The organism is Colwellia sp. D2M02, from assembly GCF_018860755.1.
Lineage (GTDB): Bacteria > Pseudomonadota > Gammaproteobacteria > Enterobacterales > Alteromonadaceae > Colwellia > Colwellia asteriadis.
Genome location: NZ_JAHKPW010000072.1, coordinates 1 through 43462, shown reverse-complemented (window position 1 = coordinate 43462; position 43462 = coordinate 1). Strand labels below are relative to the sequence as shown.

Here is a 43462-nt window from a genome sequence, read left to right as displayed (position 1 = left end):
TCAATAATTCTTTAATAAGTAGAATTAAAAACTTATTGGCTTCCTATTAATTTAGGTCATTCGGACGCGGGATGGAGCAGCCTGGTAGCTCGTCGGGCTCATAACCCGAAGGTCGTCAGTTCAAATCTGGCTCCCGCAACCAATTCATTGATAATTAAAATAACCTGGTTTTACCAAAGCATAAATGACAAGTCGTCAGTTCCCTCTTCATAAAATAAAAGCTCCCACAACCAATTCTTAAGTTTAAATTAAATAACTTGGCTTTACCAAAGTACAAAGACAGATCGTCAGTTCACTGTAAAAGTAAGCAACTTCACTCCCTGTAAAACCTAATTGACCACCCTTTTAAATAATCTACCTAATCGTTTGTTGATAGTTTTAAAGGCAGACTATTAATAGCAATTCATTTCTTTAGAAAAAGCTACAAATTCACGCTATATGAATAAATATTACGTTAGCTAAAAGTCGTCCGGGTGTTGCACCCTAATATCAGAGAACTCTTCAAAATTATCAAGAATCACATCAACGAGCCTTCCTTCAAATTTTTTATTTTTCTCATCTAGCATAAACGCTTTAATTTCTTCGTTACTCCAAGGAGACTTGTAGCAACGTTTTGAGCCAAGCGCATCAAATACATCGGCAACGGCCATAATTCTCGCTTCAAGAGGAATATCCTCTCCTTTTAGTTTTTCTGGGTATCCGCTTCCGTCCCAATTCTCATGATGATAATGAGCAAGTCGCGCGGCGAGCTTAGAAACACTTACCGTTGACTTGTTTAAAATATCCGCGCCTATTTGAGCATGCGATTTCATGGTCTCCCACTCTTCCCCCTCTAATTTTCCCGGCTTGTGCAGTATGTGTTCTGGAATGGCGATTTTCCCTAAATCATGTAATGGAGCAGCGAGGCGAATAGCTTCAATAAAAGAGTCGCCTAAATTAAGTTTTTGCGCCATTAGTTCACAAATAGCAGCAACTCGGCGCACATGAGCGCCTGTTTCTTTACTACGCGCTTCAACGGCTTCACCGACAATAAACAGCAACTCTTTTTGGGTTTTCTCTATTTCTTGCTGCTTTGCTAAGCTCTCTAAAATTAAAGCCACATTGGTTGCAAAAAGCTCAGCGAGACTTGCTTTAAAGTGCTCTTTGTCATCTTCGAATTCGATATAAAGTACTGATGCGGCATTGCTTGAGGAGTGATAATAACCAACAAAACAGCTTTCATCGCTATAGTGTGCCTTATCAATAAAAACTTGCTGTATTTTTTCTTTCACATCTTCGCTAATATCTGACTCTTCTAACGAGTTAGACTCACAGATATACTTACCGGTGCAAGCAATAATGCAGCTACTTGCTTGATCTGAAAAGTCCACTTGTGTTCTGGCTATGTATAAAGCTGAACTGTCAACGTTCATCAATGCCAATAAATGGTTTAAAGCTGCTGAACCAAAGCTTTTCAGTTGATTTATTTTAAGTAAATCATGTGTCGCTTCAATAAGCTTTTTAAAGGCGTCTAGACTACGTTTAATGGTCATAATATCGCGATAAGCACGAATGCTGGCATAAACGGTAGTGATCATTTTATTGGCGGTAAAATCAGTTTTCTCTTTATAGTCATTAATATCAAACTCTTTAATAACTTTTGCCTCAGGAGCCGTGCCAGCTTGACCTGTTCTCAAAACTAACCGTATTGCTTGATTGCCATGCTCTTTGCGGATCCATTCAACCAGCTCTAATCCTGCATGATCCGTTTCCATCACAACATCAACAAACGCCATACAAAATGAATCGTCTTTTTGTAAGATTTCCTGCGCTTCTTCACTCGAGTACGCTGAGACTATAATTAACTTACGATGCTCTATTTCTGCATCAGATAAAACAAGTTTCGTTACTTGATGTACGGATTCATCATCATCAACAACCAGTATCTTCCAATACTTATCTTTCTTTTTAATAAGCGTATTGTCTTCTTCTAGTTCAACTTCGTCTTGAAAAATAAAGTTACTCATTATAAAAATTTATGTTAATCAAATCTTATTATTGAGTTTAATCCAGTTAAGGTAAATTACTAGGAAAGTGAAAAAAAAGTATAAAAAAAGCGACTTAAGTCGCTTTTTTTATACTAGGGGCTGAAAGATCACCCTCCCTAAATAAGCAAATATATTACTTATTTATTTTTTTGTATGCGCTTCTTCAATTTTAACTTTCCAAAGTGCTGGCCCCGTAACGTGAGCAGACTCCCCGCTACTATCAACAGCTACCGTTACCGGCATATCTTCCACTTCAAACTCATAAATAGCTTCCATTCCCATATCTTCAAAAGCAACGACTTTCGCTTTTTTGATTGCTTTAGACACTAAATATGCAGCACCACCTACAGCCATTAGGTACACTGACTTATGGTTCTTAATACTTTCTACGGTAGCTGCGCCACGCTCAGCTTTACCAATAGTGCCTAATAAACCAGTTTCAGCTAACATCATTTCGGTAAATTTATCCATACGTGTTGCCGTTGTTGGACCCGCAGGACCTACCGCTTCATTACCGATAGCATCAACAGGACCAACGTAATAAATAAACTTGTTAGTAAAGTCTACCGGTAGTTTTTCACCTTTAGCTAGCATTTCTTGAATACGTTTATGCGCAGCATCACGGCCGGTTAAAATAGTGCCACTAAGTAACACTGTTTCGCCTGTTTTCCACTCGCTAATATCGGTTTTCGATAAGTCATCAACATTTACCCGACGAACATCATCTCCTACTTCCCAAGTAATTTCAGGCCAATCTTCTAGTTTAGGTGGTGTTAAATCCGCAGGACCTGAGCCATCTAAATGAAAGTGAACGTGGCGGGTTGCCGCACAATTTGGGATCATAACGACTGGCTTAGATGCTGCATGAGTAGGCACTGAGTTAATTTTCACATCAACCACTGTTGTTAAACCACCTAAACCTTGTGCGCCAATACCTAAGTTATTTACACGTTCGAAAATTTCTAAACGTAATTCTTCTTCAGCATTTTGTGGACCGCGCTCAATTAGCTCTTGAATATTAACCGGGTCCATTAAGCTTTCTTTCGCTAAAACCCCCGCTTTTTCAGCCGTACCACCAACACCTATACCTAACATACCCGGTGGACACCAACCTGCGCCCATTGTTGGTAGTGTTTTTACAACCCAATCAGCAATAGAGTCTGACGGGTTTAACATGACCATTTTGGTTTTGTTTTCACTGCCGCCGCCTTTTGCCGCAATCATCACTTCAATGCCGTCACCCGGCACCATATCAATATGAACAACTGACGGCGTATTATCTTTAGTATTAATACGTTTTCCGGCAGGGTCTGCAACGATTGACGCTCGTAATGGATTATCTGGATTTAAATAAGCACGGCGTGTGCCTTCATCAACCATTTGTTGTACGGTCATATCAGTTTTATCCCACTGAACTGCCATACCCACTTTAACGAAACAAGTAACAATACCCGTATCTTGACAAATAGGACGCTTGCCCTGTGCTGACATACGCGAGTTAATTAAAATTTGTGCAATAGCATCTTTTGCTGGCTGGCTTTCTTCTTTGTTATACGCTTTTTCTAACGCTTGAATAAAATCCAATGGATGATAGTAAGAAATATATTGTAATGCATCTTCAATACTATCGATTAAGTCTTGTTGTTTTATAATGGCCATAGTGCTCTCTATTACCTTGGTTTAAAAATATTAGCTTTGTTGTAGAAATGATTTAACAACTATATAAAATTTAAGGGTGTAAAGTTATAATGCGTTTAACTGTATATCATAACTCGCTATTAAAAGTGCTGCCAGCGGTAATGGCTGATAATAACTATTTTACTGGCGAATACTCTGAGTGATTTAATCTTGTTTAATGCATTACCTTCAACACCTATAAATTTAAATATCACTGCACAGCTATTAACATTATCGAAAAACACCACGCCTGAAACAGTGTTTGCTTGTTTTGCTAAGCAGCCATGGGCAATGTGGTTAGACTCTTGTCAAAGTAATCATGTTGATAGCCGTTTTGATATTATCGTTTGGCAACCTCAAGCGACGCTAATCACACAAAATAAAACCACAACGATTACTTACAGGCAAACAGCCATTCAAAATGAACGTATTATTGAATGTGATGATGAACCATTAAGTTTATTACATTCGGTACAGCAACAATTATTAGGCGATGAACAAGCACCTCATCAGTTATTGCCTTTTTTAGGAGGTGCTTTAGGTTATTTTGCTTATGACTTAGGTCGACGCTTTGAAAAACTCCCCTCTATTGCAGAGCAAGATATTAACTTACCTGAAATGGCCGTAGGCATTTACCAACAAGCAATAGTTTTTGATAACAAAACCAATAACTTCTATTTGGTTTGCCCAGAAAAACAACGTGCATCACTAACCAAAAACATTCAAGAAATCGTTACTGAATCTGCAAACGTAAGCCCACCTTTTTGCTTAACACAGCCATGGTTAGCCAATATGACTCAGGCCAGTTATATTGAAAAGTTTAACCAAGTACAGCGTTATTTACTCTCTGGTGACTGTTACCAAATTAACTTAGCTCAACGTTTTACGAGCCACTATCAAGGGGATGAATTTCAAGCTTACTTAGCGTTAAGAGCCGCGAATAAAGCGCCTTTTTCCGCGTTTATACGCCTTGAGAATTCAGCTATTTTAAGTGTTTCACCTGAGCGTTTTTTACAATTACGTCAAGGTAGAGTCCAAAGTAAGCCCATCAAAGGCACAGCGCCTCGTCACAGTGATACCGCGCAAGATGAAGTCATCGCAACTGAGTTAAAAAACTCAATTAAAAACCGTGCTGAAAATTTAATGATTGTTGATTTACTGCGTAACGACATGAGTAAAGTTTGCCAAGCTGGCACGGTAAAAGTACCTAAGTTATTTGATATTGAAAGTTTTCCCGCAGTGCACCATTTAGTGAGTACGGTAGAAGGAGAACTTGGTCATGATAAAAACGCCACCGACTTACTCCGTGGCGCTTTTCCTGGCGGCTCAATTACTGGCGCACCCAAAATACGAGCGATGGAAATAATTGAAGAGCTAGAGCCTCACCGCCGTAGTATATATTGCGGCTCTATTGGCTATGTTTCTCAATGTGGCACCATGGATACCAGCATTACTATACGTACCTTAGTATGTCAGCATAATGAAAGTACCCAGGTAAATACCGTTCATTGCTGGGCTGGTGGTGGCTTAGTAGCTGATTCAACGGCATTAAGCGAATACCAAGAGACTTTTGATAAAGTAAATTGCATATTACCTGTACTCAGCAAATTAACCTGTTAAATTATAAGTAACAAAGTAGCTTTTAACGATAGCTTTTAACACAGTGTGGTAGTTATGACCAAAGACGATTTTTTATTACGTTTTAATTTGCTGCAACTTGGGCAGTCAAGTCATAACTATATTCACCCTAGACCACTTAAGTCGGCAGCAGTATTAATTACGCTAATTGAAGGTGAGCACACTCACGATGGCTTACAAGTGTTACTGACGAAACGAGCAAGCCACCTAAAACACCACCCATCACAAGTTAGCTTTCCTGGCGGTAAAGTAGAGCCAAGTGACGCTAATCCAACCGCAACTGCATTAAGAGAAGCACAAGAAGAAATTGGTTTATTAGCGTCTGCTGTTAATATTTTAGGTACATTACCCCCGTGCCAAACAATTAGCGGCTTTCATGTTATTCCAATTGTAGCCATGATTGATAATAAGCAGCAGTTTTTATTAGACAAAAATGAAGTAGCTGAAATATTTCAAGTGCCCTTACAACACTTTTTTAGTTCATCTAAACAATACACTATCAGTACCCATTATAATGGGAACCCTCATAATGTTCATTTTATGCCCTACAAGCACTATAATATATGGGGAGCTACGGCTTCTATGCTGAAAGATCTCATACAACAATTAAATTAGTTATATCGAAAGACAACGTTATTAGTCGTAAATAGTTTATATTTTACGTAGTTTTTGTTTTTCAAACTGATAACTTTCAGCTAAAATTACCGACAATAATTCTAATAAAAAGCAAACCATCAAAAATTTATTCGGAAAAAATCATGATTAGTGTATTTGATATGTTCTCTATTGGTATTGGTCCATCTAGCTCGCATACGGTTGGCCCAATGAAAGCGGCAAAATTATTTGCCGATGCTTTAGTAACTGAGCAGCTGTTATCAACAACCAACAGAGTGCGATGCGAATTGTTTGGCTCCTTAGGACAAACGGGGATTGGTCACGGCACAGGTAAAGCTGTGATATTAGGTTTATCAGGCGAAAACCCTGAAGATATTCCTGTTGACTCTATCGAAAGCATTTTAGCCGAAGTGGTAAAAACACAAACCATCAACTTAGGTGGGCATAAAGTGGTTAGCTTTCCAAAAGATAACGCAATAATTTACCACCGCAGAAAAACATTACCTGCACATGCTAACGCGATGACCCTTTATGCTTATCAAGATGACGTATTGCTATTAGAGCAAACTTACTATTCGATTGGTGGTGGCTTTATTGTTCAAGATTGCGACTTTGAAAAAGAAAAAGACAAAGCCTTATCATTGCATAGTAACATTCAACGCCCGCATATTTTCAGTAGTGCTGAAGAACTCCTAAATGAAGCTCACACACTCGGCTTAAGCATTAGTACTATTATGATGAATAATGAAAAGTGTTTAGCCGATGAAGCCACTATTCGCGCCAAGCTTGTGAATATTTGGAGTGCAATGAAGAGTAGTGTTGATCGAGGAATTGCCACCGAAGGTATTCTCCCTGGTGGATTAAAAGTTTCTCGACGCGCTCCTGCGCTTTACCGTACCTTATCGGTAGAAAAGTCAAACGATCCACTCAATGCAATGGATTGGGTTAACTTATTTGCCATGGCAGTCAATGAAGAGAATGCTGCTGGTAGCCGTGTAGTAACAGCACCTACAAATGGTGCAGCAGGTATTATTCCAGCGGTATTATGTTATTACGATAAGTTTGTGAAACCTGTTTCTGATGATGATTGTATTCGCTATCTACTAACCGCAGCTGCTATTGGTATTTTATATAAAACCAATGCGTCTATTTCTGGTGCTGAGGTGGGTTGTCAAGGTGAAGTGGGTGTTGCTTGTTCAATGGCTGCAGGTGCGTTAACTGAAATTTTAGGTGGTACGCCACAACAAGTAGAAAATGCTGCCGAAATCGGCATGGAGCATAACTTAGGCTTAACTTGCGATCCCGTAGGCGGTTTAGTACAAGTTCCTTGTATTGAGCGCAATGCTATGGGTTCAGTTAAAGCGATTAACGCCTCTCGTTTAGCACTTCGCGGTACCGGTACACAAAAAGTTTCTCTAGATAAAGTAATTAAAACCATGTGGGAAACCGGTAATGACATGAAGACCAAATATAAAGAAACCTCACGCGGCGGTTTAGCGGTAAATATTACTGAGTGTTAACTTTTTGATTTAAAGTTAGAGCTACAATAAAAGGCGAGTAAAATAACTTTACTCGCCTTTACCTTCTTAATAACAGCTCCCTTCTAATCTCTATCTCATAGAATAAATGTTACGTTCTGTGGAACATTCGAGATTACTTTTACAGCGTATTGTTGAGTATTTATACAGACCAAAGCCATTATAATGTGGCTCTTTTCACATAAAATGACGATAACGCAGTAAAAAGTCCTAACAAACGCTGCCCGAAGGGGTCGGCTAAACGCTTCTTCTTAGATAAGTTATTCTAATTAAAATTGGTATGTTAAATTAAAATCAATAGTACGAGGATCACCTGGTTGCACCCATATTTGAGTATAAGCATTAGTAAAGTGTTTTTTATCAAAAGCGTTATGTACCTCTAACTTAAGATCAATTTGTGAAGACACATTGTACTTAGCAAACATATTTACTACCGTATAGGCTGGTAAATAAAAATCAGATCCCCGTTGCCCTAAGCGTTTATCAATGTAAGTCGCTCCAGCCCCTAAGGTCAAATCATTATCGTAAAGAGAAAATATTTTGCTCAGTTGTAAACTCGCACTGTTTTCGGGAATATTTAGTAATTCATCGCCTTTTTGAATGCTAACCCCTAAACCGGTATCAATGGCATCTTTATCAACTTGCGCATCAATATATGCATATGAAAACCAAACATCTATCTCTGCTGGCAGTTGTCCCGCAATGTCTACTTCAAAGCCACTACTGCTGGCTTGACCAATAGCGTTATGGTAACCAGGGTTTAGTGTATCAGCGACAATGATATTTTTCTGAAGACTATCAAAATAAGCTAATGTTATATCAAGTTTATTGTCAAATAAGGTAAATTTAGTACCTACCTCAGCTGATTTAGTTTGATTTGGTTTAAAACCTTCACCGTTACTATCTGTGCCAAAGTTCAATCGATAACCTTCACCATAGCTAGTGTAAAGCGACCAATTATCTTTAAGCTGATATACCAAACCTAATTGCGGGCTAAAGTGATTTTCTGACTGCTTAGCTGAAAAGCCTTTTAACTGATCGTCTAATGTTTGCTCTAACCAATCAATACGACCACCAAGCCTAACATGGAGCTCATCTGTTAACTGTAATTGATCTTGTACATATAAACCTGTTGCTTTTTGTTTTTGCACACGCACAATAGCGGGTATCGGTGTAGGCAGTTCATGCTGACCATAAAGTGGTTGATATATATCAATAGCATGAAGCATTGCTTTAGTTGGACCCGTATTCAAAGCAGGCGCACGATAAACGCGATAATCTCGGTCATAATCAAACAAATCATAATCAATACCTACCATCAACTGATGTTCGATAGCGCCTGTCATAAATCTACCCGATACTTCTGAACGAATAACAAATTGATCTGTATCATAATCTCTAGCGCGACGTTGCCTCGTTAAGGTTCGACCATCGTAATAGAGCATTTGACGTACCGGTGAAACTTCAGCATCACTTGATGTACCTTGTAACCTCGTTGAGCGATAAGTTAAACCAGAATTAACATACCAGTTATCTGAAAAGTCATATTGCCACTGTAATTGGTGGCCTAGCGCTTCGGTAGTAGTTGCCCCGTCACCAGGTTCCCCTAAGAACCGTTCTATCGGCATCATATCGAAATTTCCACCTAAGGCTAAAATTCCCCTATCAAAGGGAATCTCTTGTCGAGAAGCTTCAAGCTCATAGTGCCAAACAGACTGCTCACTTTGCTCAAATAAGAAAGATGCCATCAAACCTTTCTTATCTATTTCTAAAGTGTCGCGAAAACTATCACCCGTTTCATAGAAACCGATTACACGGGCTGCAACATTTTCAGTTAACTCCCCCGTAAAATCAGCTTCTAGGCGCAGCTTATCATAGCTCCCGACTTCAACAGTGACTTGCCCTTGTTGATCGAATTGTGGCTTTTTAGTAATAAGGTTAATTGTACCACCTGGCTCTCCACGTCCATAAAGTGCTGCTTTAGGCCCTTTTAACACCTCAACTTGTTCAATACCTGACATATCACGTGGTCCTGAAAAACCACGACCTGCATTAAAGCCATTAACTAAATATCCACTGGGAACATTTTCATCACCAAAAAAACCGCGAATAGCGTAACTATCCCATAAGCCTCCTAAACTATTTTGTCTAGAAACAGACGCCGATAAATCTAACACCTGAGTTAGTTCGGCTATACCGGTATTATCTATCAATTGTCGGCTAATTTCGGATACAGATTCAGGTGAAGTAAGCGAAGAAAAGTCACCTCTATAGGCTTGACGTTGAGTTGTGATATGGATTCTTTCAACTTCTTCTATTTTTGTAACGGTCTCAGTCGCCTCTTTTGGCTGTTGTGCGAAACTTGCTGTGGAGGTTAAACCTAAAGCAACACCTAAATAAATAGCATTACGTTGATAGGTGCTATGTGTAAAATTCATTCTAATTCCTTATATAATAAAACAACAAAAACGTTACAATATAACACACAAAAACAACAAAAAAACGTAATAACTTGTTACTAATTAATAAAGTAGATGTAAAAATAAAAACAAAAACGATATAAAATAACATCAACTAGTATTTTTGAAGTTATTTAGGTTGGAGAATAAGGCAAAAAAATACCAATCTAGATGATTGGTATTGAAGTATAAGGCTCTCTTAGGAAGGCTATCTAAATATCTTAACCTGAACTTAAATAATAAGTTCCTCGGTTATATTTTCTAACTAGATGTTTTTAACGATAACTAGTCCCGCTTATGCAGTAATAGTAAGTCTGTTGAAAATAAAGTATGCACAGTTAATATAACAAAAAACGACTTAAGGTGTACTTATAAATTAACGAGTAATTAAATTGCTACCGGTGCCGTAATAGTCGCTTGTGGCTCATAGCCAATCAGTTCAAAATCTTCAAGCTTGTAGTCATATATTGACGCTGGTTTACGCTTAAGTTTCAACTGTGGTAAAGCGGTTGGTGTACGCTGCAATTGCAGCTGCACTTGCTCAACATGGTTTGAGTAAATATGAGCGTCGCCAATACTCATCACTAACTCCCCTACTTCTAAATCACACTGTTGTGCCAGCATATAAACCCATAACGCCGCTTGAGCTGTATTAAATGGGTGACCTAAGAAGAGATCATTTGAACGAATAGTACACATCAAATTCAATTTATTATTAATAACTTGAAATTGATAAAGTAAATGACAAGGTGGCAACGCCATTTTTCCTTGTTTTACGTTTTCATGTGGGGTTAGCTTTTCATCTGGTAAGTATTCAACATTCCAACCATGGAATAATATGCGACGAGAGCTTGGGTTATTCTTTAATAAATCAACCACGTAATCAACTTGGTTAATGGTGCTACCATCTTTGGCTTCCCAAGCGGTCCATTGTTTACCGTAAACAGGGCCAAGTGAGCCATCTTCTAATGCCCACTCATTCCAAATTTTAGCATCTAAATCATTAATGTTAGTGCTACCAGAAAGGAACCAAAGCAATTCATTGACAACCGCTTTAAAAAACACTTTCTTGGTTGTTAATAAAGGAAAGCCTTTTGATAAGTCGACACGATATTGACGCCCAAACACTGAACGCGTACCGGTACCGGTTCTATCTTCTTTTACTTCACCGTTTGTCATTACATCGTTAAGTAAGTCTAAGTACTGTTTCATATTCTCTCTCTGAATATTGTGTTAATTTTATCTGTAAAGTTGACTGTTGATTTATCTTATTAACTATTATCTTTAACTGAATGCGTGTTAGTTGCACTTTTTTGATTACCAATAGCCGATTTTTGTTGACTCAAGTAACCGTAGTAAATAATAAATAAACCAATCAAGATCATTGGAATACTCAATATCTGCCCTTTAGAAATAAAAGAAAAGTACAAACCAAGGTGCGCATCTGGCTCACGGAAAAATTCAACAATACTTCTAAAAACACCATAACCAATTAAGAAAGTACCTGACGCTAAACCAAGGCTGCGCGGTTTACGGCTAATCACATATAAAATAATAAAGAGCACGACACCTTCAAGGAAAAACTCATAAAGTTGAGAAGGGTGACGAGGCAATCCCAGTGGATCGGTTGGGAATACCATCGCCCAAGGTACATCAGTTTGACGACCCCAAAGCTCCGCATTAATAAAGTTACCTAGCCTCCCCATACCTAAGCCAATAGGTACTAAAGGTGCAACAAAGTCACCAACCGCTAAGAATGACTTATTCGTCTTTTTAGCAAAAATAAATATCGCTAAAATAACACCTAATAAACCACCATGGAATGACATACCCCCTTCCCATATTTTGAGTAAATACAGCGGGTCGGCAATTAAGTAGTCAAACTGGTAAAATAATACATACCCTACTCGGCCACCTAAAATAACGCCTAGAAAACCATAGAATAATAAATCCCCTACTTGCTCTCTTGTCCATAACCCTTTGCTATTATCTGCGGCCTTATTAGCCATAAACATTGCAGCAATAAAGCCAATAAGATACATAGTGCCGTACCAACGAAGGGCTACAGGACCAATACTAAAAATAATGGGGTCGATTACTGGGAATTGTAAAAATTGCTCTGTCATTCTGCTTCCAAAAGCACCAAAGGTCTATGCTCGTTATTAAAGCTTATAAATAGCTGTAATAAAGCTAGTCCTAAGTCACCATAATTAATAAATAAAGAATATAAAGTGGGCTCTATTATACCTACTGTTAGCTTAAAGTAATTAGCTAGCAAGCATTTTTATTGCCACCATGATAAGAAATACTGAAAAGCATTTCTTTAAGGTTTTCACGGGTAACTTACTTGAGTATTTCACGCCAATAGGAGCAAAAAATGCAGAGCTAATCACAATACCAAGTAATGCCGGTAAATAAATGTACCCTAAACTCCATGATGGCATATTGGCTTGACCTAAGCCCGTAATGATATAACCGAGTGAGCCGAAAAAAGCCACCATAACACCACATACCGTCGCAATACCAATTGAATGTCGCAACGGTAAACCAAAGTAACTCAATGCCGGCACTAAAATTGCGCCTCCTGCAATGCCCATTAAGCTCGCAATAATACCTGTTATCCAGCTAATAAGCTGTAATACAGGCGTTGATGGCATTTCTCGCTCTTTCGCTAATGAAATAGAAAAAAGCATATAAATGGCTAATAAGATGACAACACTGGCAAAGAAAAAAGTCAGGGATTTAGTCGATAAAAAATCGGCAATAAAAGCGCCTAACAAAGCGCCTGCCCCGACCAATAACATTAAAGGCTGAACAATTAACCAAGGAATATTTTGTTTACCATGATGTGCTAAGGCCGCGCTTGAAGAGGTAATAACAATAGCGCCAAGTGATGTACCTAACGCCATAGGCATAACTGCCTCAGTATTTACCCCAACCATAGGCAGCAAATAAACTAATGAGGGTACAATAATAAGACCACCGCCAATACCAAGCAGGCCAGCTAAAAAACCCACAATACTGCCCAGTGCTAAGCAGCATAAAAAAATAAACAATAATATACTCAATTTAACAACCTGCGCGGATAAAGCCGCCCAGGCCAACAGCTTCTAACTGCTCATTTAAGTAGCTATGTACTTGCTTAGTGGTAGATAAGGTTAATACGTGCTGCAAAATATCCTCGGCCTGTGTATAGCTAATGTGACGAATGATCCACTTAATACGAGGAACGTTGTGTCCATTCATACTTAGCTTATTAAATCCCATCGCTAATAACAGTATTGCACCTGCTGGCTGAGAAGCCAGCTCACCACATAAACTTATTGGAATATTATACTGCGCAGATTGCGTAGCAATACTGTAAAGCGCCGCAAGCACCGCAGGGTGAAAAGCATCGTACAAATTAGCAACTTGACTGTTATTACGGTCTACCGCCAATAAATACTGAGTAAGATCGTTACTACCAACAGAAAAAAAGTCAACGCGCTCTGCCAGTGCTTTCATTTGAAATATAACAGAGGGAACTTCAAGCATAATGCCAACTTTGGGACGATGCAGTTGCGATGCAACAATATCAGCCTTCTCTTCTAATCGTGCTTTAGTTACGCTGTCTATGAGCACACCATCTAAAAGCTGATTATCAAGTGAGCTACCTTCTATTGCCATTTCATCCATTAGGTTACGGGTAAGCTCTTGTTTTAACTCATTAAATAAATTAGCTTTAAGCTCAGCTTTAAGTTCATAAAAGGCCTGATTAATCAGACGTATAGATTCATCAACCTCTTCAATACTAGCTATCATTGGTAGCATGATCTCAAGGTTGTTAAGCCCTTGATTAGCCTTTAACATTGCGCGTATTTGTACTAAAAATATTTCAGGGTGATCTAAAGTAATTCTAATGCCACGCCAGCCTAAAAAAGGGTTGTCTTCGGTAATTGGGAAATAAGGTAATGATTTATCACCGCCAACATCTAAGGTGCGCATGGTAACGCTATGTTTTGGGAAAAATTTAAGAACTTTTCGATATAGCAACGTTTGCTCTTGTTCAGAGGGAAAGCAGTGGCGGTTCATAAAAGGAACTTCGGTACGATATAAACCAATACCTGCAGCACCAATGTGACTCGATTGCTCAAAACTTGCTGATAAGCCAGCATTCAGTAATAACTCAATAGTATGGCCGTCACTTGTTTCACAAGGTAAATCAACAACTTCCATAACCTTATCACTAAGCGCTTCTTCTTGGCTTAGTAAATACTGGTATTCTTTTTTAAGGCTGTCATCAGGGTTAACAAATAGCTCGCCACTGTAACCATCAATAATCACTTCTTTTTGATGTAACTGGTTCAGTACACTGGCATTAACCCCCATAATGGCTGGTAAGCCTAATGAACGAGCTAGTATGGCAGCATGAGAGTTATTTGAGCCTGATAGCGAGATAATGCCTTTCAAGCCTGCTTGTTGGTATTGTGCAACCATTGACGCGGTTACATCTTGCGCTAATAAAATGAACTCTTTGGGTAGTATTAGCTCTTCTTTCGCTTGCTGTTGAATATTAACTAATAAACGCGTGCCTAAGTCTTTAATATCACTGGCACGCTCTTTAAGGTAACTGTCATCTATTGCTTCAAACTGCTGTATATAATGCTCAATAACTAATTTCAAAGCACTATCAGCGCGCCAACCTTGGGCTATTTTTTCACTGACTTCGTTGCCTAAATTAGCATGATCAAGTAATTGTTTATAAACATCAAAAATTGCTAAGCTTTCATCGTTAATGGTGCCACTTAAACGCTGACTAAGCTCTTCAAAATCAGCTTTAGTTTGCTTAACAGCTTGTTCAAATCGTAATAGTTGTTCACCCGTATTCGGGGCAGATTTTAACGAAACCGCCGCTAAATCTGCTTGTGGCTGACACACGACAATACTACTCAGAGCAATACCAGGAGAGCCTGCAACACCTTGCAGTTGTTTAACACTTTGCGCTTGTTCTTGTTGAAAAGTAAGTAAGTTTCTAATTTCTGCATTTGCTAATGCACTGGCAAGTTGCGCCGACAAAGTCACAAGAAACGCTTCATCATTTTCGGTAAAGTTGCGTTGTTCTTTTTGTTGTACTGATATAACGCCAAGTACTTTACGGCGATGAATTATTGGAGTACCTAAAAAAGCGAAAAGATCTTCTTCTTGTACTTCGGGTGCGTGAATGAATTCTTGATGCTCTTGTGCATTAACAATATTTAAAGGCTCCTCACGCTTTCCGACTAAGCCGATTAAGCCTTCTGAAAAAGCAATACAAGTTTGTCCTAACGAGGTAATCTTCAAGCCGTCAGAGGCCATCAAAACGAAATGTTGTTGATAATAATCTGCTAAGTAAATAGAACAACAGTCAGCTTGCATTGCTGCCTTCACTTGACGAACCATACGCTCTAGCGCACTTTGTAATTCGGTGTCTTGACTAAAATCCAAGACAATACGGCGCAAAGTATCTAACATTCAATTCCTTAGTTGTTATAACAAGATAGTACCACCATGAGGAAAGCTTTAATCTTTTACCCATAGAGTTACATTATAGAAGCGTTTACCTCGCCCCACCTAAAACTCTAGCTTATGATACAAATAAAATGACCCGCACGAGGCAGGCCATTTGTGTAACATCATAATAATTCTTAATCACATGTTAAGCGCGACGTTTACGGCGATCTACTCGCCTGTCAATAGTTAAGGGTAAAGCTGCACTAGCAAACTCTTTCATAACTTTACGATAAACATCTCGTTTAAAGGACACTACCTGTCTTACGGGGTACCAATAACTTACCCACCGCCAATCATCAAACTCTGGATGTGGGCTATGTAGCAAGTCAACTGATGCTTCTGGTGCCGTTAATTTTAATAAAAACCATTTCTGCTTTTGCCCTATACAGACGGGTTTAGAGTCATGTCTTATAAAACGTTTAGGTAATTTATATTTTAGCCAATGCTTTGTAGAGGCAACAATTTTTACATGTTCAGGTTTTAAGCCAACTTCCTCATATAATTCTCTATACATGGTTTGCTCTGCTGACTCACCTTCATCAACGCCCCCTTGAGGGTATTGCCATGAATGTTGTCTATATCGCCTTGCCCAAAATACCTGTCCCTTGTCATTAACAATTACTATGCCGACGTTGGCGCGATAGCCTTCGGCATCGATCACAGGAACTCCTGACAATATTCAAAATTCTTTCATCAATTCAACCATATTAACGAGCACTGAGCAAATGATTACTTTTATTTTTTCATGATTAACTTGATAATAAGCCAGCCGTTATAAATAAAGCTGAGTTATACGGGCTTTATTTTGAAAAAACATCGTCATAAAACCAAAACTAACAGTACCATTAAACGTTATGAGAGTTACGCCAAACACTATGGAAATTCCAGCATCGGAACAAGAGCTACTTAATCGAGCACAAGACATTGCAGGCTTAACATTAGGTGAAGTAGCACTTAGCGCAGGAATAAAAATCCCTAAAGATTTAACTAAAAATAAAGGTTGGATTGGTTTATTACTTGAGCATGTTTTAGGTGCTAGCGCGGGCTCTCGCCCTGAGCCTGACTTCCCTCACTTAGGCATTGAACTAAAATCACTCCCCATCAATGAACAAGCCAAACCGCTTGAAACCACCTTCGTTAGCGTTGCACCACTCACCGGTTTAGTGGGGGTTACTTGGCAAACCTGTTATGTGAAAAAAAAATTAGCGAAAGTGCTCTGGGTACCGGTTATTACGCCAAAAGAGGTTCCTATTAGTGAGCGCATTGTTGGTACACCATTTTTATGGTCCCCTTCAGCAGAAGAAGAAGCCTTATTAGCACAAGATTGGCAAGAGCTGACCGATATGATAGTGCTCGGTGAGGTAGAAAATATTCATGGTAAGCATGGACAAGTATTACAATTAAGGCCTAAAGCCGCTAACAGTAAAGCTAAAACACAAGGATTTGATCGCAACGGCAAGCCTTTTATGACTTTACCACGTGGTTTTTATTTAAAAATAAACTTTACCCAAGCATTGTTACATCGTTATTTGCGTATTAATTAAATGACGCTGAGCTTGGGTAATAACATTTGAGCTTGTCGCAATCGACACGCTCATAACTATAGCTAGAGGCTGTTAATCGTTTTAGTTACGCTGAACGGCTATTTCTTGTGACATGGTTACTGTGGTGCCCGCAGTAATTGTTTGCCAATGTGTATTAGCGGCTTCCAAACAAACATATTCATGCTCGCCTTGGTCATGTATATCAGCCATTGTTGCTGCTAATTCACTACCGGGGTTCCATAACACCCACTGCTGACAGCCTGAACTGGTTATGGTAATAGTGTGATCGTAATCACTATCGACCAATGTCATAACATCAGCACTATGATACTCCCTATCAATTGGACCAACACAACTCACCCGGTTTATTTGCGTATTTGCTAAACCCGTTAATTTATCGTCAAAGTTAACACCTGTTAAAGTATCAATAACAACGTTACTCGGGTGGCTCACTTTAAAGTAAGTATGCAATGCTCCAGAGTATTGAGCATTATCAGTAGATAAATTACTCATCGCTAAACTTTGTTTCAATGACTGTCCAAACACGAGTGTTTGCACAACTTTAAAAGCATGTGGCCATAATGAATGATACTGCTCCCCTTCAAGCACTAAAATAATAGTAGTTGCCTGTTCATCAGCGCTAACCTTATCAATAGTCCATTGAGATTGTCGGGCAAAACCGTGATTACCTGCAGGTTCAACTTGCTTATCATTAGCACCAAACCAAGGCCAACATAGGGGAATGCCGCCTCTAATTGCTTTTTCTTTCTGGTAAGTAGCACTATCACTCAACCATAATAGCGCTTGTTGCCCTGTTGGTTTAAATCGCAACACTTGCCCACCGTAAAGACTTATTTCAGCTTCACAGTGGCGATGGGAAATTGTTATTTTTTCAAATTCAGAGTTTAACGGCTCTACACTGACACTTGCATGCTCATTTTTTAGTAATACTTGCTTCATTGCTCTCAACTTATACTTTATACCCATCTCGCATAGTGGCTACTACAGGTATTACATAGGGAGTTTCATTGTAAAAAATTTTAATGGTGTTTAATAGCATGAAACATTTCGAGGTACAGGAAAATCACCAGTTTTTCCCTATCGAAAAAAACGCACTATATTCCCCATCACTTGTAAAACCAACACCAAGCACTGCAGGACCAAAGCTAGTATCAGTACCTAGATATAAACTGCCAGAGGTAATTAAATCGTTAAATTTTACCGACTGGCTTACATGCCACATATTACCCGCCTCAAGGCTTGTACCAACATAAATAGGTAATTCTGAGCTACCAGGAACAGTTCGACCAAGATCATATTGATAAACCAAAGCCGCAAAAACTTTGTGCGCACCAATAAGCGCATCTTGTTGGTACCCTGACAGATTCAGAAAACCACCTAACTCTGAAACATGCACGGTAAAATCCCCATCGGTAACCACTGTTGCAAATGATCCGATACCAACAAAAGTATGGTTTTTAAAGCCAAATGCGCCACGAATATCTAAAGTTAGCTGGGTAGCCTCACTCTCAGTTTCAGTTTCAGTTTCAGTTTCATCCGTTAATAATGGATCATATTCATCATAAAAATGCAAAGCCTCAAACGATAGCTTAAAACCATGAGTGGGAAAATTAATGCTATTTAACGTATCGTAATTGAGGTTAATATAACCTCCAGTTGAATTGTATTCATACTCATGGTCATCTCTTGGGTCGGATTTTTTTAAGTAACCATCTATTTTAGTAAAACCACTTTCTATCACGCCGTAATCTGCGTAGTTAAGACCTAATGATAAATTACCTCGGTAGTATTTATTGGTTAACTCTGTACGAGTATCAGTCGCTTCCCACTTTTCACGTGAGTATTGTGCCCGACCACGTAAAAAATAACGCTGCTGCTGTGAGAGTGGTTGATAAAATTCAGTGGCTAACTCATTTTCCCAGCCAAATTTAGCTTCATTAAGCCACTGACCACCATTAGGAGTCAGGTCTTTCATGACATATGCAAGATCTAAAGCAAAAATTGAGTGCGATGAAAAGTCACTTTTTAAACTTAAACCAATATTGATAAAGTTAGGTCCCCAAGATTTTTTCTCTGTGGTAAGTACTATAATGCGTCCCTCTGCTGTATCAACAAACTCAGCATTAACTTGCTCAAAAGCATCTAAACCGTATACTCGCTCAATAGCCTGTTTAAGCTGCTCTTTAGTAATAACATCGCCCTGCGCAACATCAAAATGGCGTTTAATAATATTATCGCTAACCCTCGAGTTATTATTTAATTGAATATCGATAATCGGCTCATCTATTGCTTGTGTTTCAAGCACCGCAATCGTTTGCTTTTGTTGCTGGTACTGCTGATAAGCTAACTCACTAACGCTATATTGCTTTAGCTTATCAATGGATTCTAACGCAACCGCTTCACCCAATATCAAAGCCTGTGGCATAACAGAAAAGTCAGTTGTACTTAAATCATCAATCGCGGGCCTCAATAAAATATCTTGTGCGGTTAAATGTTGCTTTTGGGCTAAGGTGGTATTGTTAGTTAAAATAGTAGAAAGTTGATTAATAACATCTAAAGTACCCGTTATTTCATCTGCTTGGATCAGCGGTGAGCCAATATCTACCGCAATCACAATATCGGCGCCCATCTCTTTAATCACATCAACAGGTAAATTATTAGTAATGCCGCCATCGACTAATAGTTTGCCATTAATTTCAACTGCTGAAACAATGCCTGGCACAGCAGCAGACGCTTTCATTGCCTTCCCTAAACTGCCAGAGTCGAGTACCACCATTTGTGCCGTTGCTAAGTCACTGGCAATAGCACGATAAGGTATCGCCAAATAATCAAAACTCGAAAGAGTTGGAATAAGGTCAGTTGATTGTTGCATTAATTGCTGAACCGTTTGTCCTAACAGTAAACCTTTAGGTAATTTAAACTGCCCATCGCTATAACCTAAACGAAAGGGAATATTGTATTTGTCTTTGAGCCTTTTATCTTCAATACTTAAAAACTCACGAGGGATCATGTCAGAGTAACTATCATCCCAAGGCAAATTCATCATTATTTGCTCTACTTCTTGAGCACTATGACCTAATGCATATAAACCACCAACATAAGCGCCGATACTGGTTCCTACAACATAGTCTACGGGAATACGGTTGGCTTCTAAGACTTTAATAACGCCAACATGAGCAGCACCTTTAGCACCACCGCCACTAAGTACTAAACCTATTTTAGGTCTTGTTTGATCATTAACAGTGTCAGTGACCTCAAGTGGATCAGCATAACCAAAAAGGGATGGGCAATATGTGAGTAAAAAAACAAGACCGAAAAAACGCATGGTAATGACTTGTTAGACAAGGGATGATTAATAATATAGTAGGGATATTTTTGAGGGAAAACAAGGCATTGATAAATAGTACTTATCAATGCCTTAATCTGTTAACTAAAATGTTGTAAAAAATAGTCGCATTATTTAATGTATGCTCTAGGTAGTTCGCTTTTACTGATATAGCGATCTCGTAAAACATCTTGGCGTGATTGCGTTGAAACCTGCTCACCGTTAATCCACATAGAATTAACTTTAGTACTAATTTCAAACGGGTCTCCGCTCCATAACACTAAGTCGGCATTTTTACCAACCGCAATACGGCCGCTATTGAGTTTAAAGGTATCGGCAACATTAGCGGTAACGGCCGCTAACGCTGCGCTCTTATCAAAGCCATTAGCGACTGCTACTCCCGCATCAAAGCGTAACTGGTTGATATTATGACTTTCACCACTAGTAGCAATAATCACTTTAATACCAGCTTCATTTAATATCGCAATATTATCTAATGAGCTATGTAGTGAATCAAAGCTATTAGGTAAATTAGCCAGTGCGCTGGTCATCACAGGTACATTAGCATCTGCTATTTGCTTGGTAACTAACACGGCATCACGCGCGCCAACTAACACTAAGTCTAGGTTGTACTGTGCTTTAAGCTTTAATAAAGCCAAAATATCCGTTGCTCTATCAGCATAAGCAAGTAAGGTTTTCTCGCCTTTAACAACCGAATTAATCACCTGTTGATCACGTTTTAGCTCTTTAGTTTTGTCTTTCTTTCCTTTAGATTTGCTCGCCTCCGTTAGTGCTTTTTGCGCGTCTGCTAGTTCGTTTGCTAAGGTTTGTAATGACATAGCACGTGAGCCTTTGCTCTTAGCACCTAAATGAGCGATAACAGCATTGTTAGGGCTAACAACACTATCAAATTCACCAGAAAGGTTAACAACAAAGCTTTGCCCTACTAACACCCCTTCACCACCATTAGGCATAACCACGTTACTGGTAATTCCACCTTTACGCGTATAAGGAATTAATGTTGATTTAGGGTTGAACGCTAAACTGGCATCAAAAGTAATATCTGCTTTTTTATCTGAGCCATCACGAGTGCGAGATACCGCGCCCACTTCAACTAAACCCAGTAAGTTTTTTGAAGCAATAAAACCAGGGGTTAAAATATTGCCTTGAGCATCAACGATAATGTCGGCTTCTATTTTGCTCGGCACAGTTTCAGCGGTATAAATCGCGGTTATTTTTCCATCATCAAGCATGACAACAGCGCCCGATAAAACGCCTTGCTCTGCCACAGTGTGAACTGTTGCATTAATAATAGCGGTAGACTGCGCATAAGCATGGCTTGATAAAAGAGAAAGTCCGCTAACTAAAACCACGCCTAAACCGTTAGATACTTTCGAGAAGCTTGGTACTTTCGAAAACATAGCATTAAATAATGTAGATTGTTTCATAATTATTCCTAAGTCTGTCTGTATCTATTGAGAAACAGGGGTTGCTGCTTCTTGCCCAATTAAAAAGTCACTTTTCGCTTGATATTTATCATCAAACTTATCAAAAACTTTCGCCCCATCAATAAATACCTGCTCTGCGTGTGCATAAACACTAAACGGATCACTGCTCCAAACAACCACATCGGCTTTTTTACCTGCTTCTAAACTACCAACTTCATCAGTAATACCTAAGGATTTAGCCGCATTATAGGTGATCCATTTAATTGCATCTTTAGGTTTAATTTCAAAACCATTGTCGTTAGCACGGTACATCACTTTTGCTGCTTCTTGGTTTAAGCGCTGAATAGTAGTACTTGAGTCTGAGTGAACAATTGCACAAGAATTTTTAACCGCATCAACAATCGCTACGTTTTCTTCCACCATATCGTAGGCTTCCATTTTAAAGCCCCACCAGTCTGGCCATAAAGCAGCACAGTTATTATTTTCAGCTAATAAATCAGCAATTTTATAAGCTTCAATACCGTGATGGAATGTGCCTGAGTGATAATTAAACTCTTTAGATAAATCAATCATAACCGCCATTTCTTCTGCTTTATAGCAGTGGTTATGTATTAATATTTCTCCGTCTAATACGCCCATTAACGTATCAAGCTCTAAATCACGTTTTGGCGCAGTTGGATTTTTACCTGCTTCGTAATCTGCTTCATACTTTTCCCAAGCACGCTTATATTCAGTAGCGGCAAGCCAAGCACTACGATAACCAGCAACATTACCCATGCGGGTAGATGGTAATATTTTTCTGCTACCATACACACGCTTTGGATTTTCACCACAAGCCATTTTCAAACCATAAGGTGCATCAGCAAACTTCATGCCTTGCACAGTTTGGCTTGGCACATTGCGTAACGTAACACCACGACCACCAAATAAGTTTGCAGAGCCGGGAAGAATTTGTAGGCTGGTAATACCGCCAGCACGCGCTGCTTCAAAACCAGGGTCTTGTGGCCAAACACTATGCTCTGCCCATACTTCTGAAGTATTAGGAGAGGTCATTTCATTACCATCTGAATGCGATTCAACCTGTGGACTAGGGTAAACCCCTAAATGTGAGTGAACATCAATAATACCTGGAGTGATCCATTTACCTTGCATATCAACTACTGTTGCATCGGGGGCTGATAAATCAATACCTAGCTGTTTAACTTTACCGTCAACCAATAAAATATCAGCATCGTCTAAGCGCTCGCCCGTACCCGTTAAAATGGTAGCGTTGGTTAACAAAGTTGCTTGTGATGGCATTGCTTGATAGGTGCTTGGGTAAGGATTTTTATTGATACTCACTTTAGCGTCTTGTTTTTCGTTGGGTAAACAAGCACTAAGGCTGAGTGACATAACGCTAATAGCTAATGCGTTTAACGCAAAGCTTCTGGTTGCGTGAGTCGGCTTACATTTAGCTGAGCTAGTTTGCATATGAGTTCCTATTGCAGTCGCTTGAAAATATAAAAAGTAACCAACAATAAGTTTTTTTACAAAAAACAACAACCCTATGACGATAAAGTGTCACATATCTACGCTTAATAACAATACGCTAACTCAATTTGAAGTTAACTTAAGAAAATAAGCGCATAAATAGCTGCTGTAGCTTCTTATATCTAAATAATAAGATGGTAAAAGACAGTAAACCATAAAATAGCGGCACCAGTATTTCAGACTTAACTGACCAGTAAAAATGTACCGCGATAAGTATCAGAATAAGATAACTAAAGTTATGTAAACTTTGCCATGCCCGTCCCATTTTTCGCTTAATACTATTAAGTGAGGTTATTGCCAAGGCGCTTAATAGCAAAAATGCAACCATACCAATACTAATGTAAGGTCTTTTAAAAACCTCTCCAATAAATACCCCCCAAGCAAATTGTAAATCAAAGGCTAGAAAGTTGAGTACATGAAATAGCGCATAAAAAAAAGTGTACAGACCTAATAAGCGTCTTACTTGCAATAAATATCCGCGTTTAAAGTATTTCGCTAATGGTGATACTGTTAAAGTGAGCAACAATAAGTTAAACGCACCTATGCCGGTAAAGTGAATAACGCGCTGTACCGGATCAGCACCTAATTGGTCGTTTAAAGCTTGATAATATAAATAAGCCAGCGGTAAAAAAGCGCTAATATGTATCAACAACTTTAATAACAATACTTTTTGTTTAATACTTATTTTCATACTCACTTCATACTTAGTGTCATATTCAGTTACACCCGACTACTTTATGCATAAATATCTATCGTACCTTAGGGGCTGTTAATCTTTCGATTAACTTTTGTTCGAGCTAAAAGGGCTTTAATCGCGGCGAGTAGTGTGTAGCCTAGTAATTCTTCCGTAAATTCATCCCTTTATATAAATGTGCAACTTGCTCACCATAGCCATTAAAAGGTAACGTTTCGATACGGTTTCGGCTAAATAATCCGCCGGTAGTTATTCTGCGCTCGCTAGCTTGACTCCAACGAGGATGATCATGCTCAGGGTTAACATTGGCATAAAAGCCATACTCTTGTGGTGCTAATTGTTGCCAAGTCGTTTTTGGCGGCTGACTGACCAATTTAATACTGACAATTGATTTAATACTTTTAAAACCATACTTCCATGGCACAACTAAACGAATTGGCGCGCCATTTTGCGGCGGTAGGGTTTTCCCATACAAGCCAACGCTCATCAGCGCTAACGGATTCATCGCCTCATCTAAACGTAACCCTTCAACATAAGGGTAATTAATACCGCCACCTAAACGTCTATTTTGTTGCCCTGGCATTTGCTCAGGATCATGTAAGGTTTCAAAACGTACATACTTTGCATTACTATTAGGGCTGACTTTGCGAAGTAAGTCAGCTAATGAAAAGCCTATCCATGGCACAACCATTGACCACGCTTCAACACAGCGTAAGCGATAAATTCGCTCCTCAAGTGTGAACATTGTCGTTAAGTCGTCATAATCAAGAGTTATTGGCTTATCACATTCCCCACTAATGGTTAACTGCCATGGGTTAACCTGAAAACCTTGCGACAACTCAGCGGGTTGATGCTTTTGCGCACCAAACTCGTAAAAATTATTATGAGTGGTCACTTTAGTTTCAGGGGTGAGTATTAGCTTAGCGTTATTGTTATCCGCTTGATATGTGAGTGGCTCAAGATTGAAGCTCGCTTTTTCTTTCTCGGAAAACCATTCAATAGCGTTAGCCTTACTACTCACAGCAGCCGAAGCCAATAAAGAGCTAGCACCTAAAAAACCCATTTTTTTAAGCATATCTCGTCGGTTAAAGTAAATATTTTCAGGGGTAACGTCTTGCTCTTTAAGTTGTAACTTTTGGGGAGTTTTTATTAGCACAGCTCAGCCCTCATTAAGTAGTGTGTTAGTTGAGTTTATTGTAGTAACAAATAACAAGCTCATACGTAATAAGAGAAGTTTAAGCTCAATTAACTTTCAAACTAATACAAGATTAATCGAACAACACTGTTGTGGATTTAGGAAACTGGCGGGCGACTATCTTTCATTAAACGATCTAAACTCTCTTGTGCTTTTTTATAATCTGCTATATCAAGCACTTCAATCATTTCACATTCATCACGAACCATTTCAGCAATAAGACTCGGATAATGACGACAATCTTCGGGCCTATCTAAATAAATGCTGCAAGTATATTTAGTTGGCTCATCAAGGTTTTTTTTAGCTTCAATGTATAAAAATGGACACTGGGTTAGCTTTACCCCTGTTTTAGGATCAAACCAAATATCATTATTTTTAACATACTCAAATATTTCAGGGTTAAATAGCTCCCATAAGTTAATCTCAGCTTGTGTTACCGCAAGACTGTCACCACCATATTTGATGCAACATTTACCACACTGGTTACAATCTTTCATTACTCCCCACTAAGCCATTAACTTTATGATTATCCTTATTATAAAGAGCATAACCATTCATATTTAAGGTTATGCTCTTTGTTTATCTTACAATAATTTATTCTCGCTCAGGACACTATTTTATGAATAGTGCCTAGGTTATGACAAAATAGGGTTAAGGTTAATACCGCCATCAATATTATATTCACCGCCAGTGATAAATGATGCATCATCTGAAGCTAAAAATAACGCGAGTTTGGCAACCTCCTCTGGCTGACCAAAACGTTTTAGTGGTACACGGTTTTCAATTGCCTGAGCAAGTTCATTGAGCTGTGCTTCTTCCATGCCTGTTTTCTCAAAAATAGCCGTATAAATAGGGCCTGGATTGATTGCATTAACCCGAATATTTCTTGGCGCTAATTCAGTTGCAGCAGTGCGAGTATATGAATTTAAGGCAGCCTTAGAAGCGGCATAAACCGCTGTTGTTGGCATTCCTGTATAAGCGTTAATTGATGAGAGGTTAATAATTGCACCGCCCTCATTCATAATAGGAAGAAATTTCTCCGTAGTGAATATTGCGCCCTTAAGGTTAATATTAATTTGATCATCAAATACCGCTTCGCTAATTTGACCAACAGGCGCAGGTAGAAAAATACCAGCGTTAACAAATAATATATCAATGTGTCCAAAGTCTTGCTTAACTTGATTTACCAAAGCATCGATTGCGGCTAAATCTCTAACATCTGCAACAATACCTGTTACATCTAACTCAAATGCTGCAGTAGCGACTTTATCTGGTGAACGACCGGTAATAATAACGGTCGCACCTGCAGCTTTGAAAGACTTAGCCGTTTCAAAACCAATACCACTGTTACCACCAGTTACGACGGCTACTTTTCCTGTTAACTTGCTCATTTGCTGTTTCCTTTCATTATATTGTTATATTGCTTCGTTATAGCTTCATTGCACAGTTTAGCGATGCTGCTCAATTGTGCACTTTTTAGGTGCTCAAAAATTAATTATTGAGCACCATTTAATTACGTACCATTCGGTACATAATTGACAATCTATACCTATCGGTACATAATTACAAGTATAAATTATTAACAATAGTTGATTACTATGTCATCAGGGCGCCAACGAAGTTTTTGTAAAAAAGCCGCTTTAGAAAAAGCAATGATTGTGTTTTGGTGTAACGGTTACTCTGGCACTAGCTTAGCCGACTTAACCGAAGCAATGGGAATTAACAAATCGAGCTTATATGCTGCATTTGGCAATAAAGAAGCTTTATTTAATCAAGTGTTAGACTTTTATTTGGAGCTTCACGGTAGCTCACACTCTAGGCACCTGTTTGAACAGCAACATACACTGCAAGAGCGGTTAAAAAATTATCTTAGCTCTATTGCCAGAATGTTAACCGATGCTAACTTACCGAAAGGCTGCTTAATATGTTCAAGCACCTCAGAGCTAGCAGGCTCGTGTTTACCTGAAAAATCATCACAAATTATTGCAATGATAAATCGAAAAACAGTTGATTTTTTAACAGAATTTTTAAAAAATGAGCAAAAAGAGCAACACTTAACAGCTGATTGCGATATTAATAAAATAGCCAACTACCTATTAACACTACAATTTGGTTTAGCCGTATCAGCACGTAACGGCAGTGAATTAGCCGAATTATTGGCCGTAATTGATCGCGCGATTGAGTGTTTCAATAACACGGTAAGCTTATAATATTGCAGTCACAAAAAAGCCAGCATATGCTGGCTCAATTAAAGTATCGGCTTTTAAATTAATGTATTAACTATTTACAGTTAGGCTGCTTTGGCAACATTTTGTAAATGCGCAACAACATCATTAGATTCATACAGCCATTGTACTTCACCATTGTCTTTTTCAATACGTAAACATGGCACTGTGCGTTTACCACCTTCACGAATAAGTTCATCACGGTATTGCTCATTATTACTAATATTACGTAACTCAATTTTTAAGCCTTCGCGTTTCATGGTACGGCGAACTTTGACACAAAATGGGCAGGCTGGTAATTGATACAAACTTAACTTTTGCGTTGCTGCATCAATTTTTACTTGTTGATCAGCAGGTCTTTTCGGTGATTTAGGTGAAAAGATAAAATTCAGTAATAAAATCAAACGGCCTATTGGCCAACGAATAATAGACATCAACATAGTTTAATACTCTGTAATCATAAATGAGGGATTAACATTTAACGCTAACGATATGTACATGCGTTAAACAAAAAGCGCGCATATTCTAGCACGCTTTCGTTATTTCGCTTAGTGCAAAATTACCACATTAAATCATCAGGAATTTGATAATCAGCATACGGATCGTCTTCATCTACCGTATTTGTATCAACTTTATCGTTTTGTACTAAAATAACCGAACTATCAAGCTCAGCGACTTTCGCTGCGGTTTCGCTAGTTACAAGGTAAGTGATATCGTCCACACCACATAACGCTAGGCGACCATTAACTAGGGCTTTATGTGTTACGCCATCAACAAGCAGCTTCTTAATTTTGCTGCCAAAAGTGTAGTTATATTCACTCTCACCCTTGACATCTTTCAGCTGATGATGAGTTAAAATTTGTTTAATACGTAAACTTTGTTCTTTTAAAGCCAGTTGCTGTTTTTTCTCTTCGTTAAGCGCATTATCTTTGGCTTGCTTTTCAAGTCGCGCTTTTTCAAGATCTTGCTTTACCTGCTCTTGCAATGTTGCTTCATGCTTGACACCACTACGCTTTTGTTTGTTTTTTTTACGCTTATCAGCATTCGCTTGCTGACTTTTTTGCTTGGTTGTTAACCCTGCTTTAAGTAATTGCTCTTGAAGAGAAGCCATTATAAAACCCTGTTTATCAAATAAAGTTACTATCTCAAAATATGGCTATATTCTACCGAGAAAATTAAACAAGCGCTATTGCAGTTATGATTAAGCACAAATTTAAATATCGAAGGCTACACATACGCATAATTTACCTGAACTAGGTCACTTTCAATTAGAGAAAAAATAAGGTACTGTAAATTTGTTAACTTTATATCGAATATAATAGTAATAATTTCAACAGTTTTAATAAATAGGAACGAAGTATGTCTCAAGCAAGTGCGCGCCACCTTTTAGTGGACACCGAAGAACAATGTTTAACGTTAAAAGCTGAAATTGAAGCAGGTAAGGATTTTGCTGAAGCTGCAAAGCAGTATTCTAAATGCCCTTCAAACGCTCAAGGTGGTGATTTAGGTAACTTTGGTCCAGGCCAAATGGTTCCTGAGTTTGATAAAGTTGTTTTTTCTGCGCCATTAAATGAAGTACAAGGCCCGGTACAAACACAATTTGGTTATCATTTATTAGAAGTTACCGCACGTAGCTAATACTTCCCTCGTATTTATAACCAACTCAATACGATAAATAAAAAGGGTATGCATTATGCGTACCCTTTTTATTTATACAAATTTTAGCCATAAAAAAACCGCAATTTATTGCGGTTTTTTTTATGGCTATTTAGTAAATAATTAACTAAATATTGCCTGCATGCCCCAAAAGAACATAATAGACAATGCAGCGCCTACAGGGAGTGTAACTACCCAAGAAACCACAATATTACGAACAACACCTAAGTTAATTGCAGCAATACCGCGCGCCATACCAACACCGAGTACAGCACCCACTAGGGTTTGCGTCGTTGAAATAGGTAAACCAGCGCCCGAGGCAATAACAACAGTACTTGCCGCCGCTAATTCAGCAGCAAAACCACGACTTGGTGTTAAGTGCGTTATACCTTGACCAATAGTAGCAATAACTTTGTGACCAAAAATCGCAAGACCTGCAACAATACCAAAAGCACCTAAAGGTAAAATCCACCACGCTAGCGCAGCTTTAGCAGCAATTTGACCGTCATTTTCAACAATACTTACTACAGCCGCTAATGGACCAATAGCGTTAGCAACATCGTTTGAGCCATGAGCAAATGCCATCGCACAAGCGGTAACAATCATTAAAATAGCAAAAACTTTTTCAACATTCGCGTAGTGTGTTTCTTTTGCCGCCGCTTCATCAAACTTAAGTCGACTAATGAAAACTTTACCGATAAGAGCAACAATAACAGCGATAACCGCGGCATAAATATAGCCTTCAACTAAGCCGATATGTAAATCTAAATGCTTTAAGCCTTTAAAAATAGTTACTAGAGATAGAACAAAACCCGCTAAAAACATGTAGGCAGGAACCCAGCGTTTTGCTTGCGTTAACGGCTTATCGGTATCAAAAATTAACTTTTGCGCACTATTAAAAATGACAAATGCAATAACACCAGAGATTAACGGTGTGATAACCCAACTACCAACGATGCCTGTCACTTTACTCCAATAAACAGCGTCTGTACTAACACCGATAGCAGCAAAGCCAACAATAGCACCAACAATTGAGTGGGTGGTAGATACCGGCCAGCCTAAAGCTGAAGCAATCAATAACCAAGTAGCGGCAGCGAAAAGTGCTGAGATCATGCCATAAACAAGTAGTTCTGGGGTATCAATAAAAAATCCTGAGTCGATAATGCCTTTACGAATGGTTGAAGTCACCTCACCACCTGCTAAATAAGCACCGGCAAATTCAAACACCATCGCAATAATGATGGCTTGTTTAATGGTTAACGCTTTTGAACCAACCGAGGTTCCCATGGCATTAGCCACATCGTTCGCACCAATCCCCCACGCCATAAAAAAACCGACAACGGCAGCAAGCAGGACAAAAGTAGAACCTGAGCTAAGTATAATTTCCATCAGAAAACCCTTATTTTCTAGCTAAAAGTATTTCTAAACGTGCACCTACACGCTCAGCAAGATCAGCTAAATCGCCAACCCAATCAATAATTTGATATAAAAACATTACATCAACTGGATTTAAGTCCTTTTCAATCGCTAATAAGTTTTGACGTAGCGTCACTTGTAAACGGTCGGTATCATCTTCAATCAAATCAAGTTGATTGATCATTTTTTCAACCAGTGCTACCTCACGGCCACGAAAGCCCGTTTCTAATAAATCGTCTAATTCATTAATTGCTTCAGCTGCTTTTTCTGTTGCATCGATACAACGCGCTAAATAGGTGCTGAACTCTTCTTGTAAGCTTTCAGGAACCTGTAACTTGCGTCCTAATACACGGCCAGCAATATCTTTGGCTTTGTTAGCGATTTTGTCTTGCTGTGATAGCAACTCAAGTAAATCAGCGCGATCGACTGGCATAAATAAACCACCAGGTAACTCTAAACGTAGCTGACGCTTCAATGCATCGGCATCTTGCTCTAGTGTTGATAATTTTTTACGAATTGTTGCTGCTTTATCCCAATCATTCGCTTTACAAGCTTTAAAGAAAGGAACAAGTTGTTTACTACACTTAACAACGATTTGAATATGATTTTCTAATGGTTTAATAGGTGATTTTGCAAATACACCTAAGATAGAATTTCTGGCCATAATATGCTTCCAGGGGGTTAATACTGTTGAGTATAAACCTCGTTATTGTAATTCGTCGCGGATATTACCCCATTTACTTAATAAAGTTAAATGCTAATGTTCAGGTTGCTTATCTAATAAGCGATCTGGCGACAATGAATTAGTTTGAGAATACTTTTGTTAAGCATAATACTTAACAAAACGGTTATTAAATTTTATTTTGTACTTTTCTTGCGCTATTTAAGCTTTTTCATGTCTTCTGCAGTCGTATGGCGCACTACTTTACCTTTAACAAAGTAAATAATGTACTCACATATATTTTGACTACGATCTCCAATACGCTCTAACGCACGTGCCGACCATATTACGGTCATTATTTGTGGAATAGAACGTGGGTCTTCCATCATATACGTCATTAATTGACGCATTAATGCTTCATATTCACGATTAATACTATCATCAGTTTGGTGAATATTAATAGCGGTATCCACATCCATACGGGTAAAGGCATCTAAAGTTGCTTGTAAGAACTCTAGTACTTTACGACCTAGGTTGTCTAGATTCAGTAATAAGTCTTGCTGTTTTGATGAAAAACTCTCTAGTGCCACCTGCGCTATTTTTTCAGCTTCATCGCCAATACGCTCTAAATCGGCAATCGTTTTAACTATCGCCATAATTAAACGTAAATCACCAGCAGCGGGTTGTCGCTTAGCAATAATTCTTGTGCATTCATCATCAATACTCACTTCATAAGCATTAATTTGATAGTCATTGTTAAGCACTTCTCGAGCAAGTTCTTCGTCATTATTACCTACCGCAGCTAAAGCGTCAGACAGCTGCTTTTCAACTAAGCCGCCCATGTGCATTACATTATTAATAACGCGCTCTAAATCTTCATTAAATTGGCCCGATATATGTCGGCCCATGTGTAAATTATCCATCGTGTTGTCCTATTACATTATTTTGAACAAGCTCTTAAGCTTTGTACCAATGAAATCAATATAAAAAGTATTTAACCGTACCTGCCAGTAATATAGTCTTCTGTTTTTTTCTTCATTGGCGTCGTAAATAAGGTGTTGGTATCGCTATATTCAATCAAATCGCCCATATACATAAAGGCGGTTTGATCAGATACTCGTGCTGCTTGTTGCATGTTGTGCGTTACAATAACCACAGTAAACTCTTTTTTCAGGTCGTTAATAAGCTCTTCAATGGTTAAGGTTGAAATCGGATCAAGTGCAGAGGTTGGCTCATCTAGTAATAAAACCTCAGGCTGAATAGCAATGGCACGTGCAATAACAAGACGTTGCTGCTGACCGCCAGATAAACCTAATGCACTTTCATGCAATCTATCTTTAACTTCATTCCATAATGCCGCGCTGCGTAATGATTTCTCAACGGCATCATCTAAAACACGTCGATTATTTTCTCCCATAATTCGTAAACCATAAATAACATTTTCATAAATGGTTTTAGGAAATGGATTAGGGCGCTGAAATACCATACCTACTTTACGGCGCAACTCTGCCACATCAACATGTTTGTCGTAAATATTTGTGCCATGAAGGTTAATTTCACCGGTAATTTTGCAGTTATCAACCAAATCATTCATACGATTAATACAGCGTAGCAAGGTCGATTTACCACAACCACTTGGGCCAATGAATGCTGTTACTTGGCCTTTAGGAATTGCCATACTAATATTTTGCAGTGCTTGCTTATTACCGTAGTGCAAATTCAAGTTATTAATATTTAGTGCCACTTGTTCTGGCGACAAGTTGTTCAAGTCAAGTTTATTGGGACTGTCTGATAACGCGGTTGGGGTAACAGAAATCATAATATTTTTATCTCTTGTAATCTTTAGTGATAGTACGTTGCGATAACACCAGTTATTGTTTTTTAACCACAACGTATTATTTGTTAATTTTATTTCAATGTAACTGAGCTTTAAAAAACTATTAGTGCTCTAGCATTTTGTATTTTTCACGCAATCTATTACGAATAGTTACCGCGGTCATATTCAATGCCACAATAATGCTAACCAATAATAACGCTGTTGCATAAACCAATGGTCTAGCGGCCTCAACATTAGGGCTTTGAAAGCCAACATCGTAAATATGAAAACCTAAATGCATAAACTTACGTTCTAAGTGTAAAAACGGGAAGTTACCATCAAGCGGTAAGTTAGGCGCCATTTTCACTACACCAACCAGCATTAATGGGGCAACCTCGCCCGCTGCTCGTGCAATTGCCAAAATAATACCGGTCATAATCGCTGGGCTAGCAATCGGTAAAATAATACGCCATAGGGTTTCTGCTTTAGTTGCTCCAAGTGCTAAAGAGCCGTGACGCATAGCAGATGGTATACGCGATAAGCCTTCTTCAGTTGAAACAATAACCACAGGTAAAGTTAAAATAGCCAAAGTAATAGCTGACCATAAAACCCCTGGCGTACCAAACGTTGGGCTAGGTAACGTTTCTGGGTAAAATATTTGGTCTAACGAGCCACCCACCATATAAACAAAAAAGCCTAAACCAAAAACACCATAAACAATAGATGGTACACCTGCTAAATTAATCACCGCAATACGTAGTAGTTTAGTTAGGCTATTTTTACCCGCATATTCATGTAAATAAATAGCCGCAATAACGCCAAATGGAGAAACGATTACGGTCATTAATAGCACCATAAGTACCGTACCAAAAATAGCAGGAAAAACACCACCTTCGGTATTTGCTTCTCTTGGGTCGTCAACAATGAAAGCGCCTATTTGACTAAAGAATATTTTTGTTTTTTCAAAAACACCTAACTGATTATTAAAACTAACCTTAAGGATATTCTCAAAATTGATAGTAACAAGTTGCCCGTCCATTGCGCGCATAACTAATTGGTCACGCGCTATTTTATCTCTAAAAACCATTAACTCTTTTTCAAGAGTACGGTAGTCACTTTCAAGTTTAGCGACTTCATCATCAATACTTTGTTGTAGCTCTGGCGTTAATTCACCTTGCAGCTGATGTTTACGAGCTTTTAAACGTAAACGCTCTAACTGGTAGTTAATAGCACCAATATCAGACTTTTGTAAGCTGTCAATTTCAGCTTGAAATTGCTCAACACGCTCAACTAGTTCAGGTAACCTATCTTGAGCGACTTCTACGCCATCTAAAACAATGTGATCAATAAAGCCATAAAAATTACCGTTAGTGCGACGTTCAACCACCGCTAATGTTTCAGGCTTTGTTGTTTGTGTAATATTAGTACTTAATATCCAACGAAAATCTAAACTCACCAACTCACGGTTACCCGTTTTAATGAGTAAGCGCTCTAAAGTTTCTTGCCCTTCAGGCAACGTTAAATTTAAATGCGCTAGTTGACTTACAGGAATATGTTCGCGGTCATATATTTCACCAATAACCACCTGCTTAGCACCCGCTTCATCGGTTAAATTAAACTGATATAACTCACTTGGCCAAAAGTATGACAAACCGCGCGAAGCAATAAGCCACAATAGCCCAAGTACTGAGATCAAACTGATACTCACGCCACCTGCTGATAGCCATATCCAAGGGGAACCTGATTTAAACCATTTATTCATAAAAATAAAACTCTATTATTAGTTAACCAGACAACATTTGTTGCCTCTACTGTACAACTGAACTTTCAATAAATACGCTTACATCGAACTGTATTTTTCACGTAATCGCTGACGAACGAACTCTGCAATAGTGTTGAAAATAAAGGTAAAAACAAAGAGAACAAACGCGGCTAAGAACAAAATACGGTAATGTGAACTACCCACTTCTGACTCAGGCATTTCAACGGCAATATTCGCTGCTAGGGTTCTCATTCCTTGGAAAATACTCCAATCGAGAATTGGCGTATTACCTGTAGCCATTAATACAATCATGGTCTCCCCTACTGCACGACCTAAGCCCATCATTACCGCAGAGAATATCCCAGGGCTTGCAGTTAATAGCACAACTTTAGCTAAGGTTTGCCACTGTGTTGCACCAAGTGCTAATGAGCCACTAGTTAAATGCGTAGGAACACTGAAGATGGCATCTTCAGCCATAGAAAAAATAGTAGGGATAACCGCAAAGCCCATGGCAATGCCAACCACTAAAGCATTACGTTGGTCAAAATCAATACCTAAATCATTAGTAATATATTGACGCATATCTCCACCAAAAAAGACTAATTCTAAAACAGGCGATAAAGCGAAAGCGGCGTATGCTGCTAAGATAATCACTGGAATTAAAATCAGTGGCGCTAAAGTTTCAGGCACTTTGGTTTTTAAATCGCGTGGTAAATTATGCCAAACAAAGGCAGTAATTAAGGTCGACAATGGTAAGAAAATAAAAAGTAAGAAAACAGCAGGCAAGTATGCTTCCATTAAAGGTGCTAGCCACAAACCGGCTAAAAATCCTAAAATAACGGTAGGTAGTGCTTCCATCATTTCAATGGTTGGTTTTACTTTTTTACGTAACCCTGGAGTCATAAAGTATGCGGTATAAATCGCTGCGGTTAAAGCAATTGGCACTGCAAATAACATCGCATAAAGTGCGGCTTTAATGGTACCAAAAGAAATAGGTACTAATGAAAACTTCGCTTCAAAGTCATCAGAGCCTGAAGTAGATTGCCAAATATAGTCAGGCTCGGCGTAACCTTCATACCAAACTTCTTGCCATAAAGCATGCCAAGTAACTTCTGGATGTTCGTTATGTACACTAAACACATGTAAGGTTTGTTTGACTGAGTCTGTATTTAGGCTTTCACTCATGACGACCAAACCATCAGCACGAGGGGCAATTGCTAGCGCTTGCATATTTTCTTCAACTAACGTGCCTTGCCATAAATGTGCATCACTGGTGGTATAAAATATATTTAACTCGCCCTGTTCATTGAGCGTATAAAAACTTTTGCGAAATTGTTCAGGGTAAATAGCACGAATTGCTGGCTCACCTTGAGTGGCATTAGTTTGACTTTTAAAAGTACGAACTTGCTTAAATTGGCGACCATTATCTGTTGCTACTTCAAACCACTGGCTCACTTGACCTTGGTTATCACCAAGTAATAATGAACTACCGCCAGATAGCAATGCCATTGTTGTTAAATAAGTATTAGCTTGTGAAAATTCAGGGTTAATAGTGGCACGTAAGCTGGCACTGTCGTCATCTAAGTCATAAACAAATACCGTAGAATGCGAGCGTACAAACGCCAAATTTAAATCAGGAGAAATATACACTTCATCAACATCGGTGAACTCATCGCTTATTTCAATAAAGTTAGTTTCATAGTCTGAATCACTGTAGCTAAAATCATCTTCGGCAATAAAACTGGTATAAATAAGACGGCTGTCTTGAGTAAAAGCGACAAATACCATTTTTTCATCACTCATCGCGAAATCAAGTACGCTAATCGTTTCATCTTGTTCATCAATGACTAATGAGCTTTCACCTAATGGATAGCTCACCCGTGGGACAATTTCACGACTGTTGTCGGTATATTGCGCTTGAAAGCTCGGCTTAATTAACTGAATTTTGCCTTGCTTTGTGAGTAATAGTTTATTGTCTAAACCAAACGAGATTACTTGGCTTAATATGTCACCCTGCTCTACTAACGGCTGAGAAAGTGCAATATCTCCAGATTGATACTGGTTTTTCGCCTGTTCATCACTGGTTTTCAAGTGATAAAAATTAATGTTACCACTTTGGCTAATTTGATAAGCCACCTCTTTGAGTTCATCAACACCAACACTTAATGTTTCTGTTTTAGTCGTCAGCGCAATTTGGGTTACTGGCTCAACGGTTGCCGACTCAAAAATGGGTTTAATTACATAAAGTAAATAAAGAAAGATCAGTACTAACGTAAATAACACGCTAATACCACCAACAGTTACTAACCACTTAGCGACTGAATTTTTCAGCTCTCGACTGCGGTTTGATTTAGAAACTTTTGCCACGTAAACAACCTTTTGACTCAAATGAGTATCATAAAAAATGATCGAATTAATATCGTGGCAAAGTATAAGACAGTTATGTGACAGTTATATTACAGTATTATTCAATTCACTTATCTGAACGGGCTAATAGCGTTAATTAAACTTGCTGAGTCACTATTAAAGTCTAAGGTGCTTAACAGCTACCTCATCAAATAAGCACTCCTAACACAACAGAGTAAAGGGTTTTAGCTGCTAACTCGTTATTTGTGCAGAAAGCATAATAGCTCTGCATAACAAGGTAACTTTATTTTCAACAGTTTGATTACATTTTTTCACGATAAAACATAGCGGTTGTTCATTATTTATCGTATAAAAGTAATATAGAAAACAATGATCTTACCTTCACCTTTAACAAATAGTTTGTGCTGATATGAAAGTAGAAAATTTAATGAGTAAAAACCTGATCACATTAAACCTTGATGATGATCTTAATAAAGCACGCGATGTTTTTAATCAGCATAGTATTCATCATATTTTAATTTTAAATGATGAAGAGGAGTTGGCGGGTGTTATTACTGACAGAGACTTGTTCAAAAACATCAGCCCCACGATAGGCACACGTAACGAAAGCCATAAAGATGTAATTCTTGCACATAAGAAAATACATCAAATTATGTCAAGAACCTTAGTTTGTGGGCAAACGGAGCAATCCATTAGCGAAGCTGTACTGCTCTTTCATGACAATCATGTTTCTTGTTTACCTATTATTGACGAACAAAATAAGCCTATTGGTATTATTACTTGGCGTGATATTTTAAAAGTTATTGCCTTGCAATATCGAAAAAAGAACAATTAACCTAGGTAAGATGAGTCCACACATCTAATTCAGGTTAAGTAGCTTTTGGAGATATTCTTCGACTAACTTTATAAAAATAAATTCTCTAAAAAGACTCCCCATAAAAATACAGCTTATAAAACTACTGCTCATAAAAAATGCAGCTTAATTAAGCTGCATTTTTATAGTCAACAGGTTAAAGCTACTCTTCGTCTGGCTCTAAACCATCAAGTGTTACACCCGATAAACCGCCCGTACCGCCTTGCTCATTACTACGTAACTTAATCATTAAGCGTAAATCATTAGGTGAGTCGGCATGATGTAGCGCATCTGCATACGTAATAATACCTTGCTGGTAATGTTTAAATAACGCCTGATCGAAGGTTTGCATACCAAGCTCGTTCGATTTTTCCATCACTTCTTTAATACTACCAATTTCACCTTTTTTAATTAACTCACCAATAAATGGCGAGTTAAGCAATATTTCAATGGCAGCAACACGACTATTACCGTCATGTGTCGGCACTAATTGCTGAGCAATAATACCGCGTAAATTTAATGCTAAATCAAACAATAATTTACCATGCTGATCCGCTGGTACTAAATGCATAATACGGTCAATAGCTTGGTTGGCATTATTAGCATGCAAAGTCGCAATACATAAGTGACCTGTTTCAGCAAAACTTAATGCATGCTCCATAATTTCTCGACTACGGATTTCACCAATAAGAATAACATCGGGTGCTTGACGTAAGGAGCTTTGCAGTGCGGCTTCAAAGGTTTCAGTATCTAAGCCTACCTCACGCTGAGTGATCATGCTTTTACCGTGTTCATGAACAAATTCAACCGGATCTTCTATGGTTAAAATATGGCCGCGAGAGTTACGATTACGATAGCCAATAAGTGAGGCCATTGAGGTCGACTTACCGGTACCGGTACCACCAACAAATAACACTAAACCACGTTTAGACATAACCACGTCTTTTAATACGGGCGGTAACCCTAAATCGTCGACTTCAGGAATATCAGTAACAATACGACGAATAACCATGCCCGCCATGTCACGCTGCCAAAAAGCAGAGATACGAAAACGACCAATACTTTCAATGTCTATGGCAAAGTTACACTCTTTTTCTTCGTCAAATTGCTTTTTTTGCTTTTCATTCATGGCATCATGAACTAAACCAAGCGATTGCTCTGGCGTTAATACCTGATCATCAATAGGACGTAACTCACCATTAATTTTTGCACTTACTGCTAGCTTTGCCGTAACAAACATATCAGAAGCATCTTCTTTGACCATTTTTTCAAGTAAATGATGGAAATTCATTTAATGTCCTTGTTCTTATACTACAAATAAACAGGACTTAGCGCCGTCACTAAGTCCTAAAAAGGGAGTCAATTAAAAACCTGAAAACTGGTTTTTATCTACGGCTTTTTCCATCGCATCTTGTTTAGTGATCAAACCACGGTTTACCAAGTTTTGTAAGCATTGATCCATGGTTTGCATACCATGTTGCATACCTGTTTGAATAGCCGAGTACATTTGCGCAATTTTATCTTCACGAATAAGGTTACGAATAGCAGGAACGCCAATCATAATTTCATGAGCGGCTACTCGGCCGCCGCCAACTTTTTTAATTAGCGTTTGCGAGATAACCGCACGTAGAGATTCTGATAACATTGAGCGCACCATTGATTTTTCTTCCCCAGGAAATACATCAATAATACGGTCAATGGTTTTAGGTGCAGAGGTAGTATGTAGCGTCCCAAAAACTAAATGACCTGTTTCAGCGGCGGTCATAGCAAGGCGAATGGTTTCTAAATCACGCATTTCACCAACAAGAATAACATCGGGATCTTCACGTAATGCGGAGCGTAACGCCGCTTCAAAACTTAAGGTATCGCGATGCACTTCACGTTGGTTAATTAAACATTTTTTATTTTCGTGCACAAATTCTATTGGGTCTTCGATGGTTAAAATGTGGTCATGCTTATGATCATTAATATAATCGACCATTGCCGCTAACGTGGTTGATTTACCAGAGCCTGTTGGCCCCGTAACGAGCACTAAGCCGCGCGGCGTATCCGAAATATCGCGAAATATTTCAGGGCAACCTAAATCATCCAATGATAAAATTTTACTTGGAATGGTACGAAATACGGCAGCAGGACCACGGTTTTGGTTAAAGGCATTTACCCTGAAACGAGCAAGACTAGGTACTTCAAACGAAAAATCGACCTCAAGGTTTTCTTCATATTCTTTTCGTTGTCTATCGTTCATAATATCGTAAACCAACGCATTAACATCTTTAGCGTCAAAGGCAGGGATATTTAGCTTACGCACATCACCGTCAACACGAATAGAAGGTGGCGTTCCCGTAGATAAATGCAAATCCGATGCGTTGTGTTGCACACTAAATGCAAGTAGTTCGGTTATATCCATAAAAGCCTCTTTTTAGTAAAATTTAGTAATAATAGTCTTATAATTAATAGGTTATAATAACTATAAAGTCAGGTAAGTTAAAACAGTTTAGAAAAATCATATGAACCACATTAAAGATAATCTCGATAAAATTAAAGCTCAAATTAACCTAGCTTGCCAGCAAAAAATACTTTTGACTGCAGATAGCCCCCTAAACAATAACAAAAGCTTAGCTACATCAAATGATAATGCTACGGTTAAATTGCTAGCCGTATCTAAAACTAAGCCAAGCACTGATATTAAACAAGCTTATTTATGGGGTCAGCGAGACTTCGGTGAGAATTACTTACAAGAAGCCCTTGAAAAAATAACTGAATTATCTAATTTATCTGATATTTGCTGGCACTTCATTGGCCCAATCCAATCAAATAAAACCAAACAAATAGCGCAAAATTTCTCGTGGGTGCATAGTGTTGATAGAGAAAAAATAGCTCTGCGGCTTAATCAACACTTATCCGATGAGGGTTCTAACATCGCTAACGATAGCGAGAAAAAACTCAATGTATGCATACAAATTAATATTAATAACGAGCAAAGCAAGTCAGGATTAAATGAAGCTGAGCTATTTTCTTTAGCTGACATTATTCATCAGTGTGATAGGCTTACCCTGCGCGGTATTATGGCAATCCCAGAAAAGAATGCACAGGTAGAAACTTACCAAAAAATGCAGAATATGTATCTGTCATTAAAAGCGAAATATGCCACGGTTGACACGTTATCATTAGGTATGTCTGATGATTTATCTATAGCTATCGCGCATGGCTCAACCATGGTACGTATTGGTAGTGCCATTTTTGGCGTCAGAGCAAAAACAGTACAGTAATTAAAAATTCGATGTAGCACAGGCTACTTGATTCTCAATTTACTAAGGAATATTCAATGAAAAAAATCGCCTTTATTGGTGCGGGTAATATGGCTCGCGCAATTGTTATAGGGTTAGTTAATTCCGGCGTTACGCCTAGCGACATTATAGTTGCTAATCCATCCCCAGAAAAACGTTTAGCCTTAGCGAATGAATTCGGCATTATGCACACTGACGATAATATAAAAGCGACTGAGTTTGCCGACATTATTGTTTTATCAGTAAAACCACACTTTATTTCTGATGTTTGCCAACAACTCACCAAGACTTGTGATATTAGCCAGAAGTTATTTATTTCGGTTGCTGCTGGCCGCACTGTAGCGCAAATTCAACAAGCCTTAGCCAGCAATGCTGCTGTAGTACGTGTTATGCCAAATACACCATCTCAACTGGGTTTTGGTATGAGCGGCTTGTTTGCCTCTCCTGAAGTTAATGATGAACAAAAAGCCGCTAGCGGTAAGCTAATGAGCGCGGTTGGTAAAATTATTTGGTTAGATACTGAAAGTAAGATTAATGATGTGATTGCTGTAGCAGGCTCTGCACCTGCCTATTTCTTCTTATTTATGGAAGCGATGGAAACCCACGCCAAATCATTAGGCTTTACGGATGAAGAAAGCCGCATGCTAGTGCAACAAACAGCACTTGGCTCGGCACAAATGGTCGCACATAATAGCGAATCTATTAGTACGCTACGTGGTAATGTCACCTCAAAAGGCGGCACAACACATGCTGCTATTGAACAGTTTAAAGCCGATGGTATTGAGCTGATGGTAAAAAATGCTATGAATGCTGCCATAGCACGCGCTGAAGAAATGGCAAAATAGCGTTACTAAACTTTAATAGCAGATAAAGTCATAATAATACGTTTATCTGCTATCACATTTGATCAAGAGAGAGAAAAACTATGGAAGCCATCATTTATTTGCTGAGATTTGCCTTCGATGCCTTATTAATGATTTTAATCATGCGTGTTTGGTTACAATGGGTAAAAGCTGACTTTTATAACCCATTAAGCCAATTTATTGTTAAAGCAAGTAATCCATTGGTTGTGCCATTTCGCCGTATTATTCCTGGCTTTGGTGGTATAGATTTATCAACTATTGTCGTTGCTTACATTGTTGCGACCTTAAAGTTTTTCACACTCGCCGCTATTGCCGGTGAAAACTTAGGCACATTAGCGTTTTACATTGGTTTATTGGTGTTAATAAAACAGGCTGGCTTTTTACTGTTTGTTATTATGATCATCATGGCAGTGATGAGCTGGGTAGTACAAGGTTACAATGCAACCTTAATGGTATTTAGCCAATTAACTGAGCCATTTTTGCGCCCTATTCGCCGCATTATTCCTAATATGGGTGGTTTAGATTTATCAATGATTATCGCTTTCTTACTGATGAATGTGATTAATATTTTATTATCAGGTTCGTTACCGTATTGGTCAGCCCTGTAGTGTAATGAAATCACTCTTAGCTAAGGTAAAGTAAGCTAAGCTAAGAGTGAAAAACACACACCACTAACACCTGCACCTAACAACTAACCTATAATTACACCGTCAACCCCATTGGAGAATCCCCATGAAGAATGTAATACCTGCTGTGGTTATTTCGCTTGTTTTAGCATTATTTTGCACGACAACAGCCTATGCTGAAAACATGAAAAAACTCGGCACAATGAACGTACATTATATGGCTATCGGCTCAACTTTTTTTACTCCTGAAATAGCCAAAGCCTATGGTATAACGCGTAGTCGTTATAATGGGCTAGTCAATATCGCTGTTATTGATAATAGCAAAAAAGAAAAACCTGCTAAATCTGTGAGTATTACCGGTAAAGCAAAGAATAATGTAGGGCAATTTAAAGACTTAGAGTTTACTGAAGTTAAAGAAGGTAACGCTATTTATTATTTAGCCCAAGTTAAATACAACAATGAAGAAACCATTCATTTTGATCTTATGATCAACGATGGTAAAGAGCAGCAGCAATTAAAGTTTTCGCAAAAGTTTTATGTTGATTAGCCTTAACGTAAACACAGGCCAATAAAAAGGTTACCTTAACGGTAACCTTTTTGATTAATGAGCTAAATATTAGCTAAATGCTAATTAGATACTTCTTTGTGAGACTAGCTCGATATGAATACAGTATTAGTTAACCTGAGCTC

36 protein-coding genes, 1 tRNA gene and 1 pseudogene are annotated in these 43462 nt (G+C 38.5%); 12 read left to right on the top strand and 26 right to left on the bottom strand.

Going from position 1 to position 43462, the window contains the following annotated elements:
- Positions 1–65: 65 nt before the first annotated feature.
- Positions 66–142 (top strand) — tRNA-Met (locus KO495_RS14500).
- Between the two features lie 316 nt (positions 143–458).
- On the opposite strand, the gene KO495_RS14495 is transcribed toward KO495_RS14500, so the two are convergent.
- Entirely contained in the window at positions 459–2006 is a 1548-nt protein-coding gene (locus KO495_RS14495; RefSeq protein WP_215981125.1) for an HD domain-containing phosphohydrolase, read from the bottom strand.
- 162 nt (positions 2007–2168) lie between these two features.
- A complete protein-coding gene (locus tag KO495_RS14490) occupies positions 2169–3686 on the bottom strand; it encodes a fumarate hydratase (protein WP_215981124.1) in 1518 nt (505 codons plus the stop codon).
- A gap of 189 nt (positions 3687–3875) precedes the next feature.
- Between KO495_RS14490 and pabB the strand changes: the two genes are divergently transcribed.
- From pabB to KO495_RS14475, 3 genes are all read left to right on the top strand, one after another.
- Positions 3876–5324, top strand: coding sequence for an aminodeoxychorismate synthase component I (gene pabB / locus KO495_RS14485; protein ID WP_252738987.1), 1449 nt, complete (start codon positions 3876–3878; stop codon positions 5322–5324).
- Positions 5325–5378: 54 nt separating this feature from the next.
- Positions 5379–5957 (top strand): CoA pyrophosphatase, encoded by a 579-nt coding sequence (locus KO495_RS14480; protein ID WP_215981123.1) that lies wholly within the window; start codon positions 5379–5381, stop codon positions 5955–5957.
- Between the two features lie 143 nt (positions 5958–6100).
- Complete coding sequence (locus tag KO495_RS14475) at positions 6101–7477, top strand: L-serine ammonia-lyase (RefSeq protein WP_215981122.1); 1377 nt, start codon at positions 6101–6103, stop codon at positions 7475–7477.
- Positions 7478–7764: 287 nt separating this feature from the next.
- Here the strand turns inward: KO495_RS14475 and KO495_RS14470 are convergent, their stop codons facing one another.
- From KO495_RS14470 to rppH, 6 genes are all read right to left on the bottom strand, one after another.
- The gene (locus KO495_RS14470) at positions 7765–9933 is read right to left on the bottom strand and encodes a TonB-dependent siderophore receptor (protein WP_215981121.1); all 2169 of its coding nucleotides are present in this window, start codon (positions 9931–9933) and stop codon (positions 7765–7767) included.
- A gap of 408 nt (positions 9934–10341) precedes the next feature.
- On the bottom strand, positions 10342–11166 hold the full coding sequence (locus tag KO495_RS14465; RefSeq protein WP_215981120.1) for a thymidylate synthase: 825 nt from the start codon (positions 11164–11166) through the stop codon (positions 10342–10344).
- A 59-nt stretch (positions 11167–11225) separates the two neighbouring features.
- A complete protein-coding gene (gene lgt, locus KO495_RS14460; protein ID WP_215981119.1) occupies positions 11226–12080 on the bottom strand; it encodes a prolipoprotein diacylglyceryl transferase in 855 nt (284 codons plus the stop codon).
- Between the two features lie 141 nt (positions 12081–12221).
- The gene (locus tag KO495_RS14455; RefSeq protein WP_252738986.1) at positions 12222–13022 is read right to left on the bottom strand and encodes a sulfite exporter TauE/SafE family protein; all 801 of its coding nucleotides are present in this window, start codon (positions 13020–13022) and stop codon (positions 12222–12224) included.
- Position 13023: 1 nt separating this feature from the next.
- Positions 13024–15444 carry a phosphoenolpyruvate--protein phosphotransferase gene (gene ptsP / locus KO495_RS14450; protein ID WP_215981118.1) on the bottom strand — a complete coding sequence of 807 codons (2421 nt, stop codon included), beginning with the start codon at positions 15442–15444 and terminating at the stop codon, positions 13024–13026.
- 184 nt (positions 15445–15628) lie between these two features.
- On the bottom strand, positions 15629–16144 hold the full coding sequence (gene rppH, locus KO495_RS14445) for an RNA pyrophosphohydrolase (RefSeq protein ID WP_215981117.1): 516 nt from the start codon (positions 16142–16144) through the stop codon (positions 15629–15631).
- Between the two features lie 214 nt (positions 16145–16358).
- On the opposite strand from rppH, the gene mutH reads away from it, so the two are divergent.
- Positions 16359–17027 carry a DNA mismatch repair endonuclease MutH gene (gene mutH, locus KO495_RS14440; protein WP_215981116.1) on the top strand — a complete coding sequence of 223 codons (669 nt, stop codon included), beginning with the start codon at positions 16359–16361 and terminating at the stop codon, positions 17025–17027.
- A gap of 81 nt (positions 17028–17108) precedes the next feature.
- Here mutH and KO495_RS14435 read toward each other — a convergent pair whose 3' ends face one another.
- From KO495_RS14435 to KO495_RS14400, 8 genes are all read right to left on the bottom strand, one after another.
- Complete coding sequence (locus tag KO495_RS14435; protein ID WP_215981115.1) at positions 17109–17987, bottom strand: D-hexose-6-phosphate mutarotase; 879 nt, start codon at positions 17985–17987, stop codon at positions 17109–17111.
- A gap of 124 nt (positions 17988–18111) precedes the next feature.
- On the bottom strand, positions 18112–20373 hold the full coding sequence (locus KO495_RS14430; protein ID WP_215981114.1) for a patatin-like phospholipase family protein: 2262 nt from the start codon (positions 20371–20373) through the stop codon (positions 18112–18114).
- A 131-nt stretch (positions 20374–20504) separates the two neighbouring features.
- Positions 20505–21821: an amidohydrolase family protein gene (locus tag KO495_RS14425; RefSeq protein WP_252738984.1), complete on the bottom strand. Its 1317-nt coding sequence runs from the start codon at positions 21819–21821 to the stop codon at positions 20505–20507.
- 24 nt (positions 21822–21845) lie between these two features.
- Entirely contained in the window at positions 21846–23291 is a 1446-nt protein-coding gene (locus KO495_RS14420) for an amidohydrolase (protein ID WP_215981113.1), read from the bottom strand.
- Between the two features lie 139 nt (positions 23292–23430).
- Positions 23431–24042 (bottom strand): protein-methionine-sulfoxide reductase heme-binding subunit MsrQ, encoded by a 612-nt coding sequence (gene msrQ, locus KO495_RS14415; protein ID WP_215981112.1) that lies wholly within the window; start codon positions 24040–24042, stop codon positions 23431–23433.
- 142 nt (positions 24043–24184) lie between these two features.
- The gene (msrP, locus tag KO495_RS14410; RefSeq protein ID WP_215981111.1) at positions 24185–25201 is read right to left on the bottom strand and encodes a protein-methionine-sulfoxide reductase catalytic subunit MsrP; all 1017 of its coding nucleotides are present in this window, start codon (positions 25199–25201) and stop codon (positions 24185–24187) included.
- Between the two features lie 137 nt (positions 25202–25338).
- Positions 25339–25737 carry a YkgJ family cysteine cluster protein gene (locus tag KO495_RS14405; protein WP_215981110.1) on the bottom strand — a complete coding sequence of 133 codons (399 nt, stop codon included), beginning with the start codon at positions 25735–25737 and terminating at the stop codon, positions 25339–25341.
- 138 nt (positions 25738–25875) lie between these two features.
- Positions 25876–26631: an SDR family oxidoreductase gene (locus tag KO495_RS14400; protein ID WP_215981109.1), complete on the bottom strand. Its 756-nt coding sequence runs from the start codon at positions 26629–26631 to the stop codon at positions 25876–25878.
- A 207-nt stretch (positions 26632–26838) separates the two neighbouring features.
- On the opposite strand from KO495_RS14400, the gene KO495_RS14395 reads away from it, so the two are divergent.
- On the top strand, positions 26839–27450 hold the full coding sequence (locus tag KO495_RS14395; RefSeq protein WP_215981108.1) for a TetR/AcrR family transcriptional regulator: 612 nt from the start codon (positions 26839–26841) through the stop codon (positions 27448–27450).
- Between the two features lie 80 nt (positions 27451–27530).
- Here KO495_RS14395 and KO495_RS14390 read toward each other — a convergent pair whose 3' ends face one another.
- Complete coding sequence (locus KO495_RS14390) at positions 27531–27899, bottom strand: glutaredoxin (protein WP_215981126.1); 369 nt, start codon at positions 27897–27899, stop codon at positions 27531–27533.
- A gap of 125 nt (positions 27900–28024) precedes the next feature.
- Complete coding sequence (locus KO495_RS14385; protein ID WP_215981107.1) at positions 28025–28576, bottom strand: DUF2058 domain-containing protein; 552 nt, start codon at positions 28574–28576, stop codon at positions 28025–28027.
- Positions 28577–28824: 248 nt separating this feature from the next.
- Here KO495_RS14385 and KO495_RS14380 point away from each other — a divergent pair, with 248 nt between their 5' ends.
- A complete protein-coding gene (locus KO495_RS14380; protein WP_215981106.1) occupies positions 28825–29103 on the top strand; it encodes a peptidylprolyl isomerase in 279 nt (92 codons plus the stop codon).
- 141 nt (positions 29104–29244) lie between these two features.
- On the opposite strand, the gene KO495_RS14375 is transcribed toward KO495_RS14380, so the two are convergent.
- From KO495_RS14375 to KO495_RS14350, 6 genes are all read right to left on the bottom strand, one after another.
- On the bottom strand, positions 29245–30510 hold the full coding sequence (locus KO495_RS14375) for an inorganic phosphate transporter (RefSeq protein ID WP_215981105.1): 1266 nt from the start codon (positions 30508–30510) through the stop codon (positions 29245–29247).
- Between the two features lie 10 nt (positions 30511–30520).
- Positions 30521–31201, bottom strand: a complete 681-nt coding sequence (locus tag KO495_RS14370) for a TIGR00153 family protein (protein ID WP_215981104.1) — start codon at positions 31199–31201, stop codon at positions 30521–30523.
- 215 nt (positions 31202–31416) lie between these two features.
- Entirely contained in the window at positions 31417–32121 is a 705-nt protein-coding gene (gene phoU, locus KO495_RS14365; protein ID WP_215981103.1) for a phosphate signaling complex protein PhoU, read from the bottom strand.
- 71 nt (positions 32122–32192) lie between these two features.
- The gene (gene pstB, locus KO495_RS14360) at positions 32193–33017 is read right to left on the bottom strand and encodes a phosphate ABC transporter ATP-binding protein PstB (protein WP_215981102.1); all 825 of its coding nucleotides are present in this window, start codon (positions 33015–33017) and stop codon (positions 32193–32195) included.
- 121 nt (positions 33018–33138) lie between these two features.
- Complete coding sequence (pstA, locus tag KO495_RS14355) at positions 33139–34776, bottom strand: phosphate ABC transporter permease PstA (RefSeq protein ID WP_215981101.1); 1638 nt, start codon at positions 34774–34776, stop codon at positions 33139–33141.
- 78 nt (positions 34777–34854) lie between these two features.
- A complete protein-coding gene (locus KO495_RS14350; protein WP_215981100.1) occupies positions 34855–37143 on the bottom strand; it encodes an ABC transporter permease subunit in 2289 nt (762 codons plus the stop codon).
- Positions 37144–37552: 409 nt separating this feature from the next.
- On the opposite strand from KO495_RS14350, the gene KO495_RS14345 reads away from it, so the two are divergent.
- Entirely contained in the window at positions 37553–37978 is a 426-nt protein-coding gene (locus KO495_RS14345; protein WP_215981099.1) for a CBS domain-containing protein, read from the top strand.
- A 181-nt stretch (positions 37979–38159) separates the two neighbouring features.
- On the opposite strand, the gene KO495_RS14340 is transcribed toward KO495_RS14345, so the two are convergent.
- Positions 38160–39287 carry a PilT/PilU family type 4a pilus ATPase gene (locus tag KO495_RS14340; RefSeq protein WP_215981098.1) on the bottom strand — a complete coding sequence of 376 codons (1128 nt, stop codon included), beginning with the start codon at positions 39285–39287 and terminating at the stop codon, positions 38160–38162.
- Between the two features lie 72 nt (positions 39288–39359).
- The gene (locus KO495_RS14335) at positions 39360–40403 is read right to left on the bottom strand and encodes a type IV pilus twitching motility protein PilT (protein WP_215981097.1); all 1044 of its coding nucleotides are present in this window, start codon (positions 40401–40403) and stop codon (positions 39360–39362) included.
- Positions 40404–40503: 100 nt separating this feature from the next.
- On the opposite strand from KO495_RS14335, the gene KO495_RS14330 reads away from it, so the two are divergent.
- The 4 genes and pseudogenes from KO495_RS14330 to KO495_RS14315 all read left to right on the top strand — a co-directional run bounded on the left by KO495_RS14330 (position 40504) and on the right by KO495_RS14315 (position 43319).
- A complete protein-coding gene (locus KO495_RS14330) occupies positions 40504–41265 on the top strand; it encodes a YggS family pyridoxal phosphate-dependent enzyme (protein WP_215981096.1) in 762 nt (253 codons plus the stop codon).
- Positions 41266–41318: 53 nt separating this feature from the next.
- Positions 41319–42128, top strand: a pseudogene (proC, locus tag KO495_RS14325) (pyrroline-5-carboxylate reductase); the annotation flags it as partial.
- An 80-nt stretch (positions 42129–42208) separates the two neighbouring features.
- Positions 42209–42754, top strand: a complete 546-nt coding sequence (locus tag KO495_RS14320; RefSeq protein WP_215981094.1) for a YggT family protein — start codon at positions 42209–42211, stop codon at positions 42752–42754.
- A gap of 124 nt (positions 42755–42878) precedes the next feature.
- Positions 42879–43319, top strand: a complete 441-nt coding sequence (locus tag KO495_RS14315; protein ID WP_215981093.1) for a DUF4426 domain-containing protein — start codon at positions 42879–42881, stop codon at positions 43317–43319.
- Positions 43320–43462 lie beyond the last annotated feature (143 nt).

Excerpts from the sequence above, each read along its gene's own strand:
- KO495_RS14320 (WP_215981094.1), top strand. The coding sequence starts at position 42,209 with ATGGAAGCCATCATTTATTTGCTGAGATTTGCCTTCGATGCCTTATTA.
- KO495_RS14495 (WP_215981125.1), bottom strand. The coding sequence starts at position 2,006 with ATGAGTAACTTTATTTTTCAAGACGAAGTTGAACTAGAAGAAGACAAT.
- KO495_RS14490 (WP_215981124.1), bottom strand. The coding sequence starts at position 3,686 with ATGGCCATTATAAAACAACAAGACTTAATCGATAGTATTGAAGATGCA.
- KO495_RS14420 (WP_215981113.1), bottom strand. The coding sequence starts at position 23,291 with ATGCAAACTAGCTCAGCTAAATGTAAGCCGACTCACGCAACCAGAAGC.
- KO495_RS14385 (WP_215981107.1), bottom strand. The coding sequence starts at position 28,576 with ATGGCTTCTCTTCAAGAGCAATTACTTAAAGCAGGGTTAACAACCAAG.
- KO495_RS14430 (WP_215981114.1), bottom strand. The coding sequence starts at position 20,373 with ATGCGTTTTTTCGGTCTTGTTTTTTTACTCACATATTGCCCATCCCTT.
- KO495_RS14375 (WP_215981105.1), bottom strand. The coding sequence starts at position 30,510 with ATGGAAATTATACTTAGCTCAGGTTCTACTTTTGTCCTGCTTGCTGCC.
- pstA (WP_215981101.1), bottom strand. The coding sequence starts at position 34,776 with ATGAATAAATGGTTTAAATCAGGTTCCCCTTGGATATGGCTATCAGCA.
- KO495_RS14335 (WP_215981097.1), bottom strand. The coding sequence starts at position 40,403 with ATGGATATAACCGAACTACTTGCATTTAGTGTGCAACACAACGCATCG.
- KO495_RS14395 (WP_215981108.1), top strand. The coding sequence starts at position 26,839 with ATGTCATCAGGGCGCCAACGAAGTTTTTGTAAAAAAGCCGCTTTAGAA.
- KO495_RS14330 (WP_215981096.1), top strand. The coding sequence starts at position 40,504 with ATGAACCACATTAAAGATAATCTCGATAAAATTAAAGCTCAAATTAAC.
- KO495_RS14340 (WP_215981098.1), bottom strand. The coding sequence starts at position 39,287 with ATGAATTTCCATCATTTACTTGAAAAAATGGTCAAAGAAGATGCTTCT.
- KO495_RS14400 (WP_215981109.1), bottom strand. The coding sequence starts at position 26,631 with ATGAGCAAGTTAACAGGAAAAGTAGCCGTCGTAACTGGTGGTAACAGT.
- KO495_RS14480 (WP_215981123.1), top strand. The coding sequence starts at position 5,379 with ATGACCAAAGACGATTTTTTATTACGTTTTAATTTGCTGCAACTTGGG.
- KO495_RS14370 (WP_215981104.1), bottom strand. The coding sequence starts at position 31,201 with ATGGCCAGAAATTCTATCTTAGGTGTATTTGCAAAATCACCTATTAAA.
- KO495_RS14435 (WP_215981115.1), bottom strand. The coding sequence starts at position 17,987 with ATGAAGCAAGTATTACTAAAAAATGAGCATGCAAGTGTCAGTGTAGAG.
- ptsP (WP_215981118.1), bottom strand. The coding sequence starts at position 15,444 with ATGTTAGATACTTTGCGCCGTATTGTCTTGGATTTTAGTCAAGACACC.
- phoU (WP_215981103.1), bottom strand. The coding sequence starts at position 32,121 with ATGGATAATTTACACATGGGCCGACATATATCGGGCCAATTTAATGAA.
- KO495_RS14425 (WP_252738984.1), bottom strand. The coding sequence starts at position 21,821 with ATGAAACAATCTACATTATTTAATGCTATGTTTTCGAAAGTACCAAGC.
- mutH (WP_215981116.1), top strand. The coding sequence starts at position 16,359 with ATGGAAATTCCAGCATCGGAACAAGAGCTACTTAATCGAGCACAAGAC.
- msrQ (WP_215981112.1), bottom strand. The coding sequence starts at position 24,042 with ATGAAAATAAGTATTAAACAAAAAGTATTGTTATTAAAGTTGTTGATA.
- KO495_RS14405 (WP_215981110.1), bottom strand. The coding sequence starts at position 25,737 with ATGAAAGATTGTAACCAGTGTGGTAAATGTTGCATCAAATATGGTGGT.
- KO495_RS14390 (WP_215981126.1), bottom strand. The coding sequence starts at position 27,899 with ATGTCTATTATTCGTTGGCCAATAGGCCGTTTGATTTTATTACTGAAT.
- pstB (WP_215981102.1), bottom strand. The coding sequence starts at position 33,017 with ATGATTTCTGTTACCCCAACCGCGTTATCAGACAGTCCCAATAAACTT.
- lgt (WP_215981119.1), bottom strand. The coding sequence starts at position 12,080 with ATGACAGAGCAATTTTTACAATTCCCAGTAATCGACCCCATTATTTTT.
- KO495_RS14465 (WP_215981120.1), bottom strand. The coding sequence starts at position 11,166 with ATGAAACAGTACTTAGACTTACTTAACGATGTAATGACAAACGGTGAA.
- KO495_RS14470 (WP_215981121.1), bottom strand. The coding sequence starts at position 9,933 with ATGAATTTTACACATAGCACCTATCAACGTAATGCTATTTATTTAGGT.
- KO495_RS14315 (WP_215981093.1), top strand. The coding sequence starts at position 42,879 with ATGAAGAATGTAATACCTGCTGTGGTTATTTCGCTTGTTTTAGCATTA.
- KO495_RS14475 (WP_215981122.1), top strand. The coding sequence starts at position 6,101 with ATGATTAGTGTATTTGATATGTTCTCTATTGGTATTGGTCCATCTAGC.
- KO495_RS14345 (WP_215981099.1), top strand. The coding sequence starts at position 37,553 with ATGAAAGTAGAAAATTTAATGAGTAAAAACCTGATCACATTAAACCTT.
- KO495_RS14380 (WP_215981106.1), top strand. The coding sequence starts at position 28,825 with ATGTCTCAAGCAAGTGCGCGCCACCTTTTAGTGGACACCGAAGAACAA.